Below are 42436 nucleotides of genomic sequence, written 5' to 3' on the forward strand. Positions count from 1 at the left end.
CCTGTCATAGACGGGGATAGGACCTATTACGGAGGTTTCCAGAATTTGCTTGAGAGAAAGAAAGTATCGAAGTTCTACAGAGACAGGTCCTGTGTTGTAACGGCTATGACTAATGCTTATTTTTATCTATTTCATAGGAAAAGAGAGATTCCCATGGACCTATACAACGAATACCACTATTATTTCTTTAGGATTCTAAGACCCTGGGCCAATGGAGTTCCTACTGTAAAGAGTCTCGATAGAAGGCTTGATAGGGTGAGGGAGGATTTTGGTATTTCTCTAGAGTCTAAGACACTTACAGAGACGATGGTTAACAAGAGACCACTAACAAAGAAAATCGCCTTTATAGAAGAAGCCTTGGAGAAAGATAGTCCACCCATAATTATTAACTGGCTATCTAATGATATTTCTGTCATGAAACATCACGGAGTATGCATCACCGAGCTTAACAGAGTAGCTGATAAGCATGAAGTAGTTGTTTCTAGCTGGGGAAGGGTCTACAGATTTATCCTAGAAGATTTTGAAAGACAATTTAGAACTTATACTGGTTTAATTTATTTTAAGGAGAGATAATGCAAAAACAAGAAAGATTAGCAAGGGGAAATGGAGTTATCCTTCCAATTTTCTCCATTCCATCAAACTATGGAATAGGAACTTTCGGCAAGAAGGCCTACGAGGCGGTCGATTTCCTATCAGATGCTGCCATCAAATACTGGCAAATCCTACCTCTAGGACAGACCTCTTATGGGGATAGTCCCTACCAATCCTTCTCATCCTTTGCCGGCAATCCCTACTTTATCGACTTGGATATGCTGATTGAAGATGGGCTTTTGGAAAGAGAAGAGCTTGACAATCTAAATTTCGGAGACAATGAAAGATATGTCGACTACGGCATCCAATACAATCTCCGCTACAGAATCCTGGAAAAGGCCTTCGATAAGGCAAAAGAACTTGCGGCTGAGGAGATTAAGGAATTTAGGACTAAGGAAAAAGATTGGGTAGAAGACTACGCCCTCTTTATGGCTATCAAGAGAGAAAAGTTTGATGTAAGTTGGCTAGAGTGGGACGATGAACTAAAAAACAGGGACAAGAAGGCCCTAAAGGAATTTAAGAAGAAAAACTCAGAGCTTGTGGATTTCTATGTCTTTATCCAATATGAGTTCTTCAAACAATGGAAGAAGCTTAAGGAATATGCCAACAGGAAGGAGATTCAAATTATAGGAGACCTTCCAATCTATGTAGCCCTCGACTCATGCGATGCCTGGGTCAACTCTGATATCTTAAAGCTTGATCCAGAGACTAAAGAGCCAATCATTGTCGGAGGAGCACCACCAGATGCTTACTCCGAGGACGGACAACTTTGGGGAAACCCTGTCTATGATTGGGATAAACTTAAGAAGACAGATTATGACTTCTGGCTTAAGAGAATTGGAGCAAATCTAAAACTTTACGATATCCTAAGACTCGACCACTTCAGAGGCTTTGAGGCCTATTATGCAATACCAGCTACTGATGATAATGCCAGATACGGCAAGTGGGAATTGGGCAAACCTTACGAGCTTTTCGATAAGATTATAAAAACCTACCCAGAAGCTCTTTTCATAGCAGAAGATTTAGGTTACATTACCAAGGAAGTTGATGATCTTAAAAACCACTACAACTTCCCAGGTATGAATGTCATCCAATTCGCCTTTGGTGAGAAGTTTGACAGCAATTACCTACCACACAACTACGAGAGAAATTCTGTAGTATATTCTTCAACCCACGACTCCGACACCCTAAAGGGATTTTTGGATGAGGCAGATGAGGAACTTACAGGACTAATCGATAAGTATTTCGGCCTAGATGAGGATGACGATAAGCTAGCAAAGATTATAAGAGCCCTTATGGCATCTGTTTCTGATATAGCAATGTTTGAGATCCAAGACTTCTTTGGATTCGGTAATGAAAGCAAGATCAACTCTCCATCAACCATTGGCAACAACTGGAAGTGGAGAAGTATAGACAGCGACTATGATGAAAATTTAGCGAAAAGAATAAAAGAAATGTCAAAAGTATATGGGAGATATGATTATGGACAAACTGAAAAAGAATAAATTTATTGAAAATTACGTAGAAAACTTACAAAGAATTACCCTAAAATCCTTCGATGAGACAAGCGATAAGGACAGATACAATGCTCTATGCGATTCAATCATGGAATTAATTAACGAAGAGTGGAGAGCCTGTAAGAGAAATACTAGAAACGAGAGAAAGGCCTATTACCTATCTGCAGAATTCCTAATAGGAAGATCTTTAGGAAATAACCTCATTAACTTAGGTATCTATGACGAGGTCAAAGAGCTCCTAGATGAGATAGGAATCGACTTTGAAGCTATAGAAAACTACGAGGACGACGCAGCCCTAGGTAATGGAGGTCTTGGAAGACTTGCAGCCTGTTTTATGGACTCTGCCGCAACCCAAGGGATTAATCTAGCAGGCTACGGTGTAAGATATAGGGAAGGAATCTTCAAACAAAAAATCGAAGAAGGCTTCCAAGTAGAAAGCGGAGACAGCTGGATCAAGGATGGAGATGGCTGGTCAATCAGAGTAGACTCCGATGCCAAAATCGTAAGATTTAGAGACCAACAAGTAAAGGCTGTTCCATTCGACATGCCTGTAGTAGGTTTCGAAAACGGCAGGGTTAATACCTTAAGACTATGGCAATCTGAACCATTTGAGGAGTTCGACTTCGCCAAGTTTAACAACTACGAATACGACGATGCAGTAGCAGAAAAAAACCGTGCTGAAGATATCACAAGAGTACTATATCCAAATGATATGCAAAGAGCCGGCAAGGTCCTAAGACTTAAGCAACAATACTTCTTCTGTTCAGCCTCTATCCAAGATATGATAGAAAAATACAAGAGAGACTTCCCAGAAGACCTACAGTTTAAGAACTTCGCCAAATATCACGTGATCCAATTAAACGATACCCACCCAATCATGGCTATCCCTGAGCTAATCAGAGTCTTGGTAGATGAAAATGGAATCTTCTTTGAAGATGCCCTAGAGATTTGTAGCAAGGTCTTTGCCTTCACCAACCACACAGTCCTCCAAGAAGCCCTAGAAAGATGGGATAAGGACATAGTTTTAGAAGTAAGCCCAAGATGTCTTGAAATAATCGAGAAAATCAACGAGAAATTAGTAGAAGAATTTAATGCTAAAGGCTACTCAGAAGAGCAAATCGACCCATACAGGATTGAAAGATTCGGACAAATCCACATGGCAAATCTTGCAATCTATGTAGGATTTTCCGTAAATGGAGTAGCAGCCCTTCATACAGAAATCCTAAAGGCTGATACCTTCAAGCACTGGTATAAGTTAAGACCTGAAATGTTTAACAACAAGACCAATGGTATAACTCCAAGAAGATGGCTAGTATATGCTAACAGAGAGCTTTCAAGCTTCATTACAGAAAAGCTTGGCACAGACGAGTGGAAGTACAAGCTAGACCTACTTAAGGGACTAGAAAAATACAAGGATGATGAAAAAGTCTTAGAAGAGCTATGGGATATCAAACAAACAAAGAAAAACCAACTTGCCAAATATATTTTGGACACAGAGGGAGTAAAAATTGACCCAGAATCAATCTTCGATATCCAAATCAAGAGAATCCACGAATACAAGAGACAACACCTTAACGTCCTTCACATTATCTATCTCTACCACAAGCTTAAGAAAAATCCTGACATGGAATTTACTCCAACAACCTTTATCTTCGGAGGAAAGGCAGCCCCAGGATACTTCAGAGCTAAGGGAATGATCAAACTTGCTAATGAAGTTGCAAGAGTAGTAAACGCGGATCCTGACGTAAATGACAAGATAAAGGTAGTATTTGTAGAAAACTACAGGGTAAGCTACGCAGAAAAACTCTTCCCAGCAGCAGATATTTCAGAGCAAATTTCAACAGCAGGTAAGGAAGCAAGTGGTACAGGAAACATGAAATTCATGCTAAACGGCGCCCTAACACTAGGAACACTTGATGGAGCAAATATAGAAATCTTCGACCACGCTGGAGAAGAAAACAACTTCAGATTTGGTGCTACAGTAGAAGAGCTAAACGAAATAATGGATAGCTACAATCCAGTAGAATACTACTCCAAAGACCCAGATATCAAGGATGTAGTCGACAGTCTAGTAAGTGGAGAATTCAAAGATGAGGGATCTTACATGTTCCTAGATATCTACAATGAATTAATTAAACCACAAAATGGACAAAGAGGAGATAGCTACTTCCTCCTAAAAGACTTCAAGTCTTACGCTAAGGCTCACGAAAGAGTAAACGAGGCCTACAAGGATAAGATAGATTGGTCTAGAAAATGCTTGATTAACATTGCAAACGCAGGATTCTTCTCATCAGATAGAACAATCCTAGACTACGCAGCTGATATTTGGAAAATAGATCAAGAGTAGAAATATGGATGCACAAGCAATATTAGGATTAATGATCCCATTTATAGGCACAAGCTTGGGAGCAGCTTGTGTCTATATAATGCGTGACGAGTTAAATATAAGAGTACAAAAGGGCCTATCCGGTTTTGCGGCGGGAGTAATGGTTGCAGCAAGTATCTGGTCCCTACTAATGCCTGCCATGGATATGGTAGAGGATAAAATGGCAAGGATGGCCTGGGTCCCAGCTGCTATAGGATTTATAGTAGGAATAATATTCTTACTTTTCCTAGATTCCGCTATTCCTCACCAACACATAGACTCAGACACACCAGAAGGACCCAAAAGCGAAAATCTAAGAAAAACTACCATGATGGTTCTAGCGGTAGTAATCCACAACATACCAGAAGGAATGGCAGTTGGGGTAAGCTTTGCTGGAGCAATATATGGCCACGGCACAGTAACTATGGCGGGGGCTATGGTTCTAGCCTTAGGAATCGCCATCCAAAACTTCCCAGAAGGAGCAATTATATCTATGCCCCTAAGAGCGGCTGGAGTAAACAAACACAAGTCCTTCATCTACGGCATACTTTCAGGAGCAGTAGAGCCAGTGGCAGCAGTACTAACCATCCTCCTATCAGGAATAATGGTCCCAATCCTTCCATATCTCTTAAGCTTTGCAGCAGGAGCAATGTTCTACGTAGTAGTAGAAGAGCTAATCCCAGAAGCCACAGGAGAAGGAGAAGACCACACCAACATAGGAACCATAGGCTTTGCAGCAGGCTTTGTAGTGATGATGGTCCTTGATGTAATGCTTGGATAGGTTAAGTTAATAAGAAAAATTATATTGAATTAAAAAAGCCTCAGACTCTAATTTACTTAAGAGCTTGAGGCTATTAATTTGACACTAAATGAGTAAATTCCTTACCCGCCACCTCGACAGAGATTCCACGGGGAAGCGACGAGAGGTCTTCAGAACTATGGGACACCTCTAGATTGAGTTTTTCTTATTTATGTATTTTCGTAAATGATTTAATCTTAATGATCTACATGTCATCACAGACTGTAGATCTCTCAGTCGTAGCTCCTTCGAGATGGTGTAAGGATTGTTTAGATTTTTTTCAAAGTAAATAATTATCTGCCTCTTAAATATAATGAGTGAGGTTTCTCCACTTCGGTCGAGGTAAGGGAAGAAGAGAGAAAACTTCGTTTTCTTATCTCCCTTATGTCGAGACATCTCAAATTCGCCACCTCGACAGAGCTTCCACGAGGAAGCGACGAGAGGTCTACAGAACCTTGGGACGTGTTTGGATTAAGTTTTCTTATTTATGTATTTTCGTAACTAACTTGATTTTCATAATCTAGGTGTCATAATAGCCTGTAGATCTCTCACATTCGTTCGAGATGGCGGTAATTATGTGAATAGCTATAATTCTAGGCTTAAAAGAATTATACTTTTACCATTTCTAGGGAGGTTTCTCCGCTTCGGTCGAAACAAGGGAAAATGAGAGAAAACTTTGTTTTCTTTCCCATTATGTCGAGCGAAGTCGAGACATCTCTTGACTTGCTTTATTTTACCTCTTGGATGATAATAAATAATAGTACTTCAGATATTTCATAAGCTCAAAAGTCGATTTTGGGTATAAATTGACTATACTTATATAATATTTTATAAATAGAAAGGAAAATTATGGCTGATGCTTTATTGCTTACATTAGATGAAAATTATATACCGCAGATGAAAGTTCTTATGACTTCTATTTACATAAATAATCCAGGAAGGATCTTTGACGTCTATCTTATCCACTCTAGAATATCAGAGGATAAGCTTAAAGACTTAGGGGAAGATTTAAAGAAATTCTCTTACACCCTTTATCCAATAAGGGCTACGGACGATCTATTCTCTTTTGCGAAAGTTACCGACCGCTATCCAAAGGAGATGTATTATAGGCTTCTTGCGGGGGAGTTTTTGCCGGAAGATTTGGGAGATATTTTATATCTCGACCCTGATATGTTAGTTATCAATCCCTTGGACGATTTACTTAGGACTGATATCTCAGATTATATTTTTGCTGCGGCAAGCCATACTGGGAAGACCGATATGGCCAACAATGTCAATAGGATTCGCCTAGGAACTGACACCGACTATTACAATTCGGGTCTGCTTCTAATTAATCTTAAAAGGGCGAGAGAGGAGATTGACCCAGAGGAGATTTTCTCCTTTGTTGAGGATAATTACATGAATCTTTTCCTCCCAGACCAAGACATCCTTAATGCCATGTACGGGGGTAGGATTTATCCTTTAGATGATTTGATCTATAATTATGACGCAAGAAACTATTCTTCTTATCTCCTTCGCAGCAAAAAGCAAGCTGACCTAGCTTGGCTAATGGATCACACCGTAGTTCTTCACTTCTGCGGCAGGGATAAGCCTTGGAAGAAAAATCACAGGAACAAATTCACCAGCCTTTACAAGCACTATATGAGTCTTACGAAAAGATATCTGGCTTAGCTTAGAGAAATAAATAGGAGAAAGGTAGATTAGCCCTTTTCCTATTTTTCTTTGAGTAAAAATGTTATAATTGATAGAAGAAAGCTGTTTGTTCATTTGTCACTATAATCATGAAATAAAGGAATTAATATAAATTGAAGAGATTTAAAGATTTTAAGAAACTAGAAGAATTAGAAAAGGATCGAGAAAATAAAATTGTAAAGACCAGCATGTTTGGCATAGTTGGAAATGCCCTACTTGCAATATTGAAAGTATTTATTGGAATGAAATCAAACTCCATAGCTATATTGGTCGATGCAGTAAATAATTTATCAGATGCACTAAGCTCTGTTATAACCATTGTCGGAACAAAACTTGCCGGCAAAGAAGCTGACGACAAACATCCCTTTGGCTATGGGAGGATAGAATACCTTTCGGCTATGGTTATTTCGGTAATTATCTTATATGTAGGTATAACATCCCTAGTAGAGGCAGGCAAAAAAATATTTGATCCAGTAGAGCCATCTTATAGCCTCCTAAGTGTTATAATAGTTAGCCTATCTGTCTTGGTAAAACTAGCTATAGCCCGTTACTTCTTAAAGGTTGGCGGAGAGGTGAAATCAGATTCTCTTATTAATGCAGGTGAAGATTCTAGGCTTGACTCAATCGTATCCTTATCAATCCTAATATCTGCAGGCTTGTATGTAATGTTTGATATTTCCCTAGAAGCATATCTTGGAGCAATCATATCAATAATCATTATAAAATCTGCAATAGATATGCTAAGCAAAACCATATCACAAATATTAGGAGAGACGATTGATCCAGAACTTGAACAAGAAGTGATAAAAACAGTAGAAAGTTTCCCTGATGTAGAAGAAGCAAGTGCCCTGGTCCTAAGCAATTACGGGCCTAATGATTGGAATGGATCTATTGATATAGGTATGCCAGAATCTTTTACAGCTGAGAGGCTAGATGAGATAATCAGAGATATACAACTTGAAGTTTACTACAAACATCAAATAATACTCACTGCGGTAGGTGTATATCCAATAAATGCTCAAAACAAGCACATTAAAACAATCAAAGAGGAGATAAAAGAAATAATCTTATCCCACCAAGACATAGACGGAGTTCATGGCCTGTATGTAGATCAGCTTGATAAGGAAATAAGGTTTGATCTTACAATAAGCTTAGATGCAGATGATAGGCTTATAGTTTTAGAAAAAGTAGTAGGCGATATAAAAAATCACTTCCCAGATTATAATATAGAAGCCTTACCAACAGATGTATGGATTAGATAAGAGGAATAAAAATGAAAAACATTGTAATCAAAGAAGATGTAATACCAAATTTAGATAGCATTCTAAATTTATATAATGATGTTTTACGGAGTGCATATACTAGTGACCCAAAACAGTTAGAAAATGGCTTGAAAAATTCATTGAAGATCTGGACAGCTTGGGAGGAAGATTTGCTAGTGGGATTAGCAAGAGTTGTTGGTGATAGCTGTACTATTATTTATATTCAAGATATTTTAGTTTTAAATTCATACCAGAAAAAAGGAATTGGAAGTCAGTTATTAAAAATAATTCTTGATGAGTATAAGGATATTCGACAAATCATTTTACTAACAGACGACACTGATAGATCTATAAGGTTTTATGAGAAGAACGGGTTTACAAAGGTTAGCAACTATAAGACTGTGGCTTTTATGAAATAGTATTGGTTTTAAGTCTTTTTTGATTGTAGTTAATTTAATTATAGGGTAAATGATTAGATATGTCTTCTTTTTTACAAAAAAATCGTGATGACAGAAGTATCATTTACTACTACCAACACGATTTATTATAGACCCCTTTTTGTCTCTGGTCTTTTTCTTGGCATAAAAATTCCTCCTGATTAGTTTTTACTTTCCCTAATCAGGAGGTTTCTATACACAAAATTTCACACAGTCTCAGCCGCGATCATTTTTTCTTTATTTATATTCTTTTTTGTTCAATGAACAACAATCTAATCTTTCATTTCCAAAAGATTTTTTATTTTCTTCTGCTAGATTTTTCAAGAATTTTTTCCATCTATTTTTTATTGATTCAAATATTTTCATATTTTACCTCCTCGGGTAATTATTTGCAAACCATCTACAATAATATTTATACCGGAAAAAATTATTTTTTTCAATTTTTTATCTCCATTTTTCCTATCCCATAATTAAAGACAGGATATCTTTTCCAAAAGTAGAAAGATAAACTTCCATTTCTAATTTATATAACAAGCAAAATGATCCCAGATTCAGTTATGGATAAGGAAAAAATTGAATATGTAGAAGAAAATAAATAAAAGACCCAAATCCTCTTATTTTTCATTATAACTAATTTAGTTCTTGTTAAGTTAATTTGATGTTTCTCGTTTATCGAGAGCTTTGAACCTCTACAAAACAGTGATTTGAAGCCTTTTGATTTCTCCTGATTCTTATGGTGGAGCATAAGGGAATTGAACCCTTGGCCTCTTGACTGCCAGTCAAGCGCTCTCCCAACTGAGCTAATGCCCCAAGATGTATCCATTCTAGCATAATTTATAAGAAAAGACAAGCGGATTCGATTCTTTATTCGTTTAAAAAGAGAGATGAAAATAGGAGAGCTCCCTAGCTTTCGGAGACTCTCCTTTTTTTAAATTTTCTTGTTGACCCAGTTTCCTTGATGGAATCTACGTCTTAGGCAAATAAATCTTGATGCCTGATCTGATAGGATTCCTAGCCAGATTCCAATTATGCCCAGGCTTAGGACATTTACTGCAAGTAGGGTGACTGCACTTCTGATGAAGGTTACAGATAATAGGGCTACAAAGAGGGTGTATTTGACATCTCCTGCCGCTCTGAGGCATCCTCCGTAGATTGTTTGGGAGATTTGTAGGAGAACTATTACTGTTAGAAATCTAGTTATTATTACACCGTATTCTATTATATCTGGGTCTTTGAAGAAGAGGCCAAAGATATTTCTTCCGAAAAATATCAGTATGATTGAAACTATTACTGATAGGCTAAAGCCGATTTCTTGGCAGACCTTGCCGTAAGTCTTAGCTCCTTCTTTATCCTCTGCTCCTAGGGCGTTACCTGAAAGGGCTATGGCTGCTACTTGCATACCATTACCCAAGGAGAAGGTTAAAGATAGAAGGTTCATTCCTACATTGTGGGCAGCAAATATTTCTGTTCCAAGACTTGCTGCGGTGATAGCTGTTACCAGAAAGCCGATTCTTGCTGAGACATTTTCTACAAATATATTTGATCCGAGGCTTGCAATAGATTTGGCGATTTTTTTGCTAAAGGAAAACTTCGCTTTTACAAACTGATTGAAGTTCAGGTAGGAAGATTTCCTCGTTAGAGAAATGGTACACATAATGCTCGCCACGACTGTCCCTAGGACTGTCGCAATAGCAGCTCCCCTTATGCCTAGGGCAGGAAAGCCAAAGTTTCCGTAGATTAGTAGGTAGTTAAAGGTGATATTAACGACAGAGCTAACTAGGTTTGATACGAAGGCAATTTGTGTATTGCCGCACCCCCTGTGGCCAGCATTGATGACCATGGCTAGGGCATTAAAGATAATTCCTCCCATAATTATTTGAAAGTAAGCTATAGAAAGCTCATGAGTTTCAGGATTGGACCCAGCAAACTTAAGAATTGGGGAGAGGAAGGGCATCATCACAAGGTCTACTAGGATTACGAAAGCTATTACTATATAAATAGCTGTTAGAAGAGTCTTGTTAGCTTCTTTTCTGTCTCCTTCACCCTGTCTTCTCGCAACAAGGGCCGATACGGCCGCATTTATGGAGAAGAATATGGTAAGGGCTATAAATTTAGGCTGGGTAGTTAGGCCTATGGCTGCAACAGCACTTGGGCCCATACCTGATACCATGAAGGTATCTATTATGTCTGCTATGGATATAAAGAAGAATTCCAATAGGGCAGGCCAGGCAATTGATAGTGATTTTTTCCAATAATCTTTTCTTTGCACAAATCCCCCTTAGTCTATGAGGTCCAGATATCTTTCGATATTTATATTTTCATTAGTAGAGTATTCGATAACATCTCTATAGATTTTGGATATAATATCGACTGTCTTCTGGCAAGCTTCTTCTATAGAACATCCGTCTAGGAAGTAGGCTATGAAAAGTCCGTCGAAGAGGTCTCCCGTTCCTGTAAGTCTTTTGGGAAGTTTGTCGAAGGAAACTTTAAATTCATCCTCATCATATCCTTTCACGAAATATTTCCCGTCTTCTTCTACAGAAGTTATAAGATATTTTTTTCCTTTACTTACAAAATCCTCGTAGTCTATATCAAGAAACTTTGCCTCTGTCGCATTTGGGCTTATGATATCTGAAATATCGAGTAAGGACTTGTAGTTATCGAGCATTTTCTCATCAAGAGTTGGGTAAAGAGCCCCCTCATCTCCCATGATTGGGTCAAAGAGGACAGTAGTCTTATAGTCTAAGTTTTTTACATAATCATAGATTATATCTCTTTGCTCAGTATTGTGTATATATCCAATAGAGATAAGGTCAAACTTAAATCCTATCTCCTCCCAGTTTCTTAGGGTATCTTTTAAGTATTCTGTTGTATCTAATATGGCGTTTTTCCCGTAGGAGAAGTTGTTTGCTATAAGGGCGGTTGGAAGGAAGAAAGTGTTGTGTCCCTTGTAGGAGAGGACAGTTTCCATCATCTTGCCGGCAATTTTTCCTAGGGAAACGAAATCATTTATTATTAATATATTTTTCATCTCATTTCACCTCACCTTATATCTTATGAATTTAAAGACTTATGTCAAGCTATGATATTGTAAGTTGGAGGGATAAAGTGATATAATAAGTCTATGAATAAATTTAATAAAAATATCATTAAGAAAATCAACGAAAATAAATACGTTAAGAAAACCAGGAAGGGCTTGGGCAGTTTGATATTTTCACGAGCGGGATTATTTGCCTTTTTGGTAATCCTCCAGCTTATTTTGATGATTTATTTCTATTATAATTCTAAGATAGATTTTACTTACATAATGGGAGGAGATACCCTATCTAAGTTTATAATGATGCTTATAATCCTCAATATGAAAAAGGTATCAAACGCTAACAAATTGTCTTGGTTTATGTTAATTGCGATCGTTCCGACCTTTGGCATCATCGCCTTTCTTGTAAGTCACTATTCGATTGGTTATAAGAGAGAGCAGAGGAAGGTTGTAAGCCTTGATAAGGATTCTAGAAAATATATCCAAAAGGATAAGGATCTTTACGAAAAAATCGAGGATAGGGAAAGGAGATTTTATCCAATAGCCAAATACTTGGACGATGTGGGGGGCTTTCCAACCTACAAGGACACATCTTCTACCTACTTTAAGGTAGGAGACGATATGTTCGAGGCCATGCTAAGCGATGTGAAAAGTGCGGAAGACTTTATATTTATGGAGTTTTTCATAATCGACTATGGTTATATGTGGGGGACAATCCTAGAAGAGCTTGTCAAAAAGGCCAAGGAGGGCGTTAAGGTAAGACTTCTGTTTGATGGGTCCAATCTCATAACTAGATTAAGGTCTGATTTTCCTAAGGAGATGGAAAGCTTGGGGATAGAATGTAGGGTCTTTTCTAAGATGTATCCTATAGTATCCACCTATCAGAACAACAGAGATCACAGGAAGGTCATGGTAGTAGATGGTAAAATCGCCTACACAGGAGGGATCAACCTATCTGACGAATACATAAATGTATATGAAAGGTTTGGTCATTGGAAGGATTGTGGTGTAAGAATTAAGGGCAGTGCTGTCAAAAGCTTTACCATAATGTTTCTCAATATGTGGTTTTCTCTTGACAATAAGCCAGAAGACTACAGTCCTTATCTTAAGAAATATCCTGATACAGAAGCTACAGGTTTCTATATTCCCTTTGCTGACAATCCCCTAGATAATGAGACCATATCCAAAAACGTCCTCCTCGATACCATAAACAAGGCCAAAAAGTATGTCTATCTCATGAGTCCTTATCTAATAGTAGATGAAGAGATTAGAAATTCAATCAAGCTTGCCTCGAAGTCAGGCCTTGATGTAAGAATCTGCCTGCCACACATACCAGACAAGAAAGTAGCCTTCGCCCTTGCCAAGGACCATTACAAGGAATTTATAGAAGCAGGTGTGAGGATTTTCGAATATACTCCAGGCTTTGTCCACTCCAAGACCTGGCTTGCTGATGGAAAGGTAGGTTTTGTAGGAACAGTCAACCTAGACTACAGGGCTCTTTTTCAAAACTTTGAGTGCGGGCTTTATATGTATAAGTCAAATAGCTTGGTAGAAATCAAAAACGACTTCGATATATTCTTTGAAATTGGTCAAGAAGTAAATATGGAAGATGTTGAAAACATCAAACTAAGCTCTAAAATCTTCTCCAAAATAGTCAAGCCTTTTGCTGTTTTGATGTAGGGGATTTAAGTATTAGTGGAACGAGGGCATGGAGAGATTTCATTAGATTTATTCTTGTTAGTGTATATAAACTAAGCTGGAAAAATTTCACGATATAATGAATTCATTACTGCATAGCACTTACCCTTATGTCGAGCGCAGTCGAGACATCTCAATAGATTTCTCCGCTCACTTCGTTCAGTCGAAATAAGGGGGGGAGATGAGATTTCTCCATTTTAGTCGAAATAAGGGAGTGTCAGAAAACAAGCTATCCTTTATAAAATAATAATTTTTAGAAAAACAAATCCCTTATGTCTAATGGTTCTGGCCACAATGAACTAAGAGAATTGATGGCAGACCTTAATCGAGGTTTTGCGAGGTGAAGTCCTCAATGAGCCGGACGGGCTTGTCCTCCCTGAGCCGGACGGGCTTGTTTCTGAGCCCGCAAACTGACACCGAAGGTGGCATCTCGAGCTTGTCGAGAGATCTATTAGATTTACCTACCGTCGAGTGAAGTCGAGACATCTCAAAATTAACTAAGCTTTACAATAAACGCATAGATTTCTCCGTGTTAGTCGAAATAAGGGAGGGTGGAAAGCAAACTTTCCTTTATAATTATTTATACCTAAGGTTCATAAATCCCTTATGTCGAGCGAAGTCGAGACATCTCATTGATTTCTCCATTAAAGTCAAAATAAGGTTGATTTTGTTTGCTTCCTAGAACTTCCTTCGGGAAGTTTTTTTGTGGAAATTTTTATTTTCTCTTGCAAAAGTCTTAGTCCCTGATATAATATTATTAATAGTGTATGGTATATGGCATAACACCATAAGGGAGGTTTTATGTTTAATCTAAATTTTAATTCGGAAGTCCCTTTGTATATGCAAATCGTAGATGAGACCAAGCTCTATCTTGCGAAAGGCTTACTTAAGGATGGGGATAAGTTCCCATCTGTAAGAGACTTATCGAAAGCTTTGTCCATCAACCAGACGACTGTCTCCAAGGCCTTTAAGGAACTTGATAGACTAGGCCTAATAGAGACTAAGCCTGGCATAGGGACTTTTATCCGAATCGATCAGAGTAAGATTGGTAAGAGTAAAGATGAATTTACGGAAAATCTCAGGGAAGATTTCACCAAGGCTATATTTTTAGGCTTTGATAAGAAAGAAATACTTGAGATTTTCGATAAGACAGAAAGGAGTTTGTATGAGGATAAGGGCAGATAAAATTACTAAGGCCTTTGATGAGAAAAGAGTCCTAGATAATATTTCCTTTGACTTAGAGGAAGGAATGATTACAGGACTTGTCGGCCGTAATGGTTCAGGTAAGACCACTCTTCTTAAGTGCTTGTGTGGGATTTATGATATGGATGAAGGAAGCTTTAGCCTGGACGATAAAGATATTAGGGAAAATCCAAGTCTTATCAAAAATATTGCCTTTTTGCCAGATAGTTTTGACTATTTTAACTACTATAAGGTAAAGAATATTCCGGGCTTTTTCAAAGTTATTTATGAAGACTTCGACGAGACTTTCTTCCTTGAGGAAATCAAAAGACAAAAGATAGATCCAGACAAAAACGTAAGGAATTTCTCCAAGGGACAGAAGAATATCCTAGGTCTTATTACAATTCTTGCAAGTCGCGCGAGAATTCTTCTTATCGATGAGATCCTAGATGGGATGGATGTCCTAAACAAAAAGGAAATCCTATCATATCTGATAGATGCCAAGGATTCTGGCAAGGCAGTCTTCGCCTCAAGTCACGAGCTCGACCAGCTTTCTGGAATATCAGATTATATCTTTTATCTAACAAAAGACGGCAAGCTTATAGACACCTCTGATGAAAAAATCAACCAATTAAGGAAAATCCAACTAGTATTTAAAGACCAAGTTCCTGATAATCTGGATAGGGGGATGATTCTCGTAAATAAAATCGGAAGAGTTGCGACAATTCTTGTAAATCAAAGCGAAAAAGAAGTAGAAGAGATCTTAAATAGAAAGGACATCGTCCAATACGATATCCTAACTCCTAAGATTGAAGATTATTTCTACCTAGAAAGGGGCCGAGAAGATGCGTAATTTTAAGAATTTAATTAAATTTACCTGGAAGAGATTTTCTATATGGATTATCTTGGTGACGGTTTTTTGTACTATGGTTGTAGGCATTTCCAGTCAAAATTCTATTAGAAACGACTACGATAACTTTTCTAATAATGTTTTAAGTATGAGAGAAGATTTATACGGCAAAAATGATAATGAAGAATTAAAGATTAACGGAGAAAGTTTAGACCAGATTGAAATTGAACTTTTAAAGTATAAGGAAAAGTATAAGCTATTAGACTTTGATGATGTATACAGCCTAGATGTTTCTGGAAAAGCTCAGGATGATTACTTTGAAAGGCTAAGTAAAAATGGGGGATATGATGCCCACTATATTTACAATAGCATTAAGACCTATTTTCAAAATTTTGATGAGGGGAAATTTGATGGATCTAGATACTTCCAGGACTTGATCTTTCCTATAGTTATCTTTATGGGGCTTTTTGGATTGAGTCTTACAAGTCTTGAGCAGTCTTCTGCGATTTATGATTTTACAAGACTTATGCCTTGGAAGAAGAAAGATGAATTACTTATGAAAATAGGGATAGTATTTCTCTTTGGTATGGTAATTTTCGCTATAAATGCCATCGTTCTTGCCTTTATCTTGAAGGCTTCAGCCTTTGGGCAAATCCTAAGTTTTCTTCTTATGGGAGGGCAGATTTTTAGAAATGTCTTGATTTTCCTTGGAACAAGTATAATTTCTACTTCCTTAGGTTTTATAGCAGGTAATTTCCTAGGTCATATGGGTCTTTTCATAATGACCCTTGCAGGCTTTGAACTTTATAGGGAAAATATTAATATGACCTTGCAAGTATTTTCTACAAATATGGCAGATAAGTTTTATAGTGCTATGGCAAGCTTTGAAGAAAAGCTAAATCCTTTTACAAAAACTCTAATGTCTATTGTCTATATTGATGTAGATGATATAAGGACCATCCTAGCCTTTATCCTAGTAGCAGCTATCATATTTTTCCTAGCCTTATATCTAAGCAAAAATCAAACTAGTGAAAGAAGCGGCTATATGATAGTAAACAAAAAAGTAAGCGTATTTTGTAAGCTTCTTGCGACCCTTACCTTAGCCAATCTCATGACTTCACTTATTTATAGTGTATTTGTAGAGACTACTTTCCTTGTGATGATCATATTTGTCCTTGCCTTGTTGCTAAGTTACAAATTCTTTGATATGCTATTTAAGATAAGACTTAAATTTTAAGGAGAGAATATGGCAAAAGATAGACTTAGTTGGGAAGAATATTTTATGAAACTTGCAAAGACTGTCGCAAGACGTGGAACTTGCGATAGGGCTTATGTGGGTTGCGTTTTGGTAAATGAAGAAAACAGGATAGTATCTACTGGCTACAACGGATCGATTAAGGGAAATCCTCACTGCGATGAGGTGGGCCACACCATGAGAGAAGGGCATTGTATAGCCACAATCCATGCAGAGATGAATGCTATACTTTATTGTGCCAAGGAGGGCATAGCTACCAAAAACACCATTTGTTATGTGACCCATTTCCCTTGTCTTAATTGTACCAAGTCCCTTATCCAAGCTGGAATCAAAAAGATTTATTACGAAACAGCTTATAGGATGGACGAATATGCGGTAGAGCTTCTTGAGAGAAATAATATTAGCTTTGAGAAGATAGAAATAAGTGAAGACAAATGAAGTTAATAGCATCTGACTTTGACGGGACAATTTTCATAGATGGTAAAATAAAAATAGAAGATATAAAGGCCATAAGAGATTTCCAAGATAAGGGAAATCTCTTTGGCCTTGTAACAGGTAGGAGCTACCATTCTCTCTTAGTCTTAATAGAAGGAAAGCTTGCCCCAGACTTTGTCATAGCCAATAACGGCTCACATATTTTGGTAAAAGACGGCAAAAAGATGACAGAAATCCTAAAATATTCACTAGATAAGGATAAGCTTAGGCATGTAATAGACTACTATGGAAGGACTTACCCAATAAGGCTTTTTACAGACAAGGATAGGGCGGTAGATAGGTTAGACGACTTAAGAGAGGGTGAAGAAATCCTATCCCTTGCAGTATACTCAGACCACATCCTAGAAAATCCCTTCCAGGAAGACTTCTCATTTCACAAATCAATAGGGGTAATTGACGTAATTAACTCTGCTGTAAGCAAACAAACAGGCATAGAATTTATCAAGGACTTCTATGGATTTGATAAGGAAATAATAGCAATAGGAGATGACTTCAATGACATTGAGTTTTTAAGCAATACATCTCTTTCCTACAGCCTTGATTATGTTACTAATAAAGAGGTGAGGAAGGTATGTAATTTCAGTGTAAGATCTGTGGCAGAGCTTATATCAAATCTAATGTAGATTATGTGAGTCATCTATAAAACTCTATAAGATTCAATTTAGGTTAGAATTTGCTGATATATAATTTTGCTAGATAATACTTAAAGATTTGATAAAATGACTGCCTTTTTAAAATCATAAAAGTTAGAAACATAGGTGAGTTTGTGCCTATATATATTTTCTATTTTGGAGAAGAAATGCTTAAGTCCCATGTACAGGCATATGAGGATTATCGGATGCAATTATGTCATAGGGTACTAGTGCGGAATACAGGAATTATATGCAGTTGCTGAAGACTTTTAAGTGAATATATCTTAGAAAAAGTAGGAGAAACTATAGGCACAAAAAATGTGTTTGTGTAGCTTAATGCAATGATTCTTCTATGGAAAACATGACTAAACATTATGCTAATCACTTGTGAATTATATTATAAGTTGGAAGATTAAAGAAATCTAAGAACTCTTGTAAGTTAAAGGGAATCTGCAGCGTTATTACAATAGGTGGTTATCTAAGACTAATGGTAGGTTCATGCTTATTTGTAGAAACCTACCTAGAAATAGAAGAAAAGGCCTTGCTAATCTAATAGTAAACTACACACATCAGGCGATTAGGATAAGGATAAGGGAGATTAAAACTTGATTAATACGGATTAATAGAGAGGTTAGTTGTGGAAAAAATAGTAAGAGACTTACAAAATATAAACTACTGGAAAGAAAAAATTGAAGAGGATAGGCATTTTTCTATCAATTTGTTGAAAGTTGATGTTGTCAAGGGGAACATTTTCTTGTCAAACTTAGTTGATGCTGATAGGAATGCAGATTTAGTTTGCATAGAATTTGAAATTAAGAAAACAGACGAAATTATATCTTATTTTAAAGGGGTCTTTCATTATAAAATATTTGGAAACCTTTTATCTGAGAATCAAGACATGAAAAAAATTTTTGACTCTGTGATTTCTAAAACTGAGAGAGCCGATGTTATTTTGTCTATGGTATATTTAGATGACACAGAGGTAAAATATTTTGATTTAAAACCGGCTACTACTATGGTCATGCTTAATTCGAAGTTTTATGATAAGGAAAATATATTTGGAAACCTGCAAGAAATAACTAGGGTTGATACATTTGAATTTTTTGAAGGAGGAAAACTTGAAGAATTTCTTACATCATAAAGTAGAAGAATATCTTTTGTCAGAAATAAAAAATAGAAATTTAAAACCAGGAATGAAAATCTCCTCAGAAAGAGAGCTTGCGGACAAGTTTAATGTAAGCAGGATGACAGTCAAGTATGCTATCGATAAACTTGTAGATAGTAAGATTTTAATTAAGGTCCAAGGAAAGGGCACTTATGTATCAAATAATTTAAATTACAACGGAAGAATTATCCTTTCAGATGACAATCCAATTTCAATTAAGCATGAGAATATAGTTCTAGGAAAATCTTCGTCTGACTATGTTCAAAAATTTAAACTTTTATATAATCAGAATAATTTGAATAAAATATTCAAAAAATATTATGATTTTTATGAATTAAATAGAATAAGGTTTGCTGATGATAGCACCTATGGAGTTGAATATTGCTATTTTCCCTTTGATATTTTTAAAGATGCTATAAGGTATGATTTTTCCAAGATATCTATCTATGATTATATGGCCTATAAAAAGAACCTACCTATTAATTTTATTACAAAAATAGAAATTGTGAAAAATCCTGAAATTAGCAATATCCTAAATATAGATCTTAATAATTACATATATAAAGTGAGGTTTTTTGGCTTTAATAAAAAGAGGGACTTGGTAGAATACACCATTTCCTATATGAAAATGGATAGGGTGGAATTTAAAATTAATTACAAGCTATAATAAAAAATACTTATGAAAATTCGAGTGGTTTATAAGCTGGTTTAAAAAATCTTACTTTTTTATAAAAACGATTGCATAAAGTTTTAGATTGTTATATCATAATGATAGAAACTATATAGTTTAACAATCTAATGGAGGTGATTATGAAGAAAACAATGTTGGATTATATAAACAGTATTCCAGAATTAGTCACCGATAATCTTCTGGATGAGTCTTTGACTAAAGAGTTTATAAACTTTTACAAAAAATCCGATGGGGATTTGATTTTAGTGGCATCTGGTTCATCTTTCAATGCTTGTATGTCAGTTAAATATGCCTTAAGAGACTTACTTGATAAGAATGTCGAGGTATTTACTGCTCACACCTTTAAATACTACGAAATGAATAAATATAAGGATAAATTTATTTTGGTAGTAAGCCAGGGAGGAAAGTCAACCAATTGCATTGATCTAGTTGACAATCTAAAGGCCAATGGCATAAAGGGAGCAGTCCTTACTTCAGATGTTGAAAGTGAAATAGGAAAGCATTTGGATGAAGTTTTTGACTATGGTATAGGCATTGAAACAGTCGGGTATGTTACAAGAGGCTATGTTGGCCTAATAGTATTTTTATTGAATTTTGCTATAAATTATGGGAATAAATCCCTGTCTGAAGAATTTATTACAAGTTTGAAAAAAGATATGGAAAGTGCACACGATATCTTTGAAAACATTGTAAATAGGTCAACAGACTTATACCAAAGAGATAAGAAGAATATGTTATCAACTAAGATTGTCCATATAGTAAGTTCGGGTGATTGCCTGGGTCTTGCTAGGGAAGCCGCCTTAAAAATAAGCGAGACAACAAAAATACCAGCTATGTATTTCGAAGTTGAAGAATTCCTCCATGGGCCAAACCTACAATTAACACCAGATTATACGATTGCCATAATTGACAACCTAGATGACACAAGTGCTAGGGAATATGAACTGTTTAAAGCCTTAAAACAAGTGACTGATAAATGTTATTTTATAACAGATAGGCAAATAACTGATGAAAACGTTATAGTTATCAGCTATGAAAGCAAATTAACAAGGTTGATTTATTCTATAGTACCTTTCCAATTATTTTCATACTATGTAACAGAGATAATGGGTACTTGGAAAACTCATCCTTTGATGGAAAAATTTGATGATTCAATAGTTTCAAAAGCGAAGTAATAAATAATAGGAGTTTGAAATGGGAAAAATATACAATTTTGACACAGAAAAATATTTAGAAGATGGAGTTGCAACTTACCAAAAGAGAGAAGATGTAGAAAAGCTAGCAGTTCAAATAGCTAAAGAAGGATTTGATAACCTTTACTTAATGGGTATTGGTGGTACGGAATTTGAATTTTACCACTTATATTATATGCTAGATAAGTATTTTGACATAGATGTTCATCTAATAAGTGCGGCTGACTATTTCCTAAAAAAAGATAAAAAATTAAGTAAAAAATCTTTAGTAGTTACAGCAAGTTCAAGTGGTAATACTGTTGAATTAATCAAGGCTGTCAAAGAATTCCAAGAAAGAGAAGTTAGAGTTGTATCGTTCACCAAATTAGATTCTGAACTTGCGAAATACTCTACACATGTAATTGAAGAAGCTGCTGTAACGGGCAAGGTAGAATTTTCCTACCTACTTCAAACTATCTTCCTATACAAAATATTAAATGAGATGGGTCAATTTGATGACTATGAAGAATTTGCTGATCAATTAAAGGGAATCTTCAATAGCTTAGTAGGTATTAGAGAAAAATTCGACAAAAGAGCTGACCATATAGCAAGCAAAATCTATGACGCTGAGCATACTATATTTACAGCATCTGGTGCCCTTTGGGGTGAATGTTTACTATATTCAATGTGTATCTTAGAAGAGATGCAATGGATTAGAACAAGGCCAGTAACAAGCTCTTTATTCTTCCATGGCACCTTAGAATTAGTAGAGGAAAACGTACCAGTATTTATTATAAAAGGTGAGGACGAATTTAGAGAGCAAGATAATAGGGTAGAAAATTTCTGTAAAAAAATAAACGCAGAGCACTATGTATTTGATACTCAAGAATTTGCACTTAATGGTATTGATAACAAGTTTAGAAAATACCTAACACCTTGGATCGCAACTGCTCTCCTAACAGAAAGGATGGGAAGAAATTACGCTAAATACACAAACCACAACTTAGAATACAGAAGATATTATAGACAATTTGACTATTAAAAGGCTAAGTTATGAAAGTTTTGTTAGTAAGTCACGCCTATATGGCAAAGGGTGTGAAATCAAGTGTAGAATTAATATTAGGCCCTCAAGAAAATTTGTTTGCGATGGCAGCTTATGTCGACCAGGAAGCTCCTTTTGAAAAGGATATAAAGAAATTTCTTGAGGAAAATAAAAATGACAAATTAGTAATAATATCTGATCTTTTTGGTGGCAGTGTAAATAATGAGCTTATGAAACTTGTCGCTGATAAGGAAAATGTAATACTTATTACAGGGATGAACCTCATCCTTGTAATGAGTGTACTTTTGGCAAGTGAAGACACTATAGATGATGAAATTGATGAAATAATTGAAAATTCAAAAAAAGGAATCCTAAAATGTCTTGTATCAGATATAGAAGCTGATGTAGAATTGGACGACTTTTAAGGAGATACCATGATAAAATTATTAAGAATTGACCATAGGCTCTTACATGGACAAGTAGCCTTCTCATGGTCACAGAGCTTAGATGCAAATGCAATTTTGTTAGCGAATGATGAGCTAGTCCATGATAGGCTAAGACAAAATGTAATCAAATTTTCAAAACCTGCTGGAGTTAAGGTAATAGCTAAAACTATAGAAGATTCTATCAAGGCTATAAAGTCTGGGGTAACGGATAAATACAATTTATTTATTATAGTTGAAAGTATTGCTGATTGTGAAAAAATAGTAAATGCACTAGATATTAAAGAGGTAAATCTAGGAGGTACTTATCCTCACGAAGGCTATGATAAGCTTGCAGTTGCTGTTTATGCAAATGAAGAAGATAAAGATATACTAAGAAACATGATCTCAAAAGGCGTGGATGTATATATTCAAGGCGTACCATCTAGTAATAGGGTTGATGTAGAAGATGTAATTTAAAGGAGATTATATGTTACGAGAAACAATGCTTTTAGCACTTATAATGCTACTAGGTAGGGCGGAGTTCTTTCTAGGAACAGCTTTAATTCAAAGACCTATTGTTATTGGGCCACTAGTTGGACTTGTGCTTGGAGACTTTCAAGCAGGTTTAATAATGGGAGCAACTCTTGAACTTGCCTTTATTGGTGCAGTTAGTATAGGTTCTTATATACCACCAGATATGTTGTCAGGAACAGTATTGGGTGTTGCCTTTGCTATAAAGGCCGGAAGTGGTCCTGAAGCTGCATTAACCCTTGGTATGCCAATAGCTAGTTTGATGTTAGCTCTTAGGACAATAATAGGATCACCGTTATTAGTTGCTCTAGGTCACTTGGCTGATAAACACGTTGCAGATGGAAAATACAAGATGTTTAGCTTTGATGTTTTAGTAATTCCATTTTTCATTGAAATGATTACATCAAGCGTTGTACCTATTGCTTACTATTTTGGTAGTGATGCCGTAACAAATGCTTTAGGAGGCATACCTGAATTCGTTACAACAGGGATAGAAATAGCTACAGGAATGTTACCAGCTCTTGGTTTTGCGATGTTAGCACAAATGATAATGAACAAAAAGGTAGCACCTTTCTTCTTTATGGGTTACTTCCTCCTTGCTTATTTCTCAAATTCAGGATTAACAACCACAGGGATAGCTATATTCTCAATAATTATTGCAGCTATAGGCTTTTTCAAACAAGATGAGGTTCAAAGCGTAGCCTATACTAGTAGTGAACAGGAAGGGTATGTGTTAGATGAATTTTAATAAGATAAAAAATCCAGATAGTATAATAACAAAAAAAGATTTAAGAAAATTAGGTTTCAGAACACTTCCAATGGAACACGCTTGGAACTATGAGAGAATGATGCACATGGGATATGCTTGGGCTTTGATGCCTATTTTAAAGAAGCTATATCCTGAAGATGAAAATTTCAAAGAAGCTCTAACAAGACACCTTGAATTTTATAATACAACCCCTTTTATTATTAGTTTTCCTCTTGGTATTTCTGCCGCTATGGAAGAAGAAAGAGCTAATAATATTGATACATTTGATACCAAATCCATATCTGAAGTTAAAACAGCTCTGATGGGACCTCTTGCAGGAATAGGAGATTCAATATTTTGGGGTACGCTAAGGATTATTGCTACAGGAATTGGTACATCTCTAGCCCTACAAGGAAATGTCCTCGGACCAATATTATTTTTACTAACATGGAATGTACCGAGTTTACTTTGTAGGTATATCTTATCATTTGTTGGTTTTAACCTTGGTACGGAAGTTATAACCCAGGCAAATGAACATGGGATAATGGAAAAATTAACCAAGGCAGCTTCAATAGTAGGTCTTGCAGTGGCAGGATCCATGACAGCTGAAATGGTAAATGTGAATATAGGTTTTAGTTTAGGATCAGGAGAAGCAGCCACAACAATCCAAGAAATATTAGATGGTATTATACCAGGAATTCCTACCTTATTAATATTCTGGTTATCGTGGGTTCTACTAAAGAAAAAAGTGAATCCATTAATAATAATGCTAATAATGTTAGCTATTGGATTAATAGGAGCTTATACAGGTATATTAGCAGTGTAATAAGAATAAAAAGTGATGTGCTTAGCATATCACTTTTTATTTAGAATTTGATGGTAAAATTAATAAAATATATTCAAATGAAATATAAAGAAATTAATGATACACTTACATTGTATGGAAGGATTGAGGAGTATCAAAATAGTGTACATTTTTTTGACCACAATAGTGCAATTAAGATAGAGTAATGCTGTAAATTTTGAGGAAAGTATCGAGTAAACTTCAGAAAAATAGTTGATTCAAATACCTATAAATTTGTAAAATTAATAATATCCGGTTGTAGAAAAGGATTTTCAAATTGTAAAATTATCTTTAATAAGCATAATTTACCGATATTCCTTTGAGATCTCGGTTGTCCAAGTTAAATTTACTTAAATGAAAATTCAAGTGAATCAATAAAAAAGATTAGCTACCAAATCAAACTGATTTTAGACTTAGTAGTGAAGAGAATAATGTTTCTGTAACTAGCTATAGAAACAAAACGACTAGAAAATCTTTGAAATCTAAAATGACGTTGAAATATTTTATGAATTTAGTGCACTTTGTATAGATTAAATTGATAATTGAGAAGGGAGTTATGGAAGAGGTTTTATGAAAAGTTTGATATTTGATGTTGACGGGACAATCTTAGATTCTATGCCGATGTGGTTAGAGCTTGAGAATAATTTATTGGAAAAATATGGTTATACTATGGATAGTCTAGACAAGGATATAAAAGACACAATAGAATCTCTTAGTATTGAGGGAATGAGCAAGTATATAGCAGATACAATTGCCAAAGATATGACATTCGAAGAAGTCTATTATTATTTTCAAAGTTCGATAGAGTATAAATACTCTAATGAAGTGGAAGCCAAAGAAGGCGTGATAGAGACAATAAAAAATCTTTATGGTAAGGGAGTTCAACTATCAGTAGCATCATCGTCTAGTTCATACTGCATAGTCAAAGCTTTTAAAAGGCTTGGTATTTATGATTACTTTAGCTTAATAGCAACTGCTGATAATACTGGACTAAAAAAATCACAAAGAGAGTTTTGGATAACGCTTGCTAAAAAACTACAAAGAGATCCTGAACAAATTATCTTATATGATGACGCTCTATATGCTATCGAAATGGCAAAAAAAGTAGGTATTGAAGTGGTAGGAATAAAAGACTTTCCACGGAATGAAACAGACTGGGAAGAAATAGTAAGCGTTTGTTCTTATACTCTTGATGCGGTTAGCGACATCAGCTTGGATCAGGTAATTTAAAGATTTTAAAATCACATTTTTTAATATTTTTATGAATGAACATTCTCTCATCTTTATGGGTGGGGGAATTTTTTATTTACATTGACAAGTGTTATAAACTGTTATATACTGTTATAGAGAAGAGGGGAAGAATTTGAAAATTATTATAAAAAATGGATCACCAGTGCCCATTTATGAACAGATTAGGGATGCGATTAGAGAAGAGATCCTAAAAGAAAAGCTAAAAGCAGGAGAAAAGCTTCCTTCTGTAAGGTCTCTTGCAAGAGAGCTTTCCATATCTATTCTTACTGTGAAAAAAGCCTATGATGAACTAGAAAAGGAAGGATTTATTGTTTCGAAACAAGGGCTTGGGACTTTTGTAGGAGAAGACGATCCCAAACTAAGGATAGAGGAAAAACAGAAAAATCTCGAAGAAGCTCTACTGGATGCGATTAAGATTTCTAAGGATCTAGAAATGGAGAAGAAAGATTTGATCGAAATATTGGAATATTTGTATGAAGGAGATTTCAATGACTGATAAGATATTGGCAAAGGCTTTAGAGAAAAATTACGATAAGTTCAGTCTAGGACCTAATGATTTTTCTATAAAGAAAGGTTTTGTAACTGGATTTATTGGCAAAAATGGAATGGGTAAGACAACTACAATCAAGGCACTTTTATCTCTAATTAATTACGATGGAGAGATTCTGCTTGATGGAGAAAGGTTAACTGATTTGAATTATCTTCAGGACATTGGTTTTGTAATGGATGAGTCCTTCCTTGCCAAAGATTGGAATATGAATCTTGTAGATAAGGCGATGGACCTTGGATACAAAAATTGGGATTCTTCAACTTTTTATAAGTATTTGGATAGGTTCGATATAGCAAAAGAGAAAAAAGTAAGCGAGCTTTCAAGAGGAATGAAGATAAAACTAATGCTATCAATCGCCCTATCTCATAAGGCGAAAATCCTCATTCTAGATGAACCTACCAGTGGACTTGATCCTTCTATGAGGGATGAATTAGTCGATTTGATCCTTGATTTTATGGAGGAGGACGAGGACCATACGGTTTTATTTTCGACCCATATCACCCAAGACTTAGATAGGATTGCTGATTTTCTTATCTTTATAGATGAAGGAAATATTGTCTATGAGGGCAGTAAGGATGATTTTTATGACAAATTCCTTATAGTTAAGGGCGGAGTAGATGATTATGAGAAATTATCTCCTTGTAATATTTTGGGAGTAAAGAAGACTAATGTAAACTTTGAGGCCTTGGTGTTAAAGGAAGGCTACATAGAAAATCCTGACTTACTAGCAGAAAGAGCAAAGATTGAACAAATAATGATTTTATATGGGAGGAAGTAATGGATATTAGGAAATTAATTAAACTTGATTATATATCAATCAAACCGTATTTTACCCTAAAGAACTTACTCATAATGACGATTTTGGCCTTTGTTTATACTAAACTTATGAATAGCCCTTCCATGATAATATCTATAACTATGATCTTCGCTATGCTTTTCTCATCATATCCATTTTTGATAGGGGAAAATTCTGGCATAGATGGGCTTTATAGGATTTTTGGAATTAATCCGAAAGATGTAGTAATAGGTAGATTCACGCTTGCTGGACTTATATATATAGCTACAAGCATAATCGGGATTATTTATTATATACTACTAACACTTGTTAGCGATTTGGTCTTTACTAAAGAAATATTTCTATTTATTCTAACAAACTTCTTGGTTTATGGATTAATTACCTCTATTCAGTATCCGATATTTTTTAAATATGGTTATACCAAAGCTAAAACTTTTGCGTTTTTGCCTATGTTCATTATAGGAATATTGGGAATACTTGGAGGATTTTTAATAGAAGACTTGGATAGTGTTTTTAATTTCATAGATTCGCATATAGAATTATTCTTAGGGATCTCTATTATAGTAGTAATAATTGTAATTCTCCTATCGATAATATTATCTATAAAATTCTATAAAAGAAGAGATTTTTGATAGAAAAAGTCCTGGCTTAGTTTATCTAAGTTCCAGGACTATATTTTTATCCAATTTTTTCGATATTGACAAGAGGAAGCATATTCATGATCTCTTCTCTTGATGGGAGGTCTAGGACTCTTGCTGTGGCAGAGGCACTTGCAACTGAGACCTTGTATGATTCTACTGGGTCGCCATCACGAACCATGGTTCCTACGAAACCACCAATCATAGCATCTCTGCAGGCAACAGTATTTATTATTTCATTATCATCTTTTAGTGGAGTTGATTCGTAGACATCATCTCCGACAAAGAACATTGATCCACTCGCACCGTAGGAGATTATTACATATTTTGCCCCCATATTTACGAGCTTTTTGCCGTAAGGGATGAAGTCTTTTTTATCTTCTATTCTAACATTGAATATTTCTTCGATATCTTCACTGTTTGGTTTAACTAGGATTGGTTTTTCTTTGACCATATCGAGGAGGTATCTAGCAGGTACGTCTGCTACGAATTCTGCTCCGTTTGCTGTAGCTACTGATACGAGCCTTGTGTAGATATCATTATCGAGTCCATCTTCCATTGGAGGAACAGATCCACCAAAGATTATGGTGTCTCCTTCTCTTACTCTTGATAGATAATAAACTAATTCGTCTACTTCCTCGCTTTTGATGGTTGGTCCTGGGAAGTTGATCATGGTTTCTTGTTTGTTTTCGAAAAGTTTGATATTTGTTCTGTTGTGGTTTTCCATCTTGACGAAATTGGTACTAATGTTTTCATTGTTTAGCCAATCTTTGATAAATTCTCCCTGAAAGCCTCCGGTAAATCCTGTAGCTATGGTTGGAATTCTAAGGGAGGAGAGGATCCTTGATACGTTTAGGGCCTTTCCTCCTGGTATGGATCTTTCTTGGACGATGTTATTTTGTCCACCGAGATTGAGATTTTTAAGTTCTACAAATAAATCAATTGATGGATTTAAGGTTACGGTATAAATCATTATTCTTCCTTTCCTTTCTTTTCTTTTCTAATTCTTTTCTAATTTTTCCTATAATTTTAACTTGCTTATACTTTCTATAATTTCTTCCATGTGCATGCCATGGCTGCCTTTGACAAAGACCAGGCTAGATTTTGTTATCAGAGACTTTAGCTTGTCTATGAGATCATTTTTGCTGGTGAAGTGGAAGATCCTATCCTTGGAGAAGTTCTCTGAGGCTCCCTCATACATATGTTTAGAAAGGCTACCAAAGAAGAGACAATAGTCAATATCTTTTGGGTCAATCTCGCTTCCTACTTCATAATGGAGGTCGTTTTCGCTCTCTCCAAGCTCCAGCATATCACCGAGCACTAGGATTTTGGTATCATAGCCACCTAGAAGCTTAGTCGTCTCAAGGCCACTTCTTAGAGATTGAGGGTTTGACTTATAACAGTCATCCAAGACATCGAAACCTTCAAGTTCTATTATACTAGACCTATTATTGGCAGGAGTTACTTCAGAAAGTCCCTTTTTGATCTGATCATTGCTTAGGCCAAGAAGGCTAGAGACTAGAACTGTCACTCCTCCGTTGTAGATATTGTGGCTACCAAGTAGGGGAATGGTGTAAGTTTCTCCATCATGGGAGAATTTTACATTTCCTCTATTATCACCAGAGGCTTTTACTACGAAGTCATTATCATCACATTCTCCGAAAGATATCATCTTTTGTTTTACTTCATAGGAGGAGATTTCCTTTTTCATTGTAGGATCATCACCGTTATATATGAAATATCCGTCTGGGCTTAGGCCTTCTACGATTTCCATCTTAGCCTTTAAGATTCCCTCTTTGGTCTTGAGATTTTCTAGGTGACTATCTCCAATATTCGTAATGATTGCAATATCAGGTTTTGATATATTTGTAGTAAGAGATATATCTCCAAAGCTATCTGTTCCCATCTCTACTATAGCGATATTTGTATCTTCATCAAGGGATAGGATAGTTTTAGGAACTCCTATTTCGTTGTTTAAGTTTCCTATAGTCTTTTGAACCTTGTACTTTTCCTTAAGGACTTCGTAGAGAAGGTCCTTGGTAGTTGTCTTTCCGTTTGATCCTGTGATGCCTATTACTTTAATATCTTTTAGCTCGCTCCTGTAGGATCTTGCCAAATCTTGGAGAGACTTTAATGTATCTTCGACTCTTATATAAGGAATGGATATATTTCCTTTTATCTTACAATCACGATCTGCTAGAAAGGCAGAGGCACCCTTATCTTCACATTCCTTGATGAAAAGTCTTCCGTCAAAGACTTCTCCGATTAGGGGAATGTAGAGGTTTCCTTCTTGGATTGTCCTTGAATCAGAAGATACTCCCTTGATTTTAAGACTAGCGTATTTTTCATCTGAGATTTCTCCGCCGATCATTTTGGCGATTTCGCCTAGATTTCTTTCTATCATTTCTGCCACCTTTCAAATCCATCTTCTATTAATCTATCCAAAACTTCCGAAAAGCTTTCATCATACATAAGCTCGCAAAGTCTTGCGAAAAATGATGAAGGGGTAAATCCAGGGAAGGTGTTGATCTCATTGACATAGAAATTATTATCTTTGCCTAGGAAGATATCAACCCTGGCAAAGCCTTCACAGCCGCAAGCCTCGTAAGCTCTTCTTGCAAATTCTTGAGCCTCTTCAAGCTTTTCTTTTTCTAGTATATAAGGAAGAGTCTCCTTGGTAGACTTAGAAAAATACTTGGCATCGTAGTCGAGGAAGGTGTGGTCTGAGATATAGGCTGCAGGCTCAGAGACATCTGGATTCATGTAGCCTACAAGAGCAAACTCGATTTCCTGGCCTTCGATTAGCTCTTCTACAAGGACCTTTTTGTCATACTTTAAGGATTCTTCTCCAGCAGCTAGAAGTTCCTTCTTACTTGTAACCTTGCTTACCCCGACAGAAGACCCATTAGCAGAAGGCTTTACTATAAGAGGAAGACCAATCTCTCCGATACATCTATCAGCGAAGTCACTATCAAAGCCATCCTTATTAGTATAGAGATACTTGGCCTGGCTTAATTTATTCTTCTCAAAGATATCATTACTTGTAACCTTGTCCATGCAGATTGCTGAAGATAGAAGGCCATTTCCTATGTAGGCAATTCCTATAACATCTAGGAGGGCTTGGATGGTTCCATCTTCTCCATAAGTTCCGTGGACTGCAGGAATTACAATAGTCTTTGAATAATCCTCCTTAGATAGGCAGTCGAGGAAACTTGCAATAGACTTTGTCCTATTTTCCTTAACTTCCCTAACTAGGTCAAACTCATTATCAGTATCGATCTTATCGAAACTTTCTGAGTAAGCTCCTTTCTTATTAATATATACCAACTTTATCTTATATTTTTCTTCATTTAAATTCTTGCTTATGTTAAGGGCACTTCTTAAAGAGATATCATGCTCGCTTGAAGGTCCACCACATAAAATATAGACATTAATCATTCTTTGCTCACTTTCATATAAATTCTATGAGGATTATACTACTTTAGGAAATTTTGGGCTAATAATTAGGAAATTGGGGCTAAGCTTAAAGAAAAAATCACAAGAGATTACATTTGTTACAATTTAATTCGCTAAAAGGAAGAAAAAAATATAGCTGTTATGTAAGAAATATAGAAAAATAATGAAAAAAATCTATGAATTTAATAAAATATTTGATAAAATCATCTAAAAAAGTCCAGGGAAAACCATATATATCAATATTTCTAAGAAAATATCAAAAAAAATCATAATCTACATAATTTTCACACAATTTAAAGGTACAATAGGTCTTGTGAAAAACAGTTGTTAATATTTTGTAACTATTATTACAAGTAAAATTAAATTTGAAAATTAGAAAGAGGATATATATGAACAAATTCACAAAATACGCACTAGCAGCAGCGCTAGTACTACCATCAGTATTTACTTTCGGATCAAAGGAAGCAAAGGCTGACAGAATCGAACTTAACACAGAAAAGGCAAAAGCAGTAAACGTAAGAAGCAGTGCTAAAGAAGTAAACAATGTTATTGGAACAATCAATGACGAAAACAAATCTTACGAAATTCTTGGAAAAGCTAATGGCTGGTACAGAATTGACTTCGAAGGAAAAGAAGCATTCGTAGGAACACCATGGTTCAACGTAACAGCTGAAACAGAAGTTATTGCTCCAGCAAACTTCAGAGATGAAGCTCAACTTTCATCAAATGTAATAAGCGTTCTACAAGAAGGCGATGTAGTTGAAGTTATCGAAGAAGCAGATAATGGATATGTTAAAGTAAAATTCGATGGTAAAGAAGGATACGTATACAACAACCTTCTAAAATCATTCAAAGAAAGAAACGAAAAAGCTCAAAATAAAGCTAAAGCACCAGTAAGTAATAATAACGAAGCTTCATACCAAACGTATGAAGAACCAACATACACATACACAGAAGAATATTACTACGAAGAACCAGCAGAAGACTACTACTATGAAGAGCCAGCTAGTGACTACTACGAAGAAGACTACTCTTCATACCAAGGAGATTCAAACTGGGCAAAAGAATGGATAGCTCAAAGAGAATCAGGTGGATCATACACAGCATATAACCCAGCTGGTGGCTACTACGGAAGATACCAACTAAACCCATCCCTAGTAGGCTACGGAGCAAGCCCAGAAGAACAAGAAGCAGCAGCAGACTCATACGTATACGGAAGATACGGTTCATGGGAAAACGCTCAAGCATTTTGGGCTAATAATGGTTGGTATTAAGTGAGCCCCTCCGGCTCGTGGAGGAGTCTCCATGAAATGGTTCTGCGCAGCAGAATGCCCGTCTGGCCAATAGAAGACCCTCCGCGGAGTGGTCGCAGGGCGAAGCCCGAGAATTCCCAAGCGGCTTAGAGCGCCCAAATCAAGGGTCGTTTAACTGGCTAATTGAGTGCCCACCACGGAGTGGTTCTGCGAAGCAGAAGATAGGCCCGTCTGGCCAATAGAAGAAATTATCCGCGCCCTGGTAGCGGCTCCACGGAGTGCTTACTTTAAAAACAAAAACTAATCAGAATCAAAAACTTAGACTAAGACCTTGATGGTTTTAGTCTTTTTTCTTGCACTAAAGTCTTTAGTGGCTATTTTTCTTTGCACTAATTAATAAAAGGGTAAAATCATAAGTAGGAAAAGGCTCATTAGGAGGAAGAAATGAAAGCTATACTAACAGTCATAGGAAATGATCAAGAAGGAATTATCTATAAAATTTCTAAAGTTTTATATGAATACAACATCAATATCCTTGATCTAAGCCAAACTATAATGGAAGACCAATTTGTAGGAATGTTTAATATCGACTTTACAAAGTCAAAGGTAGACTTTGCTGAAATTAAGAAAGCCTTTGATGAATTGGCCGATGCGAACAATCTCGAAATAAGAATCCAAAACGAAAAGCTCTTTGACGCTATGCACAGGATTTAATATGGATAAGAATAATATTATTGAAACAATCAAAATGCTAGATGAGGAAAATCTCGACATCAGGACCCTCACCATGGGGATTTCTCTTTTTGATTGTATAGACAAAGATTATAAAAAAGCATGTGATAAAATTTATGATAAAATCCTAAGAGAAAGCAAGGACTTTATCAAGACTTCCAAGGAAGTCTCTGCAATCTATGGTGTGCCAATCATTAATAATAGGATATCTGTTACACCAATTTCTCTTATTGCGGCAGCAACAGACCTTGACGATTACACTCCCTTTGCCGAATGCCTCGACAGGGCGGCTAAGGATGTTGGAGTTGACTTTATAGGGGGATTTTCTGCCCTAGTTCAAAAGGGCATGACCAAGGCTGATGAGATCTTGATTAAATCTATCCCAAAAGCCCTATCTACAACTGACCTAGTATGTTCCAGTATAAATGTCGGCTCAACCAAGGCAGGAATCAACATGGATGCTGTAGCCATGTGCGGGGAAGTCGTAAAAGATTTGGCAGAAAGAACTAAGGATACAGATGCCCTAGGATGTGCCAAGCTTGTAATATTTTCAAATGCAGTAGAGGATAATCCCTTCATGGCAGGAGCCTTCCATGGAGTAAGTGAGGCCGATACAGTAATTAATGTCGGAGTTTCAGGTCCTGGTGTAGTAAAAGCAGCAATCTCAGGCAAGGATGAGCTTCCTATTAATGAAATCTGCGAAATTATCAAAAAGACAGCCTTCAAAATTACCAGGATGGGCGAGCTTGTAGCAAGAGATGTCTGCGATAGGCTTGGCAAAAACTTCGGAATACTAGACTTATCCCTAGCCCCAACTCCTGCCATAGGAGATTCTGTAGGAAGAATCTTAGAAGAGATTGGAATAGATAATGTAGGAGGACACGGAACAGTAGCAGCCCTAGCCCTTCTAAATGACGCTGTAAAAAAGGGTGGCCTTATGGCAAGTGCTTCTGTCGGAGGACTTTCTGGAGCCTTTATACCAGTGAGCGAAGACGAAGCGATGATTAAGGCAGTAGATGGAGGACATTTGACCTTTGATAAGCTAGAAGCTATGACTTCTGTTTGCTCTGTTGGTCTTGATATGATTGCAATTCCAGGATCTACAAGCTCAGCTACAATTTCTGCTATGATTGCAGATGAGGCGGCAATAGGAATGATAAATGCCAAAACTACTGCAGTAAGGATAATCCCTGTTCCAGGAAAGGAAGTAGGAGATTATGCAGAGTTTGGTGGGCTTTTAGGCTATGCACCAATTATAGACATAGGTAATTCCAATTCAGATAAAATGATTAAAAGAGGCGGTCATATACCAGCCCCTGTTCACTCATTCAAAAACTAAGGAGGAAATATGGAAAACAAGAACCCAATAGTAACATTTGAAATGGAAAATGGAGATACTTTCAAGGCAGAACTCTACCCAGAAGTTGCTCCAAACACAGTAAGAAACTTTATCTCACTTATAGGTCACAATTTCTATGACGGAGTAATCTTTCATAGGGTAATCAAAGGCTTTATGATCCAAGGAGGAGACCCAGAAGGAGTAGGAATCGGTGGCCCTGGCTATGCTATCAAGGGAGAATTTGCTGCAAATGGCTTTGAAAATAACCTAAAACACGACAGAGGAGTTCTCTCCATGGCAAGATCTATGATGCCAGATAGTGCAGGCAGCCAATTTTTCGTAATGCACAAAGACAGCCCTCACCTAGATGGCCAATACGCAGCCTTCGGCAGGGTAATCGAAGGAATGGATGTTGTTGATAAGATAGCGGAAACAAAAACTGACTTCCAAGACAAACCAAAAGAAGACCAAGTGATGAAGACAGTAACTGTAGAAACTTTTGGCGTAGACTATGAAGAGCCAGAAACAATTTAGCAATATTTAAAAATAGCAGGCAAGATGTCTGCTATTTTTTTAACATAAGATATATATAATATGTTCTACTAAAAATTTAGTTTTGTGGTATATTGTAATTGGAATAAATTGTCAGAACTAGGGGACTGACTATAGGAAATAAAGTGTTTTAAAATAACAATTAAAGGAGGGAATATGAATTGTAAAAAGAAATTTACGCTATTATTATCAGCAAGTGCCCTATCAATGGCGCTAATGCTACCAGGATCAGATACATCTTATGCAGTATCTGGTAACGATTTTGATGTTAATACTGGCTGGACTATGTCAGATGATATAACAACTGAGTTTACAGTCAAAAATGCTAATAGAGCTTTTTCTACAGGGAAAGCTTCAATAGATGATATAGGCGTAACAGCAACATTTGTTAAACAGGCTGATAGGAATGATGGAGCATCCTACTTATCTGCTAACGGAAATAACCAAGCAGCTTATGGAGCAACAGCTGGTATGTTTTATGGAAATCCAGATCCAGGATCAATTCCAGCTTTGGGGATGAATACCCAACCAAGTAATGGCGTTGGTGGTCCTTTAGGATCATGGCAAAAATATAACTCTGATGGAGAATATGAAGTAGGTAGTGTAACTTTTAAATTTGATAGAAAAGTTACAGACCCAATATTAGACTTATCAGGGTTAGGTGGCTATGTAAGTAGAGTTGGTTCATACCTTTCCAATGGACGAATGATTCTTGTAGGCTTGGGTTCATTTAACAGCACAAATTTACATCTTGCAACTGAAGGAATTACTTTAGAAAATGTAGCATCAAACTCAAATCTAACTGTGGATAATAACATTATTCAAGTAAAAGACAGAAATACTTACACAAGAGCAGTAGTAGATAATGATGGATACAACTGGATTCGATTCCAAGATGGGTATGGAAGACAGTACAATGTAAACAGTCCTTCACTAGTACCAGCAGGAACAGGCAGTGTTAAATTAAAGGGAACATTTGATGAAGTTACTTTCAAGTTATACCATCAAGCAACACCATATTCAAAGTTTCCAAAAGCACAATATAATACGCATGATGCATATTTTGCAAATCAGATCGGAGGAGATCCAGCTAACGGAGATGGAATCAATGGTATGAACGTAATAAACACTGAAAGTGTTCATATTGGTGGACAATGGTTTAAAGGAGATCAAAACTGGGATTTATTTAGAGCTTCATTAAGACTACAAAAACCATCATCAATTGGAGATAAAGTTTGGTTAGATGGGAACAAAGATGGTATCCAAGATCCTACAGAGAAACCAGCAGCAGGTGTAACTGTAAGACTTCTTGATAAAGATGGAAATCCAGTAAAAGACTTTAATGGAAATCCTGTAGAAGACCAAGTTACAGACCCTGAGGGTAATTATAAATTTGAAAACTTGGCAGCTGGAGACTATATAGTAGAAATAGTACCAAAAGATGGACAAAAATTAACCATTAAAGGTGATGGAACAAATGTTGAAGTTGACTCAGACTTTGATAGCAAGACAAATAAAACAGCACCAATAACCCTTGAACCAAATAAACATTTAACTGACATCGATGCAGGTTTGGTAGAAGACACCTACAAGGTAGTTTATAAATTCGAACCTTCTGATGACGGAGTAACTCCAAAAGAACTCCCAGAAGAAGTTAAAAAACAACTACCTAAGCCAGTAGAAGAAAAAGCAGACGGCGAGACGGTTGACTCACCAAAAGCTGATACTTTCAAAGATGTCGAAACTGATGAAGGAACTTGGTCTTTTGAAAAATGGGATAATGATTCAGTAACAATTGATAAGGACACAATAGGTGAAGACCGCACAGAAGAAGTAACAGGCTATTGGAAATTTACACCAAAAGCAAAAGAATACAAAGTAACCCACGAATTCAAATCAGGTACACCAGACAAAGAGTTACCAGAAGAAGTTAAAAAACTAACACCAGCTGACAAAGGCGGTAATGAAGACGGAAGCACAGTAGGACCAACCCAGCCAGAACAAACAACAGTAGAAGTAAGTGACGGTACATGGGAATTTAAGGGCTACGATAAAAATCAAGCCACAATAACAGGAAAAGACGAAAACTTCGTAGGTACATGGGAATTTACTCCAAAAGAATACAAAGTAGACTACGAATTCAAACCATCAGACGCAGCAGGAACCCCAGACAAACTTCCAGAAGGAGTATTAAAACAAGTTCCAGAAGAAAAAGGAAAGCTAAAAGATGGTACAGAAGTTCCATCACCAAAAGAATTCACTCCAGTAAAAGACGAAGTGAACAAAGGAACATGGACATTTGAAGCGTGGGATAAAGAAACTGCAACAATAGATAAAGCAGACGAACATGTAACAGGAACATGGAAATTCACAAAAGATGAAGAACCAAAACCAACAGAATACAAAGTAGACTACGAATTCCAACCATCAAAAGAAAAAGGAACACCAAGTGAATTACCACAAGGAGTATTAGATCAACTACCAGAAAAAGTAGAAAATCTAGAAGATGGTAAATCAGTTCCATCACCAACAAACTTCACAGAAGTAAAAGATGAAGTAAACAAAGGAACATGGACATTTGAAGCGTGGGATAAAGAAACTGCAAAAATCAATGGAGCAGACGAATACGTAACAGGAACATGGAAATTCACAAAAGATGAAGAACCAAAACCAACAGAATACAAAGTAGACTACGAATTCCAACCATCAAAAGAAAAAGGAACACCAAGTGAATTACCACAAGGAGTATTAGATCAACTACCAGAAAAAGTAGAAAATCTAGAAGATGGTAAATCAGTTCCATCACCAAAAGAATTCACTCCAGTAAAAGACGAAGTGAACAAAGGAACATGGACATTTGAAGCGTGGGATAAAGAAACTGCAAAAATCAATGGAGCAGACGAACACGTAACAGGAACATGGAAATTCACAAAAGATGAAGAACCAAAACCAACAGAATACAAAGTAGACTACGAATTCCAACCATCAAAAGAAAAAGGAACACCAAGTGAATTACCACAAGGAGTATTAGATCAACTACCAGAAAAAGTAGAAAATCTAGAAGATGGTAAATCAGTTCCATCACCAAAAGAATTCACTCCAGTAAAAGACGAAGTGAACAAAGGAACATGGACATTTGAAGCGTGGGATAAAGAAACTGCAAAAATCAATGGAGCAGACGAACACGTAACAGGAACATGGAAATTCACAAAAGATGAAGAACCAAAACCAACAGAATACAAAGTAGACTACGAATTCCAACCATCAAAAGAAAAAGGAACACCAAGTGAATTACCACAAGGAGTATTAGATCAACTACCAGAAAAAGTAGAAAATCTAGAAGATGGTAAATCAGTTCCATCACCAACAGAATTCACTCCAGTAAAAGACGAAGTGAACAAAGGAACATGGACATTTGAAGCGTGGGATAAAGAAACTGCAACAATCAAAGGAGCAGACGAACACGTAACAGGAACATGGAAATTCACAAAAGATGAAGAACCAAAACCAACAGAATACAAAGTAGACTACGAATTCCAACCATCAAAAGAAAAAGGAACACCAAGTGAATTACCACAAGGAGTATTAGATCAACTACCAGAAAAAGTAGAAAATCTAGAAGATGGTAAATCAGTTCCATCACCAAAAGAATTCACTCCAGTAAAAGACGAAGTGAACAAAGGAACATGGACATTTGAAGCGTGGGATAAAGAAACTGCAACAATCAAAGGAGCAGACGAACACGTAACAGGAACATGGAAATTCACAAAAGATGAAGAACCAAAACCAACAGAATACAAAGTAGACTACGAATTCCAACCATCAAAAGAAAAAGGAACACCAAGTGAATTACCACAAGGAGTATTAGATCAACTACCAGAAAAAGTAGAAAATCTAGAAGATGGTAAATCAGTTCCATCACCAAAAGAATTCACTCCAGTAAAAGACGAAGTGAACAAAGGAACATGGACATTTGAAGCGTGGGATAAAGAAACTGCAACAATCAAAGGAGCAGACGAACACGTAACAGGAACATGGAAATTCACAAAAGATGAAGAACCAAAACCAACAGAATACAAAGTAGACTACGAATTCAAACCATCAGACGCAGAAGGAACACCAAAAATACTACCAAAAGGAGTAACAGATCAACTTCCAGAAGCTAAAGAAAAATTAGCAGATGGTACAGAAATTCCATCACCAAAAGAGTTTACATCAGTAAAAGACGAAATAAACAAAGGAACATGGACATTTGAAGCGTGGGATAAAGAAACTGCAACAATCAAAGGAGCAGACGAACACGTAACAGGAACATGGGTATTCACAAAAGATGAAGAACCACAACCAACAGAATACAAAGTAACTCACGAATTCAAATCAGGTACACCAGGCGAAGAATTACCAAACGAAGTCAAAATTCTATTACCAACTGATCAAGAAGGTAAAAAAGATGGAGAAAAAGTAACCCCAACTCAACCAGCAAAAACAGAAGTAGCTGTAGAAGGTGGAAAATGGGTATTCCAAAACTACGATAAAACAGATGCAACAATAGATAAAGCAGATGAACACTTCGTAGGAACATGGGTATTTGAAGAAGACAAAACTCCAGATCCAGCAAAAGAATACAAAGTAACTCACGAATTCAAATCAGGAACAGCTGGAAAAGAATTACCAGACGAAGTAAAAGCACTATTGCCAGAAAACCAAACAGGAAAAATAGATGGCAACACAGTCGTACCAACAGAACCAGAACAAAAAGAAGTAACAACATCAGAAGGAACATGGACATTCAAAGGCTACGACAGATCAAATGCAACAATCGATGGTAAAGACGAACACTTTGTAGGAACATGGGAATTCACACCAAAAGATGAACCTAAACCAGAAACAGGAAGTGTATACGTAAAATACGTAACAGAAGACGGAAAAGAACTAGAACCTGAAAGTGGAGTACTAGTAAACGCAGAAGTTGGAACAAAATATACAACAGAACAAAAAACATTTGAAGGCTACGAATTCGTAAGAATGGATGAAAATTCAGACCCAGCAAATGGAGAAGTTAAAAAAGACGACCAACACGTAATCTACGTATACAAACCAGTAAAACAAAAAGAATACAAAGTAACTCACGAATTCAAATCAGGTACACCAGACAAAGAGTTACCAGAAGAAGTTAAAAAACTAACACCAGCTGACAAAGGCGGTAATAAAGACGGAAGCACAGTAGGCCCAACCCAACCAAAAGAAACAACAGTAGCAGTAAGTGATGGTACATGGGAATTTAAAGGCTATAATAGAGAACAAGCCGTAATATCAGGAAAAGACGAAAACTTCGTAGGAACATGGGAATTTACTCCAAAAGCAAAAGAATACAAAGTAGACTACGAATTCAAACCATCAGACGCAGAAGGAACACCAGAAACACTTCCAAAAGGAGTATTAGATCAACTTCCAACTGCAAAAGAAAAACTAGCAGATGGTACAGAAGTTCCATCACCAAAAGAATTCACATCAGTAAAAGACGAAGTGAACAAAGGAACATGGACATTTGAAGCGTGGGATAAAGAAACTGCAAAAATCGATGGAGCAGATGAACACGTAATAGGAACATGGGTATTCACAAAAGATGAAGAACCACAACCAAAAGAATACAAAGTAACCCACGAATTCAAATCAGGAACAACTGGAAAAGAATTACCAGAAGAAGTTAACAAACTAAGACCAGCTGACCAAGAAGGTAAAAAAGACGGAGAAAAAGTAACTCCAACTCAACCAGAAAAAACAGAAGTACCTGTAGAAGGTGGAAAATGGGTATTCAAAAACTACGATAAAACAGATAAAACAATAGATAAAGCAGATGAAAACTTCGTAGGAACATGGGTATTTGAAGAAAATAAAACTCCAGACCCAGAAACTGATAAAGGTAATGTTTATGTTGAGTATGTAGCAGAAGACGGAACTGTTTTAGATAAACAATCAGTAGTTAAAGAAAATGCTCCAGTAGGAGACCATTATACAACAGAACAAAAAACATTTGATGGATATGAATTTGCAAGAATGGCAGATGGTTCTGCGCCAGCAAATGGAGAAGTTCAAAAAGGCGACCAACACGTAACATACGTATACAAGAAGATAGATAATCCTGTAGAGGAAAAGGGAAATGTCTATGTAAGATATATAACTGAAGATGGAACTGTTCTTGAAGATTACACTGCTGTAAAGGAAGATGCTCCTGTAGGAGAGAACTACACAACAGAACAAAAAACATTTGAAGGATATATATTTGCGAAAATAGCAGATGATTCTGCAAATGCTAATGGTAATGTAGTTAATGGTGACTTGTATGTAACCTATGTATACAAACCAGTTAAGACTCCTGAAGTTGACCCAGAAGGTGAGAAAGGTAATGTATACGTTAAATACGTAACAGTTGATGGAGAAACTTTAGGAAATGATGTAGTTAAAGAAAATGCTCCGATTGGAGAAGCTTATACAACAGAACAAAAAACATTTGACGGATACGAATTTGTAAGAATGGGCGATGGATCTGCTGACGCTAATGGCAATGTTCAAGAAGGCGATCAATACGTAACTTATGTTTATAAGCCAATAGAAATTCCTCAAGAAAAGACTGGCAATGTCTATGTAAAATATGTGGACGAAGATGGAAATGTTATCGAAGAAGAAACAGCAGTTAAGACAGATGCTAAAGTTGGCGAAATTTACAATACAACACAAAAAGATTTCGAAGACTATGAATTTGTAAAAATGGCTGATGGCTCTGCTGATGCTAATGGTAATGTAGTTGAGGGAGACCTTCACGTAGTTTATGTCTACAGAAAGAAATCAACTCCTACTCCAGAAGTAGTAACAGAATTTGTCGATGAAAATGGTAAGACTATTGCTCCTAAGGAAAATGGTACAAAACCTAACAAAGACATCGAAGGATATGAATTTGTAAAAACTGAAAAAGATGAAAAAGGTAATACAAAACATATTTACAAGAAGAAAACTACCCCTACTCCAGAAGTAGTAACAGAATTTGTCGATGAAGAAGGAAATACTATTTCTCCTAAGGAAGATGGTAAACAACCTAAGAAAGATATTAAAGGATATGAATTTGTAAGAACCGAAACTGATGAAAAAGGTAATACAAAACACATCTACAAGAAGAAAACTACTACACCTACTAAAGATGTAGTAACAGAATACGTCGATGAAAAAGGAAATACTATTTCTCCTAAGGAAGATGGTAAACAACCTAAGAAAGATATTAAAGGATATGAATTTGTAAGAACCGAAACTGATGAAAAAGGTAATACAAAACATATTTACAAGAAGAAAACTACTACACCTACTCCAGAAGTAGTAACAGAATACGTCGATGAAAAAGGAAATACTATTTCTCCTAAGGAAAATGGTAAACAACCTAAGAAAGA

Annotated in this window: 36 protein-coding genes, 1 tRNA gene and 3 pseudogenes (1 of these 40 cut by a window edge); 33 read left to right on the forward strand and 7 right to left on the reverse strand. The window is 36.2% G+C overall.

Annotated elements, in window-relative coordinates:
• From C7D97_RS09525 to C7D97_RS09555, 7 genes are all read left to right on the forward strand, one after another.
• Nucleotides 1-573: the 3' portion of a hypothetical protein gene (locus C7D97_RS09525; protein WP_105301799.1), read on the forward strand. It extends 36 nt beyond the left edge of the window; 573 of the gene's 609 nt are visible here — the last part of the coding sequence; its start codon lies off the left edge, out of view; its stop codon occupies nucleotides 571-573.
• Nucleotides 573-2096, forward strand: coding sequence for a 4-alpha-glucanotransferase (gene malQ, locus C7D97_RS09530; RefSeq protein WP_105301800.1), 1524 nt, complete (start codon nucleotides 573-575; stop codon nucleotides 2094-2096). Before C7D97_RS09525 ends, malQ begins: the two co-directional genes overlap by 1 nt.
• The gene (locus C7D97_RS09535; protein ID WP_205408065.1) at nucleotides 2074-4455 is read left to right on the forward strand and encodes a glycogen/starch/alpha-glucan phosphorylase; all 2382 of its coding nucleotides are present in this window, start codon (nucleotides 2074-2076) and stop codon (nucleotides 4453-4455) included. Before malQ ends, C7D97_RS09535 begins: the two co-directional genes overlap by 23 nt.
• Before the next feature lie 4 nt (nucleotides 4456-4459).
• Nucleotides 4460-5254: a ZIP family metal transporter gene (locus C7D97_RS09540; protein ID WP_105301801.1), complete on the forward strand. Its 795-nt coding sequence runs from the start codon at nucleotides 4460-4462 to the stop codon at nucleotides 5252-5254.
• Between the two features lie 867 nt (nucleotides 5255-6121).
• Nucleotides 6122-6943 carry a glycosyltransferase family 8 protein gene (locus C7D97_RS09545; protein ID WP_105301802.1) on the forward strand — a complete coding sequence of 274 codons (822 nt, stop codon included), beginning with the start codon at nucleotides 6122-6124 and terminating at the stop codon, nucleotides 6941-6943.
• A gap of 134 nt (nucleotides 6944-7077) precedes the next feature.
• The gene (locus C7D97_RS09550) at nucleotides 7078-8226 is read left to right on the forward strand and encodes a cation diffusion facilitator family transporter (protein WP_105301803.1); all 1149 of its coding nucleotides are present in this window, start codon (nucleotides 7078-7080) and stop codon (nucleotides 8224-8226) included.
• Between the two features lie 11 nt (nucleotides 8227-8237).
• A complete protein-coding gene (locus tag C7D97_RS09555) occupies nucleotides 8238-8645 on the forward strand; it encodes a GNAT family N-acetyltransferase (protein WP_105301804.1) in 408 nt (135 codons plus the stop codon).
• A 255-nt stretch (nucleotides 8646-8900) separates the two neighbouring features.
• On the opposite strand, the gene C7D97_RS10760 is transcribed toward C7D97_RS09555, so the two are convergent.
• From C7D97_RS10760 to C7D97_RS09575, 4 genes are all read right to left on the reverse strand, one after another.
• The gene (locus tag C7D97_RS10760) at nucleotides 8901-9029 is read right to left on the reverse strand and encodes an LDCC motif putative metal-binding protein (protein WP_275886695.1); all 129 of its coding nucleotides are present in this window, start codon (nucleotides 9027-9029) and stop codon (nucleotides 8901-8903) included.
• Nucleotides 9030-9397: 368 nt separating this feature from the next.
• Nucleotides 9398-9473 (reverse strand) — tRNA-Ala (locus C7D97_RS09565).
• Nucleotides 9474-9591: 118 nt separating this feature from the next.
• Nucleotides 9592-10932, reverse strand: coding sequence for an MATE family efflux transporter (locus C7D97_RS09570; RefSeq protein WP_105301805.1), 1341 nt, complete (start codon nucleotides 10930-10932; stop codon nucleotides 9592-9594).
• A 9-nt stretch (nucleotides 10933-10941) separates the two neighbouring features.
• The gene (locus C7D97_RS09575) at nucleotides 10942-11694 is read right to left on the reverse strand and encodes a bifunctional hydroxymethylpyrimidine kinase/phosphomethylpyrimidine kinase (RefSeq protein WP_105301806.1); all 753 of its coding nucleotides are present in this window, start codon (nucleotides 11692-11694) and stop codon (nucleotides 10942-10944) included.
• Nucleotides 11695-11787: 93 nt separating this feature from the next.
• Here C7D97_RS09575 and cls point away from each other — a divergent pair, with 93 nt between their 5' ends.
• The 18 genes from cls (at nucleotide 11788) to C7D97_RS09665 (ending at nucleotide 27659) form a co-directional block, all read left to right on the forward strand.
• Nucleotides 11788-13380: a cardiolipin synthase gene (gene cls, locus C7D97_RS09580; protein ID WP_105301807.1), complete on the forward strand. Its 1593-nt coding sequence runs from the start codon at nucleotides 11788-11790 to the stop codon at nucleotides 13378-13380.
• 819 nt (nucleotides 13381-14199) lie between these two features.
• A complete protein-coding gene (locus C7D97_RS09585) occupies nucleotides 14200-14583 on the forward strand; it encodes a GntR family transcriptional regulator (RefSeq protein WP_105301808.1) in 384 nt (127 codons plus the stop codon).
• Complete coding sequence (locus C7D97_RS09590) at nucleotides 14564-15433, forward strand: ATP-binding cassette domain-containing protein (RefSeq protein WP_105301809.1); 870 nt, start codon at nucleotides 14564-14566, stop codon at nucleotides 15431-15433. The genes C7D97_RS09585 and C7D97_RS09590 overlap by 20 nt, the downstream gene beginning before the upstream one ends.
• Nucleotides 15426-16667: a hypothetical protein gene (locus C7D97_RS09595; protein WP_105301810.1), complete on the forward strand. Its 1242-nt coding sequence runs from the start codon at nucleotides 15426-15428 to the stop codon at nucleotides 16665-16667. The genes C7D97_RS09590 and C7D97_RS09595 overlap by 8 nt, the downstream gene beginning before the upstream one ends.
• Nucleotides 16668-16676: 9 nt before the next feature.
• On the forward strand, nucleotides 16677-17123 hold the full coding sequence (locus tag C7D97_RS09600) for a deoxycytidylate deaminase (RefSeq protein ID WP_105301811.1): 447 nt from the start codon (nucleotides 16677-16679) through the stop codon (nucleotides 17121-17123).
• Nucleotides 17120-17803 carry an HAD family hydrolase gene (locus tag C7D97_RS09605; RefSeq protein ID WP_105301812.1) on the forward strand — a complete coding sequence of 228 codons (684 nt, stop codon included), beginning with the start codon at nucleotides 17120-17122 and terminating at the stop codon, nucleotides 17801-17803. The genes C7D97_RS09600 and C7D97_RS09605 overlap by 4 nt, the downstream gene beginning before the upstream one ends.
• 646 nt (nucleotides 17804-18449) lie before the next feature.
• Nucleotides 18450-18953, forward strand: a complete 504-nt coding sequence (locus C7D97_RS09610) for a hypothetical protein (protein ID WP_105301813.1) — start codon at nucleotides 18450-18452, stop codon at nucleotides 18951-18953.
• Nucleotides 18931-19644 carry a GntR family transcriptional regulator gene (locus tag C7D97_RS09615; protein ID WP_158679138.1) on the forward strand — a complete coding sequence of 238 codons (714 nt, stop codon included), beginning with the start codon at nucleotides 18931-18933 and terminating at the stop codon, nucleotides 19642-19644. The genes C7D97_RS09610 and C7D97_RS09615 overlap by 23 nt, the downstream gene beginning before the upstream one ends.
• A 143-nt stretch (nucleotides 19645-19787) precedes the next feature.
• Nucleotides 19788-20843 (forward strand): SIS domain-containing protein, encoded by a 1056-nt coding sequence (locus C7D97_RS09620; RefSeq protein WP_158679139.1) that lies wholly within the window; start codon nucleotides 19788-19790, stop codon nucleotides 20841-20843.
• Between the two features lie 19 nt (nucleotides 20844-20862).
• Nucleotides 20863-21882: an SIS domain-containing protein gene (locus tag C7D97_RS09625; RefSeq protein WP_105301816.1), complete on the forward strand. Its 1020-nt coding sequence runs from the start codon at nucleotides 20863-20865 to the stop codon at nucleotides 21880-21882.
• Between the two features lie 11 nt (nucleotides 21883-21893).
• On the forward strand, nucleotides 21894-22307 hold the full coding sequence (locus tag C7D97_RS09630; protein WP_105301817.1) for a PTS sugar transporter subunit IIA: 414 nt from the start codon (nucleotides 21894-21896) through the stop codon (nucleotides 22305-22307).
• 9 nt (nucleotides 22308-22316) lie between these two features.
• Nucleotides 22317-22784 carry a PTS sugar transporter subunit IIB gene (locus tag C7D97_RS09635; RefSeq protein WP_105301818.1) on the forward strand — a complete coding sequence of 156 codons (468 nt, stop codon included), beginning with the start codon at nucleotides 22317-22319 and terminating at the stop codon, nucleotides 22782-22784.
• Between the two features lie 10 nt (nucleotides 22785-22794).
• The gene (locus C7D97_RS09640; RefSeq protein ID WP_105301819.1) at nucleotides 22795-23586 is read left to right on the forward strand and encodes a PTS mannose/fructose/sorbose/N-acetylgalactosamine transporter subunit IIC; all 792 of its coding nucleotides are present in this window, start codon (nucleotides 22795-22797) and stop codon (nucleotides 23584-23586) included.
• Entirely contained in the window at nucleotides 23576-24412 is an 837-nt protein-coding gene (locus C7D97_RS09645) for a PTS system mannose/fructose/sorbose family transporter subunit IID (protein WP_105301820.1), read from the forward strand. Before C7D97_RS09640 ends, C7D97_RS09645 begins: the two co-directional genes overlap by 11 nt.
• 588 nt (nucleotides 24413-25000) lie before the next feature.
• Nucleotides 25001-25660, forward strand: coding sequence for an HAD family hydrolase (locus C7D97_RS09650; protein WP_105301821.1), 660 nt, complete (start codon nucleotides 25001-25003; stop codon nucleotides 25658-25660).
• Nucleotides 25661-25793: 133 nt separating this feature from the next.
• Nucleotides 25794-26177, forward strand: a complete 384-nt coding sequence (locus C7D97_RS09655; protein WP_105301822.1) for a GntR family transcriptional regulator — start codon at nucleotides 25794-25796, stop codon at nucleotides 26175-26177.
• On the forward strand, nucleotides 26170-27009 hold the full coding sequence (locus tag C7D97_RS09660; RefSeq protein ID WP_105301823.1) for an ABC transporter ATP-binding protein: 840 nt from the start codon (nucleotides 26170-26172) through the stop codon (nucleotides 27007-27009). The genes C7D97_RS09655 and C7D97_RS09660 overlap by 8 nt, the downstream gene beginning before the upstream one ends.
• Nucleotides 27009-27659: an ABC-2 transporter permease gene (locus C7D97_RS09665; RefSeq protein WP_105301824.1), complete on the forward strand. Its 651-nt coding sequence runs from the start codon at nucleotides 27009-27011 to the stop codon at nucleotides 27657-27659. The genes C7D97_RS09660 and C7D97_RS09665 overlap by 1 nt, the downstream gene beginning before the upstream one ends.
• Nucleotides 27660-27705: 46 nt before the next feature.
• On the opposite strand, the gene C7D97_RS09670 is transcribed toward C7D97_RS09665, so the two are convergent.
• The 3 genes from C7D97_RS09670 to C7D97_RS09680 are packed head-to-tail and all read right to left on the reverse strand — an operon-like array spanning nucleotide 27706 to nucleotide 31103.
• Nucleotides 27706-28638: a 1-phosphofructokinase family hexose kinase gene (locus C7D97_RS09670; RefSeq protein WP_105301825.1), complete on the reverse strand. Its 933-nt coding sequence runs from the start codon at nucleotides 28636-28638 to the stop codon at nucleotides 27706-27708.
• 48 nt (nucleotides 28639-28686) lie between these two features.
• Nucleotides 28687-30069, reverse strand: coding sequence for a UDP-N-acetylmuramoyl-tripeptide--D-alanyl-D-alanine ligase (locus C7D97_RS09675; RefSeq protein WP_105301826.1), 1383 nt, complete (start codon nucleotides 30067-30069; stop codon nucleotides 28687-28689).
• Nucleotides 30066-31103: a D-alanine--D-alanine ligase family protein gene (locus tag C7D97_RS09680; protein ID WP_105301827.1), complete on the reverse strand. Its 1038-nt coding sequence runs from the start codon at nucleotides 31101-31103 to the stop codon at nucleotides 30066-30068. Before C7D97_RS09680 ends, C7D97_RS09675 begins: the two co-directional genes overlap by 4 nt.
• 407 nt (nucleotides 31104-31510) lie before the next feature.
• Here C7D97_RS09680 and C7D97_RS09685 point away from each other — a divergent pair, with 407 nt between their 5' ends.
• From C7D97_RS09685 to C7D97_RS10875, 8 genes and pseudogenes are all read left to right on the forward strand, one after another.
• Entirely contained in the window at nucleotides 31511-32395 is an 885-nt protein-coding gene (locus C7D97_RS09685) for an aggregation-promoting factor C-terminal-like domain-containing protein (RefSeq protein WP_105301828.1), read from the forward strand.
• 423 nt (nucleotides 32396-32818) lie between these two features.
• Complete coding sequence (locus tag C7D97_RS09690; protein WP_105301829.1) at nucleotides 32819-33088, forward strand: ACT domain-containing protein; 270 nt, start codon at nucleotides 32819-32821, stop codon at nucleotides 33086-33088.
• A gap of 1 nt (nucleotide 33089) precedes the next feature.
• Nucleotides 33090-34445: a PFL family protein gene (locus C7D97_RS09695; protein WP_105301830.1), complete on the forward strand. Its 1356-nt coding sequence runs from the start codon at nucleotides 33090-33092 to the stop codon at nucleotides 34443-34445.
• Between the two features lie 9 nt (nucleotides 34446-34454).
• A complete protein-coding gene (locus C7D97_RS09700; protein WP_105301831.1) occupies nucleotides 34455-34979 on the forward strand; it encodes a peptidylprolyl isomerase in 525 nt (174 codons plus the stop codon).
• Nucleotides 34980-36110: 1131 nt separating this feature from the next.
• Nucleotides 36111-39263: pseudogene (locus C7D97_RS10860) on the forward strand (SHIRT domain-containing protein); the annotation flags it as partial.
• 54 nt (nucleotides 39264-39317) lie between these two features.
• A pseudogene (locus C7D97_RS10865) lies at nucleotides 39318-39863 on the forward strand (SHIRT domain-containing protein); the annotation flags it as partial.
• A gap of 90 nt (nucleotides 39864-39953) precedes the next feature.
• Nucleotides 39954-41777: pseudogene (locus C7D97_RS10870) on the forward strand (MucBP domain-containing protein); the annotation flags it as partial.
• Nucleotides 41766-42436 (forward strand): MucBP domain-containing protein (locus C7D97_RS10875; RefSeq protein ID WP_476692331.1); only part of this gene is annotated, 671 nt, incomplete at its 3' end. The pseudogene C7D97_RS10870 and the gene C7D97_RS10875, both read left to right, overlap by 12 nt.

Source organism: Anaerococcus marasmi, from assembly GCF_900290195.1.
Taxonomy (GTDB): domain Bacteria; phylum Bacillota; class Clostridia; order Tissierellales; family Peptoniphilaceae; genus Anaerococcus; species Anaerococcus marasmi.

Coding starts and splice junctions, on each gene's coding strand:
- malQ (WP_105301800.1), top strand. CDS start 573: ATGCAAAAACAAGAAAGATTAGCAAGGGGAAATGGAGTTATCCTTCCA.
- C7D97_RS09535 (WP_205408065.1), top strand. CDS start 2,074: ATGGACAAACTGAAAAAGAATAAATTTATTGAAAATTACGTAGAAAAC.
- C7D97_RS09540 (WP_105301801.1), top strand. CDS start 4,460: ATGGATGCACAAGCAATATTAGGATTAATGATCCCATTTATAGGCACA.
- C7D97_RS09545 (WP_105301802.1), top strand. CDS start 6,122: ATGGCTGATGCTTTATTGCTTACATTAGATGAAAATTATATACCGCAG.
- C7D97_RS09555 (WP_105301804.1), top strand. CDS start 8,238: ATGAAAAACATTGTAATCAAAGAAGATGTAATACCAAATTTAGATAGC.
- C7D97_RS10760 (WP_275886695.1), bottom strand. CDS start 9,029: ATGAAAATATTTGAATCAATAAAAAATAGATGGAAAAAATTCTTGAAA.
- C7D97_RS09575 (WP_105301806.1), bottom strand. CDS start 11,694: ATGAAAAATATATTAATAATAAATGATTTCGTTTCCCTAGGAAAAATT.
- cls (WP_105301807.1), top strand. CDS start 11,788: ATGAATAAATTTAATAAAAATATCATTAAGAAAATCAACGAAAATAAA.
- C7D97_RS09585 (WP_105301808.1), top strand. CDS start 14,200: ATGTTTAATCTAAATTTTAATTCGGAAGTCCCTTTGTATATGCAAATC.
- C7D97_RS09590 (WP_105301809.1), top strand. CDS start 14,564: ATGAGGATAAGGGCAGATAAAATTACTAAGGCCTTTGATGAGAAAAGA.
- C7D97_RS09595 (WP_105301810.1), top strand. CDS start 15,426: ATGCGTAATTTTAAGAATTTAATTAAATTTACCTGGAAGAGATTTTCT.
- C7D97_RS09600 (WP_105301811.1), top strand. CDS start 16,677: ATGGCAAAAGATAGACTTAGTTGGGAAGAATATTTTATGAAACTTGCA.
- C7D97_RS09605 (WP_105301812.1), top strand. CDS start 17,120: ATGAAGTTAATAGCATCTGACTTTGACGGGACAATTTTCATAGATGGT.
- C7D97_RS09620 (WP_158679139.1), top strand. CDS start 19,788: ATGAAGAAAACAATGTTGGATTATATAAACAGTATTCCAGAATTAGTC.
- C7D97_RS09625 (WP_105301816.1), top strand. CDS start 20,863: ATGGGAAAAATATACAATTTTGACACAGAAAAATATTTAGAAGATGGA.
- C7D97_RS09630 (WP_105301817.1), top strand. CDS start 21,894: ATGAAAGTTTTGTTAGTAAGTCACGCCTATATGGCAAAGGGTGTGAAA.
- C7D97_RS09635 (WP_105301818.1), top strand. CDS start 22,317: ATGATAAAATTATTAAGAATTGACCATAGGCTCTTACATGGACAAGTA.
- C7D97_RS09640 (WP_105301819.1), top strand. CDS start 22,795: ATGTTACGAGAAACAATGCTTTTAGCACTTATAATGCTACTAGGTAGG.
- C7D97_RS09645 (WP_105301820.1), top strand. CDS start 23,576: ATGAATTTTAATAAGATAAAAAATCCAGATAGTATAATAACAAAAAAA.
- C7D97_RS09650 (WP_105301821.1), top strand. CDS start 25,001: ATGAAAAGTTTGATATTTGATGTTGACGGGACAATCTTAGATTCTATG.
- C7D97_RS09660 (WP_105301823.1), top strand. CDS start 26,170: ATGACTGATAAGATATTGGCAAAGGCTTTAGAGAAAAATTACGATAAG.
- C7D97_RS09665 (WP_105301824.1), top strand. CDS start 27,009: ATGGATATTAGGAAATTAATTAAACTTGATTATATATCAATCAAACCG.
- C7D97_RS09670 (WP_105301825.1), bottom strand. CDS start 28,638: ATGATTTATACCGTAACCTTAAATCCATCAATTGATTTATTTGTAGAA.
- C7D97_RS09675 (WP_105301826.1), bottom strand. CDS start 30,069: ATGATAGAAAGAAATCTAGGCGAAATCGCCAAAATGATCGGCGGAGAA.
- C7D97_RS09680 (WP_105301827.1), bottom strand. CDS start 31,103: ATGATTAATGTCTATATTTTATGTGGTGGACCTTCAAGCGAGCATGAT.
- C7D97_RS09685 (WP_105301828.1), top strand. CDS start 31,511: ATGAACAAATTCACAAAATACGCACTAGCAGCAGCGCTAGTACTACCA.
- C7D97_RS09690 (WP_105301829.1), top strand. CDS start 32,819: ATGAAAGCTATACTAACAGTCATAGGAAATGATCAAGAAGGAATTATC.
- C7D97_RS09695 (WP_105301830.1), top strand. CDS start 33,090: ATGGATAAGAATAATATTATTGAAACAATCAAAATGCTAGATGAGGAA.
- C7D97_RS09700 (WP_105301831.1), top strand. CDS start 34,455: ATGGAAAACAAGAACCCAATAGTAACATTTGAAATGGAAAATGGAGAT.